The 57671-nt window shown below is 51.7% G+C and carries 55 protein-coding genes, 1 pseudogene and 1 riboswitch (2 of these 57 cut by a window edge); of the genes and pseudogenes, 45 read left to right on the top strand and 11 right to left on the bottom strand.

Going from position 1 to position 57671, the window contains the following annotated elements:
* From I8U17_RS08060 to I8U17_RS08050, 3 genes are all read left to right on the top strand, one after another.
* Nucleotides 1-245 carry the 3' portion of a 2-oxoacid:ferredoxin oxidoreductase subunit beta gene (locus I8U17_RS08060; protein ID WP_033099680.1) on the top strand. The gene continues 622 nt to the left of window position 1, outside the view, so only the last 245 of its 867 coding nucleotides appear in the window; its start codon lies beyond the left edge, outside the window; it ends in the stop codon at nucleotides 243-245.
* Nucleotides 246-313: 68 nt separating this feature from the next.
* Nucleotides 314-1054 carry an MBL fold metallo-hydrolase gene (locus I8U17_RS08055; RefSeq protein WP_033099681.1) on the top strand — a complete coding sequence of 247 codons (741 nt, stop codon included), beginning with the start codon at nucleotides 314-316 and terminating at the stop codon, nucleotides 1052-1054.
* 141 nt (nucleotides 1055-1195) lie between these two features.
* A riboswitch (purine riboswitch) is annotated at nucleotides 1196-1297 on the top strand.
* 246 nt (nucleotides 1298-1543) lie between these two features.
* Nucleotides 1544-2128: a xanthine phosphoribosyltransferase gene (locus I8U17_RS08050; RefSeq protein ID WP_033099682.1), complete on the top strand. Its 585-nt coding sequence runs from the start codon at nucleotides 1544-1546 to the stop codon at nucleotides 2126-2128.
* Nucleotides 2129-2251: 123 nt separating this feature from the next.
* On the opposite strand, the gene I8U17_RS08045 is transcribed toward I8U17_RS08050, so the two are convergent.
* The 4 genes from I8U17_RS08045 to I8U17_RS08030 all read right to left on the bottom strand — a co-directional run bounded on the left by I8U17_RS08045 (nucleotide 2252) and on the right by I8U17_RS08030 (nucleotide 5215).
* Nucleotides 2252-2935 carry a class I SAM-dependent methyltransferase gene (locus I8U17_RS08045; protein WP_033099683.1) on the bottom strand — a complete coding sequence of 228 codons (684 nt, stop codon included), beginning with the start codon at nucleotides 2933-2935 and terminating at the stop codon, nucleotides 2252-2254.
* 41 nt (nucleotides 2936-2976) lie between these two features.
* A complete protein-coding gene (locus I8U17_RS08040) occupies nucleotides 2977-3603 on the bottom strand; it encodes a PadR family transcriptional regulator (protein ID WP_198055762.1) in 627 nt (208 codons plus the stop codon).
* A 167-nt stretch (nucleotides 3604-3770) separates the two neighbouring features.
* On the bottom strand, nucleotides 3771-4538 hold the full coding sequence (locus I8U17_RS08035) for an ABC transporter permease (protein ID WP_198059250.1): 768 nt from the start codon (nucleotides 4536-4538) through the stop codon (nucleotides 3771-3773).
* On the bottom strand, nucleotides 4535-5215 hold the full coding sequence (locus I8U17_RS08030) for an ABC transporter ATP-binding protein (RefSeq protein WP_198055763.1): 681 nt from the start codon (nucleotides 5213-5215) through the stop codon (nucleotides 4535-4537). Before I8U17_RS08030 ends, I8U17_RS08035 begins: the two co-directional genes overlap by 4 nt.
* A 581-nt stretch (nucleotides 5216-5796) precedes the next feature.
* On the opposite strand from I8U17_RS08030, the gene miaB reads away from it, so the two are divergent.
* The 21 genes and pseudogenes from miaB (at nucleotide 5797) to I8U17_RS07925 (ending at nucleotide 24596) form a co-directional block, all read left to right on the top strand.
* Nucleotides 5797-7278, top strand: coding sequence for a tRNA (N6-isopentenyl adenosine(37)-C2)-methylthiotransferase MiaB (miaB, locus tag I8U17_RS08025; RefSeq protein ID WP_033099687.1), 1482 nt, complete (start codon nucleotides 5797-5799; stop codon nucleotides 7276-7278).
* Nucleotides 7259-7699: a YlbF/YmcA family competence regulator gene (locus I8U17_RS08020; RefSeq protein WP_220184938.1), complete on the top strand. Its 441-nt coding sequence runs from the start codon at nucleotides 7259-7261 to the stop codon at nucleotides 7697-7699. The genes miaB and I8U17_RS08020 overlap by 20 nt, the downstream gene beginning before the upstream one ends.
* Before the next feature lie 104 nt (nucleotides 7700-7803).
* Nucleotides 7804-8382, top strand: coding sequence for an outer spore coat protein CotE (gene cotE, locus I8U17_RS08015; protein WP_033099688.1), 579 nt, complete (start codon nucleotides 7804-7806; stop codon nucleotides 8380-8382).
* Nucleotides 8383-8384: 2 nt separating this feature from the next.
* Complete coding sequence (locus I8U17_RS08010; protein WP_160173796.1) at nucleotides 8385-8528, top strand: hypothetical protein; 144 nt, start codon at nucleotides 8385-8387, stop codon at nucleotides 8526-8528.
* Nucleotides 8529-8627: 99 nt separating this feature from the next.
* On the top strand, nucleotides 8628-10022 hold the full coding sequence (locus I8U17_RS08005; protein WP_052153951.1) for a putative amidoligase domain-containing protein: 1395 nt from the start codon (nucleotides 8628-8630) through the stop codon (nucleotides 10020-10022).
* 65 nt (nucleotides 10023-10087) lie between these two features.
* Nucleotides 10088-10189 (top strand): annotated as a pseudogene (locus I8U17_RS18565) (MutS N-terminal domain-containing protein); the annotation flags it as partial.
* Nucleotides 10190-10610: 421 nt separating this feature from the next.
* Entirely contained in the window at nucleotides 10611-10781 is a 171-nt protein-coding gene (locus tag I8U17_RS07995; RefSeq protein ID WP_160173797.1) for a hypothetical protein, read from the top strand.
* An 11-nt stretch (nucleotides 10782-10792) separates the two neighbouring features.
* Nucleotides 10793-11032 carry a hypothetical protein gene (locus I8U17_RS07990; protein WP_033099689.1) on the top strand — a complete coding sequence of 80 codons (240 nt, stop codon included), beginning with the start codon at nucleotides 10793-10795 and terminating at the stop codon, nucleotides 11030-11032.
* Nucleotides 11017-13527, top strand: coding sequence for a DNA mismatch repair protein MutS (gene mutS, locus I8U17_RS07985; protein ID WP_232330968.1), 2511 nt, complete (start codon nucleotides 11017-11019; stop codon nucleotides 13525-13527). Before I8U17_RS07990 ends, mutS begins: the two co-directional genes overlap by 16 nt.
* 25 nt (nucleotides 13528-13552) lie before the next feature.
* Nucleotides 13553-15478, top strand: coding sequence for a DNA mismatch repair endonuclease MutL (gene mutL / locus I8U17_RS07980; protein WP_033099690.1), 1926 nt, complete (start codon nucleotides 13553-13555; stop codon nucleotides 15476-15478).
* A gap of 55 nt (nucleotides 15479-15533) precedes the next feature.
* Nucleotides 15534-16265 carry a class I SAM-dependent methyltransferase gene (locus I8U17_RS07975; protein ID WP_052153953.1) on the top strand — a complete coding sequence of 244 codons (732 nt, stop codon included), beginning with the start codon at nucleotides 15534-15536 and terminating at the stop codon, nucleotides 16263-16265.
* Nucleotides 16262-17191, top strand: coding sequence for a tRNA (adenosine(37)-N6)-dimethylallyltransferase MiaA (gene miaA, locus I8U17_RS07970; RefSeq protein WP_033099692.1), 930 nt, complete (start codon nucleotides 16262-16264; stop codon nucleotides 17189-17191). The genes I8U17_RS07975 and miaA overlap by 4 nt, the downstream gene beginning before the upstream one ends.
* 43 nt (nucleotides 17192-17234) lie before the next feature.
* On the top strand, nucleotides 17235-17477 hold the full coding sequence (gene hfq / locus I8U17_RS07965; RefSeq protein ID WP_033099693.1) for an RNA chaperone Hfq: 243 nt from the start codon (nucleotides 17235-17237) through the stop codon (nucleotides 17475-17477).
* Between the two features lie 131 nt (nucleotides 17478-17608).
* Nucleotides 17609-18616 carry a stage V sporulation protein K gene (gene spoVK, locus I8U17_RS07960; RefSeq protein WP_052153954.1) on the top strand — a complete coding sequence of 336 codons (1008 nt, stop codon included), beginning with the start codon at nucleotides 17609-17611 and terminating at the stop codon, nucleotides 18614-18616.
* Between the two features lie 24 nt (nucleotides 18617-18640).
* The gene (gene hflX, locus I8U17_RS07955) at nucleotides 18641-19903 is read left to right on the top strand and encodes a GTPase HflX (protein ID WP_198059249.1); all 1263 of its coding nucleotides are present in this window, start codon (nucleotides 18641-18643) and stop codon (nucleotides 19901-19903) included.
* Nucleotides 19904-19922: 19 nt separating this feature from the next.
* Nucleotides 19923-21206, top strand: coding sequence for a methionine gamma-lyase family protein (locus I8U17_RS07950; protein ID WP_198059248.1), 1284 nt, complete (start codon nucleotides 19923-19925; stop codon nucleotides 21204-21206).
* A 21-nt stretch (nucleotides 21207-21227) separates the two neighbouring features.
* On the top strand, nucleotides 21228-21710 hold the full coding sequence (locus tag I8U17_RS07945) for a DUF456 domain-containing protein (protein WP_370589228.1): 483 nt from the start codon (nucleotides 21228-21230) through the stop codon (nucleotides 21708-21710).
* A gap of 179 nt (nucleotides 21711-21889) precedes the next feature.
* Nucleotides 21890-22294, top strand: a complete 405-nt coding sequence (locus I8U17_RS07940; protein ID WP_033099695.1) for a MerR family transcriptional regulator — start codon at nucleotides 21890-21892, stop codon at nucleotides 22292-22294.
* A gap of 54 nt (nucleotides 22295-22348) precedes the next feature.
* Nucleotides 22349-23683, top strand: a complete 1335-nt coding sequence (gene glnA, locus I8U17_RS07935) for a type I glutamate--ammonia ligase (protein WP_033099696.1) — start codon at nucleotides 22349-22351, stop codon at nucleotides 23681-23683.
* Nucleotides 23684-23811: 128 nt separating this feature from the next.
* Entirely contained in the window at nucleotides 23812-24387 is a 576-nt protein-coding gene (locus I8U17_RS07930; protein ID WP_198059246.1) for a class I SAM-dependent methyltransferase, read from the top strand.
* Nucleotides 24366-24596 carry a hypothetical protein gene (locus tag I8U17_RS07925; RefSeq protein WP_198059245.1) on the top strand — a complete coding sequence of 77 codons (231 nt, stop codon included), beginning with the start codon at nucleotides 24366-24368 and terminating at the stop codon, nucleotides 24594-24596. Before I8U17_RS07930 ends, I8U17_RS07925 begins: the two co-directional genes overlap by 22 nt.
* Nucleotides 24597-24646: 50 nt before the next feature.
* On the opposite strand, the gene I8U17_RS07920 is transcribed toward I8U17_RS07925, so the two are convergent.
* From I8U17_RS07920 to I8U17_RS07910, 3 genes are all read right to left on the bottom strand, one after another.
* The gene (locus tag I8U17_RS07920; RefSeq protein ID WP_033099698.1) at nucleotides 24647-25342 is read right to left on the bottom strand and encodes an LrgB family protein; all 696 of its coding nucleotides are present in this window, start codon (nucleotides 25340-25342) and stop codon (nucleotides 24647-24649) included.
* Nucleotides 25342-25710 (bottom strand): CidA/LrgA family protein, encoded by a 369-nt coding sequence (locus I8U17_RS07915; protein WP_033099699.1) that lies wholly within the window; start codon nucleotides 25708-25710, stop codon nucleotides 25342-25344. Before I8U17_RS07915 ends, I8U17_RS07920 begins: the two co-directional genes overlap by 1 nt.
* A gap of 124 nt (nucleotides 25711-25834) precedes the next feature.
* Nucleotides 25835-26722, bottom strand: a complete 888-nt coding sequence (locus I8U17_RS07910; RefSeq protein WP_198059244.1) for a LysR family transcriptional regulator — start codon at nucleotides 26720-26722, stop codon at nucleotides 25835-25837.
* A 98-nt stretch (nucleotides 26723-26820) separates the two neighbouring features.
* On the opposite strand from I8U17_RS07910, the gene I8U17_RS07905 reads away from it, so the two are divergent.
* Nucleotides 26821-27606 carry a 3-hydroxybutyrate dehydrogenase gene (locus I8U17_RS07905; RefSeq protein WP_370589227.1) on the top strand — a complete coding sequence of 262 codons (786 nt, stop codon included), beginning with the start codon at nucleotides 26821-26823 and terminating at the stop codon, nucleotides 27604-27606.
* Nucleotides 27607-27880: 274 nt separating this feature from the next.
* Here the strand turns inward: I8U17_RS07905 and I8U17_RS07900 are convergent, their stop codons facing one another.
* The 4 genes from I8U17_RS07900 to I8U17_RS07885 form a co-directional block, all read right to left on the bottom strand.
* On the bottom strand, nucleotides 27881-29047 hold the full coding sequence (locus I8U17_RS07900) for an MFS transporter (RefSeq protein WP_052153955.1): 1167 nt from the start codon (nucleotides 29045-29047) through the stop codon (nucleotides 27881-27883).
* A 1-nt stretch (nucleotide 29048) separates the two neighbouring features.
* Nucleotides 29049-29468 (bottom strand): MerR family transcriptional regulator, encoded by a 420-nt coding sequence (locus I8U17_RS07895; RefSeq protein WP_033099701.1) that lies wholly within the window; start codon nucleotides 29466-29468, stop codon nucleotides 29049-29051.
* A 323-nt stretch (nucleotides 29469-29791) separates the two neighbouring features.
* On the bottom strand, nucleotides 29792-30301 hold the full coding sequence (locus I8U17_RS07890; RefSeq protein ID WP_033099702.1) for a hypothetical protein: 510 nt from the start codon (nucleotides 30299-30301) through the stop codon (nucleotides 29792-29794).
* Between the two features lie 112 nt (nucleotides 30302-30413).
* Nucleotides 30414-31811, bottom strand: a complete 1398-nt coding sequence (locus I8U17_RS07885) for an extracellular solute-binding protein (RefSeq protein ID WP_033099703.1) — start codon at nucleotides 31809-31811, stop codon at nucleotides 30414-30416.
* 681 nt (nucleotides 31812-32492) lie between these two features.
* On the opposite strand from I8U17_RS07885, the gene I8U17_RS07880 reads away from it, so the two are divergent.
* From I8U17_RS07880 to I8U17_RS07785, 20 genes are all read left to right on the top strand, one after another.
* Nucleotides 32493-34175 (top strand): hypothetical protein, encoded by a 1683-nt coding sequence (locus tag I8U17_RS07880; protein WP_033099704.1) that lies wholly within the window; start codon nucleotides 32493-32495, stop codon nucleotides 34173-34175.
* Between the two features lie 20 nt (nucleotides 34176-34195).
* Nucleotides 34196-35482, top strand: a complete 1287-nt coding sequence (locus tag I8U17_RS07875) for an ABC transporter substrate-binding protein (protein ID WP_198059243.1) — start codon at nucleotides 34196-34198, stop codon at nucleotides 35480-35482.
* Nucleotides 35483-35551: 69 nt separating this feature from the next.
* Nucleotides 35552-36466, top strand: coding sequence for a carbohydrate ABC transporter permease (locus I8U17_RS07870; protein ID WP_052153956.1), 915 nt, complete (start codon nucleotides 35552-35554; stop codon nucleotides 36464-36466).
* Nucleotides 36466-37311: a carbohydrate ABC transporter permease gene (locus I8U17_RS07865; RefSeq protein ID WP_033099706.1), complete on the top strand. Its 846-nt coding sequence runs from the start codon at nucleotides 36466-36468 to the stop codon at nucleotides 37309-37311. The genes I8U17_RS07870 and I8U17_RS07865 overlap by 1 nt, the downstream gene beginning before the upstream one ends.
* A 12-nt stretch (nucleotides 37312-37323) precedes the next feature.
* Nucleotides 37324-38505, top strand: coding sequence for a Gfo/Idh/MocA family protein (locus I8U17_RS07860; protein WP_198055772.1), 1182 nt, complete (start codon nucleotides 37324-37326; stop codon nucleotides 38503-38505).
* The gene (locus I8U17_RS07855) at nucleotides 38498-39400 is read left to right on the top strand and encodes a Gfo/Idh/MocA family protein (RefSeq protein WP_198059242.1); all 903 of its coding nucleotides are present in this window, start codon (nucleotides 38498-38500) and stop codon (nucleotides 39398-39400) included. Before I8U17_RS07860 ends, I8U17_RS07855 begins: the two co-directional genes overlap by 8 nt.
* 39 nt (nucleotides 39401-39439) lie before the next feature.
* Nucleotides 39440-41161 carry a DUF4091 domain-containing protein gene (locus tag I8U17_RS07850; protein ID WP_235281591.1) on the top strand — a complete coding sequence of 574 codons (1722 nt, stop codon included), beginning with the start codon at nucleotides 39440-39442 and terminating at the stop codon, nucleotides 41159-41161.
* Nucleotides 41162-41262: 101 nt separating this feature from the next.
* Complete coding sequence (locus I8U17_RS07845) at nucleotides 41263-42402, top strand: GNAT family N-acetyltransferase (RefSeq protein WP_198059241.1); 1140 nt, start codon at nucleotides 41263-41265, stop codon at nucleotides 42400-42402.
* Nucleotides 42403-42788: 386 nt separating this feature from the next.
* On the top strand, nucleotides 42789-44510 hold the full coding sequence (locus I8U17_RS07840; protein WP_198055775.1) for a polysaccharide deacetylase family protein: 1722 nt from the start codon (nucleotides 42789-42791) through the stop codon (nucleotides 44508-44510).
* 30 nt (nucleotides 44511-44540) lie between these two features.
* Complete coding sequence (locus I8U17_RS07835) at nucleotides 44541-45776, top strand: DegT/DnrJ/EryC1/StrS family aminotransferase (RefSeq protein WP_198055776.1); 1236 nt, start codon at nucleotides 44541-44543, stop codon at nucleotides 45774-45776.
* Nucleotides 45777-45885: 109 nt separating this feature from the next.
* Nucleotides 45886-47178 (top strand): neutral/alkaline non-lysosomal ceramidase N-terminal domain-containing protein, encoded by a 1293-nt coding sequence (locus I8U17_RS07830; RefSeq protein WP_033099709.1) that lies wholly within the window; start codon nucleotides 45886-45888, stop codon nucleotides 47176-47178.
* Between the two features lie 49 nt (nucleotides 47179-47227).
* Complete coding sequence (locus tag I8U17_RS07825) at nucleotides 47228-48247, top strand: ROK family protein (protein ID WP_198059240.1); 1020 nt, start codon at nucleotides 47228-47230, stop codon at nucleotides 48245-48247.
* Nucleotides 48247-49296: an SIS domain-containing protein gene (locus I8U17_RS07820; protein ID WP_198059239.1), complete on the top strand. Its 1050-nt coding sequence runs from the start codon at nucleotides 48247-48249 to the stop codon at nucleotides 49294-49296. Before I8U17_RS07825 ends, I8U17_RS07820 begins: the two co-directional genes overlap by 1 nt.
* Before the next feature lie 140 nt (nucleotides 49297-49436).
* Nucleotides 49437-50924: a sodium:solute symporter family protein gene (locus I8U17_RS07815; protein WP_198059238.1), complete on the top strand. Its 1488-nt coding sequence runs from the start codon at nucleotides 49437-49439 to the stop codon at nucleotides 50922-50924.
* Between the two features lie 59 nt (nucleotides 50925-50983).
* On the top strand, nucleotides 50984-51754 hold the full coding sequence (locus tag I8U17_RS07810; RefSeq protein ID WP_033099742.1) for a glucosamine-6-phosphate deaminase: 771 nt from the start codon (nucleotides 50984-50986) through the stop codon (nucleotides 51752-51754).
* The gene (locus I8U17_RS07805; protein ID WP_198059237.1) at nucleotides 51741-52904 is read left to right on the top strand and encodes an N-acetylglucosamine-6-phosphate deacetylase; all 1164 of its coding nucleotides are present in this window, start codon (nucleotides 51741-51743) and stop codon (nucleotides 52902-52904) included. The genes I8U17_RS07810 and I8U17_RS07805 overlap by 14 nt, the downstream gene beginning before the upstream one ends.
* Before the next feature lie 24 nt (nucleotides 52905-52928).
* Nucleotides 52929-53684 carry a sugar isomerase domain-containing protein gene (locus I8U17_RS07800; protein ID WP_235281594.1) on the top strand — a complete coding sequence of 252 codons (756 nt, stop codon included), beginning with the start codon at nucleotides 52929-52931 and terminating at the stop codon, nucleotides 53682-53684.
* Nucleotides 53685-53882: 198 nt separating this feature from the next.
* Nucleotides 53883-55175 (top strand): asparagine--tRNA ligase, encoded by a 1293-nt coding sequence (gene asnS, locus I8U17_RS07795; protein WP_033099711.1) that lies wholly within the window; start codon nucleotides 53883-53885, stop codon nucleotides 55173-55175.
* Nucleotides 55176-55291: 116 nt separating this feature from the next.
* A complete protein-coding gene (locus I8U17_RS07790; protein ID WP_033099712.1) occupies nucleotides 55292-56017 on the top strand; it encodes a DnaD domain protein in 726 nt (241 codons plus the stop codon).
* Between the two features lie 103 nt (nucleotides 56018-56120).
* Nucleotides 56121-57671 carry the 5' portion of a YheC/YheD family protein gene (locus I8U17_RS07785; protein ID WP_198055780.1) on the top strand. Its footprint extends 657 nt past the window's final position, so only the first 1551 of its 2208 coding nucleotides appear in the window; its start codon is at nucleotides 56121-56123; its stop codon lies off the right edge, out of view.

Genomic DNA, 57671 nt, shown 5'->3' with positions numbered 1-57671 from the left:
ATGATTGGTTCAAAGAGAATCTGGTCAACCTGGATCAAGTTGAAAACTATGATCCGTCCGATCGCCAGCTGGCCATGCAAACGCTGATGGAAAATCATGGTCTGGTAACGGGGGTTATCTACCAAAACAAAGAGCAGCAATCATATGAAAGCAAAATCAAAGGCTTTAAAGAAGAGCCGCTGGCCAAACAAGACATCATGATTTCCCGCGAACAGTTTGATAAATTGGTTGCCGAATTCGCATAATAATGGACAAACAGCCACTTTGCTAAATGAGAAGTGGCTGTTTCTTTATTTACCGGGGGGGTGTGAAGATGAAATGGACGGTATTGGGATGCCAATCCCCTTTTCCTGCACCGGGCGGGGCGACTCCGGGATATCTGCTGGAGGCTGGCGGGAAAAAGATTCTGATCGATTGCGGCAGTGGAGTGTTATCGCAATTGGCCAAGTTTCTTCCGCTCTATGAAGTGGATGCCGTCATTCTTTCCCACTTGCATCATGATCATATTTCCGACTTTTTTGTTTTGCAGTATGCGATCATGATTGCCATGAATCAAGGCATGAGGAACCGCCCGTTACCGGTCTGGTCCCCTGCTCAGCCAGATTCATGGTTTCGACAATTGAGCTATGGGCGTTATATTCAAAGGCAGGCGGTAAAAGAAGGGGACATGCTGAAGTTGGGAGATGTAAAGATTCAATTTTTTGCTACGGATCACCCTGTCCCTTGTTATGCGATGAGAATCGACTCCGGCGGGCAAACGATTCTGTATGGGGCGGATTCAGGTCCAAAAACGGATTGGATCAGCATGGCGGCAAAGCCGGACCTGTTTGTTTGTGAAGGCTCATTTTTGGAAGCGGAACGCCCTCAAAACCCTGTCAGCCATTTATCTGTAAAGGAAACGGCAATGGCAGCCAAACAGATCCAAGCGAAACAGCTCCTTATTACTCATCTGTCTCCCCTTGCTGAGCTGAGCGAGGTGGTCAGGGAAGCAGCATCGGTATATCCAGGCCTTTGTCATCCGGCAAAACCGGGATTGATCATTCACCTTGCCTGAGCCGCAATTGGGTTTGCGCACGGAAAGGGGAAAGAATAACTCTCGCCAGTCCGGGTTCTTTGTGTTAAACTGGTACACATGGATAATTGGGCTTGTTCATTGTCAGGAATGTGGATCATCAGGCAAAACATCACCTGATCAAAAATAAAAAACGAATGCACTCATATAATGGCGGGAATAAGGCCCGCGAGTCTCTACCGAGCTGCCGTAAACAGCCCGACTATGAGTGAGCAAAAATGAAGAGACCTGGAAAGGTCTGAGGCTGTTGACAAAATTCAATTGGAGGGGATGGGTGTTTTCTGCAACGACCTTTGTGACGAAGGAACCGGGAGCAGGGAAAAGCATCTGAACTCGACGGACATCCGTTAATCAGCTGAGACCCGTATAGATCTCTTTGCCGGTGTTCGTTTGCACCCGGGTAACCCGCTCACTCCGCGTGGGCAGGCTGCCGGGGTGCTTTTTACTATCACCTGTTTGGGAGGGTGCGAAATGCAAAGTTTGGAAAATAAAATTCTGTTGGAAGGTCAAGTGCTGTCAGATGAGATCTTAAAAGTGGATTCCTTTTTGAATCATCAGGTTGACCCGTTTCTGATGCGGGAAATCGGTGAAGAGTTTGCCCGTCGTTTCAAAGATGAAGCCATTACCAAGGTTCTGACGATTGAATCGTCGGGAATTGCGCCGGCAACGATGGCGGCACTGCAACTCGGGGTTCCGCTCGTCTTTGCCCGGAAAAAGAAATCCCTGACCATGGCCGATCAGTATTACAAGGCGGAAGTTTTCTCTTTTACCAAGCGGGAAACCACTCTGATTGCCGTCGGAAAACCGTTTTTAAATGCGGATGATCACGTCTTAATCATCGACGATTTTCTGGCGAACGGACAAGCAGCAGAGGGATTGATTGATGTGGTTCAACAGGCGGGGGCTCATGTAGTCGGTATTGGAATTGTGATTGAGAAGGCATTTCAAGATGGAGGAACAAGGCTTCGGCAAAGTGGTTTTCGCGTGGAATCGCTGGCCAGGATCGCTTCGCTTCAGGATGGGGCCATCTCCTTCGTGAAAAAAGAAAAAGTATAGGATAAAAGACCCTTGATGATGGCTTTGTGCCAGCCGAATGAATGGCGCGGGAAGGGGAAAAACACCCCCTCCTCGCCTGATATTCGTTCTCATTCCCATGGCTGAAGCCGGGGTTTTTGGGGATCACCGGCCTTCTTGCCCTTTTTCCATCCATACTTCCAGTCCGATTGAATCTTCCTGAATTCTACATGTTTGAAAGCGGCTTTTTGCGATTAACTCCGTAAACTGTTTTTTTGTATATGCGCGTTTGATCAACATCCATTTAAAGGCCCATTTTGTCAGCAATGCGTTCAATCCGGTAAGACCCAGATCCTCCTCGACGTGCCTTTCCATTACTTCTGTGGAAACATCGCCGCGCAAATCCATAATCACCGCTTTTCCGCCAGGTTTTAAAACCCGGTTCATCTCATTAATGGCATTGACCGGCTGGGCAAAGTTTTTAAAGGCAGCCCGGCAGATGATAAAGTCAAACGTTCCGTCATCAAATGGCATCCGGGCGGCATTGCCATGCTGAAAATCGATGGTTACACCTGCTTCTTTCGCTTTGGCCTGTGCAATCTCCACGAATTTTTTACTTATGTCCAAGCCGGTGATTCGGTAGTTGCCCAGTTTTGCCAGTTCGATTGACAAGTATCCCGGTCCCGGGGCAACTTCCAAAACGGATCCGCCTTCCGGAACAATGGCGGCAACCTTCTTCGCATCTCTTTTGTATTGCTCCATATTTTTTTGGGTGTTTTTTGCATACCACGAAGCAATAAATCCTTCCATGCCAATCCCCTTGTAACCTTTTGGCGCTTTATCGGACATATCCGGTTCCTCCTTGTTTCCTTTGCTTCCCCTGGAACCCGTCAGCTGTGACGGTTGTCCAAGGGGGAAAACTTATTCGCAATCTCACGCAGCCACTTCTGATCCCAATGGATTTTTCCTGTGTCGATGTCATGGATCACGGAGCGGACCCATGCCAATTCTGCTGCATACATCGCGTGTTGATATTCGGTCTCGAGCAGGAACAAGCGGGGGAGCCCTTCAGATGTCACGGTTTGCAACTGGTTTTGGGTTGCGTTCAAACGGCATTCAAGTGCCCTTTCTCTTTTTTTTAGTTCCCGTACCACCTCATCTGGCGGGAGAAGCATCATAAAAGAGACGGCGGCGGGAAATTCCGGAAATTCCGGTTTCGGTGTGGACAGTATTTCCCTCAGCCAAGTCAATGCCGCTGTTCTTCCTTTATCCGTCACTTCGTAAACGGTCAGTTCCGGTTTCCCTTCATGCTGTTTTTTTTCCCGAACGGCAATGGCGCCGTCACGAAGCAAACGGTCAATCGTCTGATAAATGCCCGTTCGGTGACGAATGTTGATGACCTCGTGTTTCCCCCTTTCTTTTAAAAGTTGTTGCATGCGATAAGGGTGCATCGGTTCCTCGATGAGAAGCGAAAGGATTGCGAGGGCGATCGGGGATTTTTTGATTGTCTGTTTCATAGTAATAATATTACTATTAATAATATGTCTAAGTAAAGAGGCGGATCTTCTTTTTGGGCCAATTCCTTTTCATGATCGGCTGAAAAGAGTCCTCAAAAACGAAAAACGCGATTCTCCCTTTAAAAAAGAAAAGAATCGCGTTTTTCATAAAAGTTGGAAAGGGGGCATTACTTGTCGGTTTTTCCTCTCCAACCGATAAATTGATGTGCCCGATTGAAAAGCGTAGGATAAACAAATAAGCCCATCAGAATACTGGTCAGTGTCGCCGAAGCAGTAAAAGAAAACATGATCAATAGCTGGTAACGCACAGCTTCAATCGGATTCGTGCCGGCAATGATCAACCCGGTCATCATTCCGGGCAGTTGCACCAGTCCGACTGTTTTAAGTGAATCGACTATGGGAATCGTCCCGGAGCGGATCGCTTCCCTGGTCAGCCGCATGCTTGCCTGACGGCTGGTCGCTCCCAACGATAAGGCAACTAAAATATCCTCACGCATCTGTTCCGCCTGTTGTCTCATCTGATTCAGGACGAGAGAGGAGACAACCATGCTATTACCCACGATCATTCCACTGATGGGAATAAGAACTTGCGGTTTGGCTTGAATCAGGTGTAAAAAGAGCATCATGAGCAGGGTAAAACCGGCGACGATGAAAATAGTCAAAAAAATGCGCCAAAAAATCCAGGGAATTCCTTTTCCCCGAGCAGCCGCGTTTTGGGAGGCGACGGTGATCATCACCAATAAAACCAGCCCGATCCAATACCAATGGTTACTGGTGAAAATAAAATGAAGGACATAGCCGATGCTGATTAACTGAATCGTGGCCCGAATGGTTCCGATGATCAGATCCCGTTCCAGTTTCAAACGAAGCCAGAGGGAAACAAACATGGAAATCAATATAAATCCCAGGGTGGTGACCGTAGCTGTCCAGGTCATCGCTTCATTTCCTCCTGTCGCAAATGCCCGCTTTCCAAATGCCAGACTTGATCTGCGATGCGCCGGGCTTGTTCCGGTTGGTGAGTAATCCATAGCACCGTATGCCCTTTTTCCCGATAGCACCGCATCTCCTGTTCAATCCGTTCCGTGCTCTCAGGGTCAAGCGAAGCTGTTGGTTCATCCAGTAACAGTACATGCGGATTTAAGGAGAGAGAACGGGCCAAATGGACGCGTTGTTTTTCTCCGCCGGAAAGTTTTTCAATCGAACGGGTGAGATACGATTTTGACAGACCAACCCGCTCCAGCAATCGCGCCATTTCTTCTTCGGACATCGATTTTCCTTGTAATTTAAGGGGGTAGTTTAAGTTATCGGCCACGGTTTTGGGAAATAAAACAGCTGATTGAAAAACATGGTGGACTTCTCTCCGCAGTAAAATCGGGTCCCATTCTGAAAGCGGTTTTCCTTTATATGTAATCGAACCGTGATCCGGGTCCTCCAAGCGGTTTAGTAGACGGAACAGGGTGCTTTTGCCGGTGCCTGAAGGTCCCATTAAGGCAATAACCGATTCTGGCGGAATGACTGCACTTACTTCTTTGAGAGGGGTGGTTCTTCCTTCCGGGGAGTCGTATGATTTGGTGACTTCGCGAAGTTCGATCAGCGGTTGACTCTTGGGCAAATGGATCACTCCTGCAAAATGGGATGGTTTATCAATGAAAACTGTCCCGATCCTAATTCACAGTGTATCAATAGTGGATCCGATTTGCCATAAGGGTTTGGACTCTTGGCAAACATAATCTGTGAGAATAAAGCAATCGGGAGCGAGGGGATGCTCCCAGGCTCCCGGTTGCAATGGATGATTATAAAAAAAGAAGAGGAAAAGGGAACAGATTTTCTGGGATGAAGTGACGCTCGCTTGTTTTTTCCTCTTCTGTTTTCTTATTCGACTTTATCCGGGGTTTTACGTCCCTTTCGTTAGTTGTTGTCGCCGCTGGAAACCCTGATCATTGAACCATTGGTAAACATCATGTATAATAACTTAGTTAAAAGCTGTAATTTCCATCTTGTTGAATACAAGCCGAGTATGTGATTTCACCAAATGATGGTTTTGAATGGAGGATTTTTTGGAATGGGGGGCTGAAGTCTGTGACTCAAAACTCCCAACCGTTTTCAATATGCCTGCTCCATCTCATTTTCACGGTGAATAGACTGTTTTTTCATATATGGAAAGGATACTCTCACCAGAAAGGGTGAACAAACATGAGCAAACAAGTAAAGGACTACAGCCAATACTTTGTTGCTCCGGACTTAAAAGCGGCAAAGAAACGCGGAAAAGAAGAAGTGCAAGTGATTCAGTTTGAGGAAATCCCCGAGAATATGCGTGAGGTCGGCAAGGGGAAAAACTATTTGATCGAAACGTACGGCTGTCAGATGAACGTTCACGATAGTGAGACGATTGCCGGGATTCTTGAGAGAATGGGGTATTCCCGGACTGAGCGCGAGGAGGATGCCGACATCATCCTGCTTAATACCTGTGCGATCCGGGAAAATGCGGAGGACAAGGTTTTTGGTGAGTTGGGACGCCTGAAACAGTTGAAGCTGGAGAACCCCGATCTCATTCTCGGGGTATGCGGATGCATGTCCCAGGAAGAAGTGGTTGTCGGACGCATTTTAAAAAGTTACCAACACGTTGACCTGATTTTTGGAACGCACAATATTCACCGCCTTCCGGTACTTCTGCAAAACGCCCTTTTCAGCAAGGAAATGGTGGTGGAAGTATGGTCCAAAGAGGGCGATATTGTTGAAAGCATGCCCAAAGTGCGGGAAGATGGCTTGCGCGCTTGGGTGAATATCATGTACGGATGCGACAAATTCTGCACGTACTGCATTGTTCCGTATACCCGGGGGAAAGAGCGGAGCCGCCGGCCCGAAGATGTGCTGGACGAGATTCGCGAATTGGCGCGCAAAGGTTATCAGGAAGTCACCCTGCTCGGGCAGAACGTGAATGCTTACGGGAAAGATTTTACCGACCGGGAGTATACGTTTGCCGATTTGATGGACGATGTGCGCAAGATCGGCATTCCACGGGTTCGCTTTACTACGAGTCATCCGCGCGATTTTGATGACCATTTGATTGAAGTGTTGGCCAAACGCGGAAATCTGGTGGAACACATCCACTTGCCGGTTCAGTCGGGAAGTTCGGAAGTGCTTAAGTTGATGGCACGTAAATACACGCGCGAACGCTATCTGGAATTGGTTTCCAAAATCAAGAAAGCAATTCCGGATGTGGTGCTGACCACGGATATTATCGTCGGCTTCCCCGGGGAAACAGATGAGCAGTTTGAAGAAACCTTATCTCTCGTCAAAGAAGTCGAATTCGATTCTGCTTTCACCTTTATATACTCGCCCCGTGAAGGAACGCCTGCCGCGAAGATGAAAGATGACGTGCCGATGGAAGTGAAAAAAGAGCGGCTGGCCCGCCTCAATCAATTGCAAAACGAGATCAGCCGGCGCAAAAATGAGGAACTGCGCGGGCAAGTGGTCGAAGTGCTCGTCGAAGGGGAAAGCAAAAAAAATCCGAATGTCCTGTCCGGCCGAACCCGAACCAATAAATTGGTTAACTTTGTCGGGCCTAAACATCTGATCGGAAAATTTGCGTATGTGCGGATTGACGAGCCGCAAACATGGACGCTAAAAGGTGTGTGGGTGGAAGAAAAACCGCTTGCGAAAGTGGGTGGATGAGGTGAATGCCATTCCCGAAAACCATCCCATCCTGGTCGAGGCGCGGAAATTTGCCGAGTTGCTCAGCAGAAGCGAGGAAGTGATCCGCTTTCGGCTGGCGGAAGAGCAAGTCGAAAAAAGCGAGTCTGTGCAGAACAGCATTGCCGCCATCAAGCGCAAGCAAAAAGAATGGGTTCACGCTAAACATTATAAAAAAATGGAATATGCAAAGCTTCTGGAGAAAGAGTTGGATCAGCTTAATCAATATCTGGACGAGATGCCGATCGTTTGTGAGTTCAGGCAGCGCCAGGTCGAAGTGAATGACCTGCTGCAAACCATTCAGCAAGTGCTGGCGGATACTATTTCCAAAAAAATAGAGGTGGAAACGGGCGGACCGGTAAGGAGCGGCTGCGGAAGCGGCGGCCCCTGCAACTGCTCGTAAAAAAAAGGACGTCCCCACGGTTTTTTTCCGTGGGGTTTTTTTGCACTCTAGACGATGGCCCTGCATACACTTGTTAATGAACATGTTTGGAGGAGGGAAGCATATTGTCCTATACAGATAGAGCCGTGGAGTACCGTCAGATAGTGACCAAAGCGGTATGTGGAAAAGGAAGAAAATTTTCGCAAGTGACACATACCATTACTCCGCCGGAAAAATTGCACACGATTCTGGGCGCGTGGGTGATCAACCATCAATATGAATGCAGCAAAGTCGGGGAAGCGGTTGAAGTTCGCGGTAGCTATGATATTAATATCTGGTATTCGACAAAAGGAAACACCAAAACCGATGTTGTCAAAGAAACCGTTTTTTATACAGAGCAGGTTCCGCTGAGCTATTATGACCAAAACACCCGGGATGCCTCAGTTTCAGTTAGTGCCGCTGTGACGCAGGCTCCAAACTGCGTGGAAGCGTCGATCGCCTCACATCATGATGGAGTCGATGTGCGAATCGAAAAGGAGTTTGCCGTCGAAATGATCGGAGAAACCAAAATTTGTGTACCCGTCTACCCGTTGGAATATGCGGAGCTGGATGATAAAGAAGTGGCGAGCGGGTACAGTGAAATGGATGAGTCCTCTTTTGACGATTTGGATCCTGATCTGGTCATCGACGATTTGGAGGACTAGGATTGAGTGTAAAAGATGAAAAATTGATTGCCGGCTGCTGGTTTTGCATCAATCAGCAGCTTATGTTTGCAGAGGGTCGGGTGGTTGCTCCTGATCCTTTTTTTGTGTCACCATCTATCATATGCTTCAATGCTCCGCCCGATTAGACTTTTGTCTTTTGCTAACCATTTTTCCCCGTTCCACATACTATATCAGCATCATGCCCTTGAAGTGAGCAAGAGAGATGGGAAGAAAGGGGAAAGGTTATGGGCACCATTACCCTTCCTTATCTGGCAGTAGATCATGGAAAAGGGATTCGCGATTTCATTGTGGAAAAGCAGAATTTGGCATCGACCATCCGCTTGGAACTGCCGGAAGCAAGCAGGCTATCGGAATACATGCTTGTATTGAACGATGAGAAACAGGTGACGAAGTGCCGGAATTTGGTGGAGCGAAATCGGATATTGCTGATGCATGGCCTGCCTGTGGCAGTGAATGCAACCATATTGAGAGAGTATATTTTGGCCGTTTTCCAAACAAGGGTTTTGCTGATCTATCGTTCAGTAAACAATTCCGCCTTTCTTCCGGCTGCCAAAAAACAAAGACGGGTGACTTACCGGCGCGTTCCCCTGTCGGAACGGACGAGGGAAACGCGCAAAGCGCAGGAATTGGCCATCCGCGCCGTTTATGCACTCGGATTGGACTATGGCGTTGTCAAACTGGGGATTGGCACGGGAAGGAAAATGGTGATTCAGCAAGTGAACCCGTCCCCGCGTTTAAATAAGGAAATGGAAACGGCATATGTGCAGGCGATCACCCAATACATGAAAGGGTGTGCACGCTCCCGGACACCGTTGGAGGAGATTGTTTTGGGGGCAGACCCTGAATTTGTCATGGAATCACCGCAAGGAAAATTGCTGATTGCTTCAAATTATTTTCCCGTTCGCGGCAAGGTGGGATGTGACGCGATCTGGTTGGGTCAAAATCGCTCGCACAAACCGCTTGTCGAACTCAGACCCGACCCGACGCCAAATCCGCGACAGCTCGTTGTGCGCATTTATCAGTCACTCATTTTTGCCAATAAAAAAATGGGAAAAGTTCCGGCCAAGTGGCTGGCAGGTGCCATGCCGTATGAGGGATTTCCGCTGGGAGGGCATATCCATTTCAGCGGTATACAGCCGGATTTTAAATTGCTCCGGGCACTGGATAACTATTTGGCAATGTTGCTCGTGATCGCAGAGGATGAAAAAGGGAAGAGACGGCGTCCCAAATACGGTTTTCTGGGGGATTTTCGCTATCAGGACTACGGCGGATTCGAGTATCGGACGCCGCCGAGCTGGCTTGTCTCCCCTACACTGACCAAAGGCGTGTTTGTGACAGCGAAGCTGATCGCCGCCAATTATAAACAGCTTCGGTATAACCCGCTGGCCGATGTATCGATGCAGGAAGCCTATTACAAAGGGCGGAAACAGGCGATTGCCGACTGGCTCCCCATCTTGTGGCAAGATCTGAAACAATGCCCGGATTATAAAGTGTACCAGGCCTATTTGGATGATTTTTACCATTATCTCGCCTCCGGGATCACTTGGGATGAATCGCAGGATTTTCGCAAATTTTGGCGTTTGCCGCCATACGGCAAGAAAAAAACGGAGCAAACATAATGTGTTGAATGGTCATTCGTGTTACAATGGTGTAATGAAAAACAGAAAAACGGAGGCAGAGAACGTTGGCAAAATATACGCCGATGATTCAGCAATACTTATCGATTAAGGCACAATATCCTGATGCCTTTTTATTTTTTCGTTTAGGCGATTTTTATGAAATGTTTGTGCGCCCATAAGGGTTCTGAGTGAAATCTGCCCCTGGCAAGGCAGTTGGCGGTCGGACGCACGGATGCCAATCGTCAACCAGCTGATCCGAAGGGGAAACCCGACGGGGAGTGTAGCATGCTGGTAAAGCCGTAAGTTGCTGGGTTGCCACAGCACGACTGAACGGCAAGACGAAATGCTGTGAATGAGGATGAAGGCTGGACTGCTTGAAGGATAGCCCGAGCTGGCCGATCATAGCCTGTGACGGAAGGCAACCGGAACGTCACATGGTCAAGCCGCACGGCAGAAAGACATTGCCGGGCGGGGCGTCCCTTGACCAAGCATCTCCGTCGGAGACAAAAGGGCGAACGTCCCATCCGACATCACAGCGCGCCTGTTCCTCAGAATCTAAATGGGGATCACCTAAGGCGGAAGGCTTGTTTGCAGCTATGGCACATGAGGTGTCTGAATATCCGCTATGGTGACGGAGTCTCCGTAGTAGTCCGCGCCAGGGAAAGCCTGGTACATGGCGAAGGGAGACAGCCTGCTGCGTTTAACGCAGGGCGAAGGAAGGAGCGGGAGGCTCCGGGAAAATCCGGCGTCTTGCGTTAACCGGTTTAGCCGTGAAGGTCATCGCACTTTTACATTACATATTCAGCAAAAACAGGCAGGATGAGCAGTTGCCGCAGGAGATGGAGGCTAAACCGGCTCCGGCAGGTGGAGAGCCGTATACGCCGAGAGGTGTACGTACGGTTCGGAGGGAGGGGCGGAGAAACCAATCGCCGCGAGGCGGTCAGGCGCTCGGTTCCTACCCTACTTTGAAGATGCCGAAAAAGCGGCGGAAGAATTGGAGATCACGCTGACAAGCCGCGATGGCGGCAACGAACGAATTCCCATGTGTGGAGTGCCTTATCATTCCGCTCATACGTATGTGGAACGTTTAATCGATAAAGGGTACAAAGTTGCGATTTGCGAGCAGATCGAAAATCCTGCCACGGCCAAAGGCGTCGTGAAGCGGGAAGTGGTCCGGGTGATCACCCCGGGCACGATTATCGAAGAGAATATGCTGGATGAGAGAGAAAATAATTTCCTGCTCACCCTGTCAGGCTCTGAGGGGGAAATGGCCCTTGCCGCGGTTGATCTGTCCACGGGGGAATGGCATGTTACCGAGATGACCGATGGTCTGGAGTTTGTGCTGGATGAAGCATCGAGCTATCGTCCGAGAGAGATTGTCCTTGAGGAAAAACTGGCACAAAACACGGCTCTTCGCGAAAAGCTGGAAACGCGGTTGAAATGCCTGATCACGTCTTTCACCCTGACGCCGCAGGTAGAGGCGGAAGTGATGAAAGAGATGCCCCGGCAATTTCCCGATGCTGCGGACGTATGCAAAACTCCGGGACTGGAACGCGTTGTCCGCCTGTTGTTTGCGTATCTGCAACAAACGCAAAAACGGACATTGGGGCATGTTCAGCGTTTGCGCCGCTATGATGCGAAACAGTATATGATGCTTGATGAGTCGGCAAGGCGCAACTTGGAGCTGACGGTGACACTTGCCGACGGAAAAAAGAAGGGTTCCCTGCTGTGGCTTCTTGACCAGACGGCAACGGCCATGGGAAGCCGCCTGCTGAGAAGGTGGCTGGACAAGCCGCTGTTGAGCTTAAGTGAAATTAAGCGGCGACAAAATACGGTCGAATCCTTTTTGTCCGATTTTATTTTGTTGGACGAGGTTCGCGATTTGCTGAAGCAGGTTTATGATCTGGAACGGTTGGCGGCCAGGATTGCTTACGGGTCCACCAATGCCCGTGAACTGGTCAATGTCAAGCGGTCGCTGTCCGTGATCCCGCAGCTGCGCGAGCGTTTAATCAATTCCGGTTCTCGTGAATTGGTTGAAATGGGGGAAGGTCTTGACGAATGTGTGGATGTGCGGGAATGGATTGCCTCTGCGATTGTCGATGAGCCCCCGGTATCGGTCAAAGAGGGAGGAATGATCCGTGAGGGCTTTCATGAAAAATTGGACGAATTGCGGGCAATCCAAAAGGATGGAAAGAGCTGGATCGCCGGACTGGAGCAGCGGGAAAAGGAAAAAACAGGAATCAAATCGTTGAAGATTGGATATAACCGCGTGTTCGGTTATTATATCGAAGTGACCAAAAGCAACCTGCATCTGGTGCCGGAAGACCGTTACCAGCGGAAGCAAACGCTGGCCAACGCCGAACGGTTTATCACTCCGGAATTAAAAGAGCGGGAGCAGATGATTTTAAACGCGTCAGAAAAATCGGTGGAGATGGAGTATGAGATCTTTGCGGAAGTGCGTGCCAAAGTGGCGGAACAAGCAGCCCGTCTGCAGCGGCTGGCCGAATCTGTCGCGGAATTGGATGTGTTGCAGGCTTTTGCTCTGGTGGCCAAAAAATATCAATATACCCGCCCGCGCGTACATGCGGAAGACGGGTTGAAGATCAGGGCGGGGCGCCATCCGGTTGTGGAGGCGGTCACCCCCGGCGGGGAATTTGTCGCCAACGATGCCGATCTGGATGCCAGGGATCGCCAGATTTTACTGATCACCGGCCCCAACATGGCAGGCAAAAGCACCTATATGCGGCAAGTGGCGCTGATTACGATCATGGCGCAGATCGGCAGTTTCGTTCCGGCCGACGAGGCGGAGATCGCCATCGTTGACCGCATTTTCACGCGGATCGGGGCGGCGGACGATCTCATTGGCGGGCGCAGTACCTTTATGGTCGAGATGGCCGAAACGTGTCACGCGCTGAAAGAAGCGACACCGCGCAGTTTGATATTGCTGGATGAAGTGGGACGCGGAACCTCCACTTACGACGGAATGGCGCTCGCGCATGCGATCGTGGAGTATATTCACGACCAAATTGGAGCAAAAACGCTTTTTTCGACGCACTACCATGAATTGACCGGTCTGGAGGAAACATTGCAGCGTTTGGTCAATGTTCACGCTCAGTGTATTGAAAAGAACGGAAAGGTCGTTTTTTTGCACCGGATCATTCCCGGGGGAGCCGATCGCAGTTATGGCATCCATGTAGCGGAATTGGCCGGCCTTCCGGCACCTGTGATCAAGCGGGCGAAGCAGCTGCTTCATGAGCTGGAGGGGCGGATGGAGAGTGAGGCGACGGCCAAAGAAACGACGGCTGAGGATTTGTCCGGCCAGTTGAGCTTGTTTGATTACCAAGGGGTGCAAAAGAGCGATCCGGTTCAGGCGCCGGCTGTCAAAGAGGCGGACGGGATCGGTGCGGAAATTGTTCAGGCCGTTAAAGAATGGGATTTGATGAATAAAACCCCGTTTGAATGCATGCAATTTCTCCATGAGCTGAAACAAAAATTGAACCGATAGAAAATGAAGGGGAGGGGAGAGCAGCATGGGAAAAATTAAAGTGATGGACGACCACCTCGCCAACCAGATCGCAGCCGGTGAGGTGGTCGAACGCCCGGCTTCCGTGGTGAAAGAGCTGGTTGAGAACGCAATCGACGCCGAAGCGACCAAAATCGCCGTGCAGATTGAAGAGGGCGGCATTTCGCTCATTCAGGTTTCGGATAACGGCAGCGGGATGGACAGGGAAGATGCCGTTACGGCTTTTTCGCGGCATGCCACGAGCAAGATCAAGCGAGAGCGTGACCTTTTCTCCATCCAGACGCTCGGGTTTCGCGGTGAAGCGTTGCCGAGCATCGCCTCTGTGGCCAGGGTGACTTTGACGACAGCCCATGACCCCTCCGAACTGGCAACCCGGGTGACGATTGCCGGCGGTGAAGTGCTTGATGTGGAAGATACTTCGCGATCCCGTGGAACGGATGTCGTAGTGAAAGATTTGTTCTATAATACCCCGGCTCGTTTGAAGTACTTAAAAACCGTCAACACTGAGGTTAGCCATGTGGCGGATGTCGTGGGCAGACTGGCGATTTCCCATCCTTCGATCGCGTTTTCCCTCACACATAACGGCCGCGAGTTGTTTCGCACTTCAGGTGATGGAAAATTGTTGCACGCGCTCTATGCGCTTTACGGTAAACAAGTGGCCAGCCGGTTTGTCCAGGTCAGCGGTGAAAATTTGGACTTCCGCCTCAAGGGATATATGAGCAAACCGGAGGTGACCCGTTCGACCCGTTCTTATCTCTCGATCATCCTCAACGGCCGTTTTGTCCGTTCCATCCCCATCACCCAGGCGGTGTTACGGGCATACGGCACGTTGCTCCCATCCGGGCGCTACCCCATCGGTGCCTTGCATATTGAAATGGACCCGAAACTGGTCGATGTCAACGTTCATCCTTCCAAGCTGGAAGTGCGACTGAGCAAGGAAAAAGAATGTTGCCAGCTGATTGAAGAGGCCATCAGACAGGCCTTCGGACGTGAGCGGTTTGTTCCTCAGGCCGAGGCACCGCGAAGCAAAGAGAAAAAGCCGATCCAGGAATCACTCCGCTGGGACTTGGCTGCGAGCGAGGCCAAAAAGGCGTACCCGCTTCCCGCGAGCAGAACCGAACCGGATCGTGTGAAGGAAACGGCGCCTAAGCAGGCCGGTTGGGAACCGGAACCCAAGCAGACAAAAGATGAGAATTCGCCTCGTTATCGGTCGGCCCTTTCTTCCTTGACACAGGCAGAAGAAACGCGGAAAGCGGAGAAACAGGAACCGGAGCCCGCACCCGAGGAAAAGGGAACCGGCTTGCCAGACAATGCGGCGGAAACAGAACCCGGAGAGCAACCGGCTGAACCCCGTCTCCCGCACCTGTTGCCTCTGGCGCAGATTCACGGAACCTATATTGTGGCTCAGGCGGAAGACGGATTTTATTTGCTGGACCAGCACGCGGCCCATGAGCGGATTTATTATGAAATCTACTCAAAAAAACTGGGAGAAGAGAATCATAAACAATATCCCCTGCTGGTTCCGCTCACGATCGAATGTTCCCCGGCAGAAGCGGAAGTGCTGGAAAGCCGGCTTGACTATTTGCGCAGGTGGGGATTGGAGATTGAACCGTTCGGTGGCACCACTTTTGTCGTGCGGGCTTACCCAACCTGGTTTCCAAGCGGTCAGCCGGTGGAATTGGTGCATGAAATCATCGAATGGCTGAAAGAACATGGCGAAGTGAATACCGCGATGCTGCGGGACGGAGCTGCGAAAATGATGTCGTGCAAAGCGGCGATCAAAGCCAACCGCCATTTGCGCCAGGATGAAATGGAAGAGCTGCTCCGGCGGTTGAACGACTGTGAGAACCCCTTTACCTGTCCGCACGGCCGGCCGATCCTCATTCATTTTTCTACCTATGAACTGGAAAAAATGTTTAAAAGGGTGATGTAGCATTTTATTTGTCACAACCTCATTTCATCCGGGGAATCGCCAGCAAAAAGAAGCGATGGAATTGGCCGCTTCCCTCGGTGTCCGGTATATCAGCCGGGAACGCGCTTCCCTGCCTGATCTGTTTCAGCAAACAGGACTGGAGCGGGCGGTGATTGTGACCAAGAAAGAGTGGCGCTATGAGGACAAAGAGGGGAATCAGTTTTTCTTTCACCCCAATATGTCCGCCCTGCGCATCAAACAGCTCATCGGCGGGGATACGGATGCGATGGTCTCCGTTGCCGGGATGCGCGAAGGGGATCGCGTATTGGATTGCACCCTGGGCATGGGAGCGGATTCCATCGTCGCTTCCTTTGCGGTCGGCCCTTCCGGCAAGGTTGTGGCCCTGGAAAGCGAGCCGGTGATCGCGGCCATCGTCAAACACGGCCTGCACAGTTATCAGACACAGCGCAAGGAGCTGGACCGGGCCATGCGGAGGGTTGAAGTGATTCAATCCGATTATCGGACCTATTTAAAGCAGTGTGCAGATGAATCATTTGATATTGTCATGTTCGATCCCATGTTTCGGGAGACGGTTAAGGCCTCCGCAGCCATGCAGCAATTAAAACCGCTGGCCAATCCGGCTCCGCTTGATCAGGAATCGGTCGCTGAAGCCGTCAGGGTGGCGAAAAAAGCGGTTTTGCTGAAAGAACGGGTCAAAAGCGGGGAATTTGAGCGGCTCGGCTTTGTCGTTGCGAAAGAATCATCCCAGTTTGCCTGGGGTGTGATCCGGAAAGGGGAGAAGCAGTGAAGCAGGAATTGCTTGTTATCGTGGGACCGACGGCTGTCGGCAAGACGGATCTCAGCCTGACCCTGGCAAAAATGTTTGACGGGGAGATTATTTCCGGAGATTCCATGCAGGTATACAAGGGGATGGATATTGGTACTGCCAAGGCCTCCCCGGAGGAGCAAAGGGCAGCGCCGCACCACATGATCGATTTAATCGACCCTGATGTTCCTTTTTCCGTTCAGGAATTTCAGAAACTCGCCCGGCAAAAAATTGCCGAGATCCATGCGCGCGGGCATTTGCCGATGCTGGTGGGAGGAACGGGATTGTACATTGAAGCGGTGACGCATGATTACGAACTGCCGCATGTGCCGGAAAACCCGGATCTTCGCGAGGAGCTGCGCAATTTGGCCGCATCAAAAGGCAATGAATACCTGCACAGTCGCCTCGGTGAAGTGGACCCGGATGCAGCCGCCAAATTGCATCCCAATGATCTCCGCCGCATCATCCGCGCGCTGGAAGTTTATGAAGTGACCGGAAAACCTTTCTCATCATTGAAAGGGAAAGGAACTTCCCCGTTCGATGCGCTCTGGATCGGGCTGACGATGCCGCGGGAGCTTCTCTATGAGCGGATTAACCGGCGGGTGGACCAAATGATCGAAGCGGGCTTGGTCGAAGAGGTCAAACGGTTGAAAGAGCGGGGTTACCATTTGGGTTTGACCTCGATGCAGGCGATCGGGTATAAAGAAATCATCAGCTATTTAAACGGGGACATCACGCTGGCCGAAGCAGTCGATTCTATAAAAAAAGGAACCAGAAAATATGCGAAACGGCAATTATCCTGGTTTCGCCGCCTCAAGGAGATTCATTGGTTTGATGTGACAGAACCGCAATGTTTGAGAGAAATTCAGCAGCTTGTTGCAGGAAAGTTTCATTTGCCCAGAGAATAGAGTACAATAATGTTAAATGCAAAATACATAGGAGGTTCGGATTTTGAAACAATCGATCAATATTCAAGATACATTTTTGAATCAGATTCGCAAAGAATCTGTCCCGGTGACCATTTATTTGGTCAACGGTTTCCAACTTCGGGGAGTAATTCGTGGTTTTGACAATTTTACCATCGTGATCGACAGTGATGGTAAACAACAAATGGTGTATAAACATGCCATTTCCACCTTTACTCCTGCAAGGCCTGTTTCTTTGATGCCGGCTGAAGAGCAAAAAGAGGTATAAGAGCTTTCCTGTTTACTGTGATGAAGCCAGGCAGGCTTTCCTTTTAAGCTTGCTTGGTTTTCTTTTGTTCACCAAAATCTGGGCGGGCGCGTATACATGGTTTAGCGAACCCGGATCAAGAGGTGAACTCCATGAATCGGAGAGTTCTTAAAGGGATAAATAAAAGCCAAATTCATGTTGTTTTTGACCACCCCAGGCAGGAGATGCAAATTTCCGCCTGTCCCGCCGCTTTGAAGGAAGAGGCATTTGTTCATGAAGAGCACGGCCCTTTGCGCGACTGTATGGAACAGTTGAAGCATTTGGTCGGATTGTCCAAGATCAAAGAGTTTGTCAAAGAGATTTACGCGTGGCTGGAGATTGGCAAAAGAAGGCGCGCGGCAGGCTTGGCCGCAGAACAACAGGTGCTGCACATGATCTTTTCCGGAAATCCCGGAACGGGAAAGACCACTGTGGCGCGTATTTTAAGCCGTCTGTTCAAAGAGATGGGGGTTTTGTCCAAAGGCCATCTTGTTGAAGTGGAGCGCGCGGATCTGGTCGGGGAGTATATCGGCCATACGGCGCAAAAAACGAGGGAACACGTGAAAAAAGCGCTGGGGGGCATCTTGTTTATTGATGAGGCCTACTCACTGGCCAGAGGCGGCGAAAAGGATTTCGGCAAAGAAGCGATTGATACGATGGTCAAATCAATGGAAGACTATAAAAATGACTTTATTCTCATTCTGGCCGGCTATTCCGAAGAAATGGAGCAATTCTTACGCTTAAATCCGGGTCTTCCGTCCCGCTTTCCCATCCATCTGCAATTTCCCGATTTCCATTTGGATGAATTGATGGAAATTGCCGAACAGATGGTGCAGGAGCGCCAGTACCGGTTGTCGTTAACGGCGCAGGAGAAATTGCGCCAGCACCTTAAGGAGCAAATGGAGCGAAGGGATGAGCAGTTTGGCAATGCGAGGCATGTTCGCAATCTGGTGGAGCAGGCGATTCGCAATCAGGCTGTTCGCCTGTTAAACCTGCGCTATGCCAGCAAGGATGATCTGATGATGCTGAGAGGGGAAGATTTCCAATTTCGGGAAGCGGAAAAAAACCCGCCTGTTTATTCATGGTATAATGAAAGGGCCAAAAACCAGGTTTTTCTTTGAGAAAGGGATGACGTAACGATTTCGATGCTTGAACGAGAAAAAGCGATTTTGGTGGGAACGGGATCCAAACGAAACGAGGCGGAAATCACTTCCACTTTGGAAGAATTGGCCCGCCTTGCCGAGACATCGGGAGCGGAGGTTGCCGGAAAGGTGATCCAGTTTCGTGACCGCCCCGACCCCGCATGGCTGATCGGACACGGCAAAGCACAGGAGATCGCCGAATGGGCGGAGCAGGCGGAAGCGGATCTGGTCATTTTTGATCAGGAGCTTTCCCCTGCGCAAATTCGCAATCTGGAACTGCTGTTTCCCTGCAAAGTGATTGACCGGACCCAGCTGATTTTGGATATATTTGCCGGTCGGGCCCAAACCAGGGAGGGGCGGATTCAGGTGGAATTGGCGCAGCTTAATTATCTGTTGCCGCGCCTTCAGGGGAGAGGGAAAGAGCTTTCCCGTCTGGGGGGAGGCATCGGCACGCGCGGTCCCGGTGAAAAGAAACTGGAAACGGACCGGCGTCACATCCGTCGCCAAATCCGCGCTCTCACCGCTCAGCTTGAAGAGATAAAAAAACATCGCCGTTTGCTGGGGCAGCGCCGTAAAAAGACCGGGGTGACCCAAATCGCTTTGGTCGGTTACACAAATGCCGGGAAATCCACTTTGCTCAACCGTCTGACCGGAGCGGACAGTTTGGCGGAGAACAAACTGTTTGCGACACTTGATCCCCTTTCCCGCAGTTTGAAGTTGCCGGGCGGGGAACAGGTGATTCTCACGGATACCGTCGGATTTATCCGCCAATTGCCCCATCATCTGGTGGCGGCGTTTCGCTCGACGCTGGAACAGGTGAAAGAGGCCGATTTGTTGTTACATGTCGTCGATGCATCGCATAAAGAGGCGGAGGAACAGATGAAGGCGGTGGAGAAAGTGTTGGAGGAACTGGATGCAGCCCATCTCCCGACTCTGATCGTCCTCAATAAAGCCGATCTCCAACCGGAGCTGAACGTCAATCTCCAGGGCAAAGAGGCGATTTCGATCTCGGCTTTTTGCGACGATGATTTGATGCGGCTCAAAGAGAAAATCGCGGCAATGTTGAGTGCGGAGACGGTGACCGGTACGGCGGAAATCCCGATCCACCGCGGAGATTTGATTGCTGCCCTGTATGAGGCGGCAGAGGTATGTTCAAGCAAGGCAATGGATACAAAGATCCGGTTCGAGTTTCGCCTCTCGCGCAAACAACTCGGGAAACTGCCGCCCGCCTTGCTTCAATTTGCCCGTTTAAGCGAGGAATTTTAAATGTGGGAATGATGGATTGGTGTTTAATGAGTTAAAACATGGTGAATGGATTGAACGAAACGTTTTGCAAGTGGAAGAAAAGATCGCTCCAATGATCGCCAAAATCTCGCATCACGTCGATGAGATGCAATGGAAAGTGCTTCAGGTGTTTCGGAAACTCGGGGTAAGCGAGTTCCACCTGCACTCTTCGACCGGCTATGGATATGACGATATGGGAAGGGAGATTTTTGAAAAGGCATTTGCTGAATTGATGGGGGCGGAGCAAGCTTTGGTGCGCCCGAACATCATCTCGGGCACCCATGCCATTTCCGCGTGCCTTTATGGAATCCTGCGTCCGGGGGATGAACTGATCTACCTGACGGGGCGCCCGTATGACACGTTGCAGCAAGTGATCGGTTCAGATAGAGACGGCTCGGGTTCATTGGCCGATTATGGTATTGCTTATAAAGAAATTCCGCTCACCCCTGCCGGAAATATCGACTGGGAAGCATTTGCTGCCGCGTTGACGGACAAGACCAAAATGATCGGGATTCAGCGGTCGCGGGGATATGCCGATCGCCCGTCGTTTACCGTCGGGCAAATCGGAGAGATGGTGAGGAAAATCCGCTCCATCCGGCCTGATCTCGTTATCTTTGTCGATAATTGTTACGGCGAATTCGTGGAGGGACAAGAACCTCCTCATATGGGTGCCGATCTGATCGCCGGTTCCCTGATCAAAAATCCGGGCGGTGGCCTGGCCAAATCGGGGGGATACATTGCCGGCAGGGCGAATTTGGTTGCCAAAGCCGCCTCCCGTCTGGTTGCTCCCGGAATCGGCGTGGAAGGGGGCGCCACTTATGGATACTTGCGCGATTATTATCAAGGATTGTTTCTCGCTCCTCATGTTGTCGGCGAAGCATTGAAAGGAGCGGTGTTTACGTCGGCCTTGTTGCAGGAATTGGGATTTCGGACGACCCCGGCATGGGATGAAACCAGAGCCGATATCATTCAGCAGATTTCCCTGGGCAGTCCTGAGTTGCTCATAGCCTTTTGCCAGGGGATTCAATCTTCCTCGCCGATCGATGCCCATATCAAGCCGGTGCCTGATCATATGCCCGGGTATGAAGATCCGGTCATAATGGCGGCGGGAACCTTTGTACAGGGGGCGAGCATTGAATTGTCGGCGGACGGCCCTTTGCGCGAGCCTTATATTGCCTTTATGCAAGGCGGATTAACCTATTCGCACGTGAAAATCGCGATCGTTCAGGCGTTGGAATTTATGATGGAAACTGGAAAATTGGCTGTTCTCAAGCAAAGTGGATAAAAGGAGGAACCGGGGTTGGAAGTGCTTCTGTGGATTGTGGTGGCTGTATTGTTCCTGCTCGCTTTTGCGGGTTTGTTTATTCCTGCCCTGCCGGATGCGCCGCTGCTATTGGCGGGCTTTGTCGTCTACAGTTTCTTTATCCCCGCGGCGGCTCCACTGGGAGTTTCGTTTTGGGTCACGGTGATCATTCTTACCCTTCTTCTGTTTTTGGTCGATTATCTTTCTTCCAGTATCGCCGTGAAAAAGTACGGGGGCTCCGTCTGGTCCGTTATCGCTGCGATTGTGGGGATCATCGTTTTCCCCTTCATCATCGGTCCGGTCGGAATTATTGTCGGACCGTTTGTGCTGGTGCTTTTGCTTGAGTTCATCCTGAAAAAATCTTGGGGAGAAGCCTTTAAAGTGGCCTTTGGCACCTTTGTCGGCTTTGTCGGCGGAGTGTTTATCAAATTTTTGGTGATGACGGGGATGCTGATCTGGTTTTTCGTCCGCATCGGCATTTCATAACATGAAGAGCCTGGGAAACCGGGCTCTTTTTATTATAAAAAAGTCCGGCAGGAGGCAAAATGAGCACATCAATATGCGCACTTAATCATGTCAATTTTTATTACATCGCTTGACTAATAAACCTGACATGAATACAATTAAAGTATGGAAAGCAGCCTGAGGAAAGGAGGCGGCCGTCGATGAGTGTACGCGATGAGCTGAGGCGGAATATGCCTTTGTTTCCCATTGGAATTGTAACAAAGCTGACCGAACTTTCCCCGCGTCAGATTCGCTATTACGAACAGCAGGGATTGATTCGCCCGGAACGAACCAAAGGGAATCAGCGGTTGTTTTCATTTAATGACGTGGATCGGCTATTGCAGATTAAGTCCTATCTGGAAAAGGGGCTTAATCTGGCCGGAGTGAGAGAGATGTTTAAACAAAATCAGCAAGTCCTGGAAGCGAAGAGAGAAGTGGAGCGGGTGAAAAAAGAACTTACCGAGCGGGAACTGCGCCGGATGTTGAAGCAGCAGATCATCCATCCGAACCGCCCGGGGCAAATTCCTCTTACACATGGAGAGATGTCGCGCTTTTTCCGCCATTAATGCTTCCCTCCTGCTTCCGGTGTCATAAATAAATTGTGAAGGGAGAACGACACAATGGCAAAATACACCAAAGAAGATATTCTTGGGATTGCCGATCAGGAAAAGGTTTCGTATATTCGTTTGACATTCACCGATTTGCTGGGAACAATCAAAAACGTGGAAATTCCCCGCAGCCAGTTGGAAAAAGCGCTTGATAATAAAATGATGTTTGACGGATCTTCCATCGAAGGATTTGTGCGCATTGAAGAATCGGATATGTATCTGTATCCCGATCTCGATACTTGGGTGATTTATCCCTGGGGAAATGAACACGGAAAAGTTGCCGGACTCATTTGTGATATTTACAATCCGGACGGCACACCGTTTGAGGGCGATCCCCGCGGAATTTTGAAACGCGCCTTGAAAGAAGCGGAAGAAATGGGCTTCACCGCGTTTAACGTGGGCACCGAACCGGAGTTCTTCCTCTTCAAAACCGATGAAAAAGGTGAACCTTCCCTTGAATTGAACGATAAAGGCGGTTACTTTGACCTTGCACCGCTGGATCTCGGGGAAAACTGCCGTCGCGATATCGTGCTTACTTTGGACAAAATGGGATTTGAAGTGGAAGCGTCTCACCACGAAGTGGCACCGGGTCAGCACGAAATCGATTTCAAATATGCCAATGCGGTAACGACTGCCGACAATATCCAAATCTTTAAGTTGGTGGTGAAAAACGTTGCCCGTCGTTACGGTTTGCATGCGACCTTTATGCCGAAACCGCTCTTTGGGGTAAACGGGTCAGGGATGCACTGCCATATGTCCCTTTTCCAAGGGAAAGTGAACGCCTTCTACGATGAATCTGACGAGCTCGGTTTAAGCAAAACCGCACGTCATTTCCTTGCCGGTGTTTTGAAACATGCCCGTGCTTTTACGGCCATCACCAATCCGCTGATTAACTCGTACAAACGTCTGGTGCCGGGCTATGAAGCACCCTGTTATGTTGCCTGGTCGCCGAAAAACCGCAGTCCGCTGGTTCGGGTTCCGGCTTCCCGCGGACTCAGCACCCGGATCGAAGTTCGTTCTCCCGACCCATCAGCCAACCCGTACCTGACTTTGGCGGTTCTGCTCAAAGCAGGTTTGGACGGCATTAAGCAACAACTTCCGTTACCGCAACAAACGGATCGCAACATCTATGTGATGGATGAGCAAGAGCGCCGCGATGCAGGAATTGACAATCTGCCGGCCAACTTGCAAGAAGCCTTGGTGGAATTGCAAAACGACCCGGTTATGGTTGAAGCGCTCGGCGAACACGCCTTGGCTCATTTTGTGGAAGCGAAAGAAATCGAGTGGGATCTGTTCCGCACCACTGTTCATCCGTGGGAACGCGAGCAGTATATGTCCCTGTACTAAACGGAAAAGTGTACGGCAGAGGTCGAAATTTATTCGATCTCTGCTTTATTTTTGGTTGGATATATCAGAATATTATATATAATTATTAAGGGGACAATCTTAATAAAAAATTTTTTTCGGGGGATATGATGGAGGTCAAGTTTGGTTCAGTGGCAAAGGATTATGCCAGATGGCGCAATGATTTTCCTGTTGAAGTATTTAAGCAGCTGGAAAGTTTTGGCGTGCGGTGGGAGGGGAGAAAGATAGCGGATCTCGGATGCGGAACCGGGGTACTCAGCCGGGAACTGGTGAAAAGAGGAGCGCAGGTTACCGGTGTTGACCCTTCCCCTGAACTGCTGGCTGAAGCGCGAAAGGGGGAGGAGGGAAGCCGGATCTGCTATATCTGCGCGACCGCGGAAAACAGCACTCTTCCGTCTGCTCAATATGAGATGGTCACAGTATTGCGGGCATGGCATTGGTTTAACCGGCCGCAGGCGATCAAGGAGGTGAAACGCATATTAAAGGAAGGCGGACTTTTCATCGTGATGGATTCGCGTTTTGATCTGTCCAAGCAAAATCCCTTGCTCCGGGATACTTTTGTGATGGCAAAATCGTTCTTGCCAAAAGATGCAGTCGATAAACCGGGATCCCGCAAAGAAGAGAAGGAAAGGCTTCTCGGGTTTCCGCTCAGTTGGTTCAGTGAATGGGAAAAAGCGGGTGGCTGACGGCGGGCTGGGAGTGGGAATATTCCATCGCCTTTTCGCATGAATACTGGTTGGGGAGAATCCGTACTCTCTCTTGGTACACGCTGTTATCGGAAGCGCAAAAACGGGAGATTTCAGACAGGTTGCAAGAATTGCTGGCGATCCGTTATCCCGATGAACCGATCAGCGTTCCGCATGTCTGTTCGGTGGCGGTCTTAAAATACCTTTAACACCGGATAAAAAAGGGAAAACGGAGGTTTGGCCCCTGTTTTCCCGGGTATCAGAGCAGCGGGGTCAGACTCGGCAATAACAACACCCACACCAGGGTGATGAAGGCCCCTATGATCATGCCCAAACTGGAGAAAGTTCCTTCCAGCTCTCCGAATTCAAATGCTTTGGAGGTGCCGGTGCCGTGTGCGCCCATTCCCATCAACAACCCCTTGGCAATCGGGGATTTTAAGGAGAGCAGACGAATTAGCAGCGGGCCCAGAACCACCCCGGACAAGCCGGTGATCATGACAAAGACGGCAGTCAGGGAAGGATTGCCGTGCAAGGATTTGGCGTATTCCATTGCGATCGGTGTCGTTACTGAACGGGGGATGATACTGATCACCATCACTTTGCTCAGCTGGAACAGGATGGCGAACAAGATTGAGGTGATGACAGCCAAAAATGAGCCAATGCTCAAGCTGATCAAAATCTCTTTTAAATATTTCCTGAGCAGATCCTGGTATTTATACATGGGAACGGCGAAAGCGACCGTGGAGGGGCCGAGCATGTAGGTCAAGATCCAGGTTCCCGAAGCGTAGGTGGAGTAGGAAATATGGAAAGTCTCCAGGATGATGATCAGGATGAGCGGTGTGACAATCACCGGTGAAAACAGGACGAATGTGAGCTTGGAGCTGATTTTTTGGCTTGCCACGAAAATCGAGATGGTGAGGACGAGTAAAAATATCTTCAGCAAAATTTCATTCATCAGGCTTTTCCCTTCTTCCGCTTTTGCAAAAATTCGGCGACTAGGCCGGTAATGCACATGACCGCGATTAAACTGATCCAGACCGCGCCGGCCATCCTGAGCCCTTCCACACCCATGATCTGCGGAAACTGGATAATGCCGACCGTGGGAGGAATGAAAAAGAGCAGCAGTTCGGCCAACAGCCATTTTGCGCCTTCTTCGACCCATTCCAGGCGAATGATGCGAAGTTTGAGCAGGAGAAACAGAAGAGCCAAACCGATTATGCTGCCGGGCAGTTTTTCCAGTCTGAGCAAATGCGCAATGCCTTCCCCGCACAGATAAACGAGATTGATCAGCAAGATCTGGCCTAAGACAATCCATATTCTCATAATCTTCACCTTTCTGATGCATAAGAAAAGGAGCTGAGTCAGCTCCTGTGGAAAGATCATACTTATAAGGTAACGAGAATAAATCTATTCGTAAAGAATACATCTTTTATTATAACTATGCCTTTTAGTTATGATTGAAACGATGATTTTTGATCAGGTTGATTAGGGTTTGCGCCGCATAGGAGATATAGCGGTGTTTTTTGACGATGATCCCCAGGTTCCACGGGATGGCCGGATTTATGGGGATGATGCGGAGCCGTTCCGTTGGTAATTTGGCACACAGCGATTGCGGGAAAATCGCGATTCCCAGGCCGGTGGCAACCAGTTCGGCGATGAAGTCCCATTGCGAACTCTTGTAGGTGATTTTTGGCTTGAAACCGGCTTTGGTGCATTCGTGCCAGATCCGCTCGTACAGGGCGAATTCTTCGCTGAGAAAAATAAAGGATTCGTCTTTGAGCTCGGACAAAGAGACGACGGACTTGCCGGCAAGAGGATGCCGGCGGTGAGTAATCAGCCTCATTTCCTCGGAGACGAAAGGAATCACATCGAATTTACAGGAATCAACCGGAAGCATGGCGATGCCCACATCGAGGATTCCGCTTTCAATCCCCTGTGCCACCTTTTTCGAACCAAACTCCATCAACTCCAGCTGGATGCCGGGATAGTGCCGGTGCAGCTTCTCGATGATCGGAGCGAAGAAGATGGTTCCGGCAATCGGCGGAAGTCCGAGGGTGACGTGCCCTTTGTTCAGGTGCATCAAATCGTAGAGCGATTGGGCCAGATCATCAATGGAGTGGATGATTTGCTGTGCCTGTTTGCGAACGATTTCCCCGGCGTCGGTCAGTTCGATCTGTTTGGTCGAACGATCGATCAGGGTGACTCCCAACTCATCTTCCAAACTTTTGATCATCTTGCTGATGGAGGGTTGTGACAGGTGCAGTGCCTGGGAGGCCTTGGTAAAACTTTTGTGCTTGGCTACAGCGAGAAAATATTTTAATTGGCGTATGTCCAACGATCGATCCTCCTGGTTGTTATCGTTCATGTCTTATTGAACCTATTTTACCGATGGAAAACGGATTGCAAAAGGTTTTGGTGAGGAGCGGATGAATTTTGCGAAAAGAATTGGATCAGAAAACAGCAATTGTAACGGGGGCAGGCAGTGGAATTGGTTGGGCGATTGCCCGGAAATTTGCCGGGGCCGGAGCGAAAGTGGTGATTGCCGACATTAATGAAAAAGCCGCGGAAAAGGCGGCGGACAATCTCGCGGCACAAGGCTTTACAGCAGTGGCGGTTCCCTGCGATGTGACGGATGAAAGCCAGGTGGAAACGATGATCTCGCGCGCTGTCAGCCGTTTTGGCCGTCTGGATATCCTGGTCAATAACGCCGGCATTCAATTTGTTTCCAATCTGGAAGATTTCCCGACGGATAAGTTTGAACAATTGATCCGGATCATGTTAATCGGGCCGTTTATCGCCACGAAAAAAGTGTTTCCCATCATGAAGGAGCAGAAATTCGGCCGCATCATCAACATGGCCTCGATTAACGGCCTGGTGGGGTTTGCCGGAAAAGCGGCATACAACAGCGCCAAACACGGCGTGATCGGCCTTACCAAAGTGGCTGCGTTGGAGGGGGCCACGCATGGGATCACGGTAAATGCACTATGCCCGGGTTATGTCGATACGCCGCTGGTACAAAATCAGCTTAAGGATCTGGCCAAGACAAGAAACGTTCCGTTGGACAAGGTAATGGCAGAAGTGCTGTTTCCGCTTGTTCCGCAGCAGCGCTTGCTTGACCCGGAGGAAATTGCCGATTACGCGCTCTTTTTAGCCGGCGAGCGGGCCAAAGGAGTAACTGGACAAGCAGTCGTCATCGACGGAGGCTATACGGCCCAATAAGGGCGGGAACAAAGTGCATGCCGCAAAAGAGGATGATCAAACAGATCAGAAAAAATTAAAAATGTTTCCCCAAAACACGGAGAGCAGAATGGTGACAAATTGAAACAGGAGCATGAGCATTACGTTGCCTCCTTTGTGGCAGGAGTGATCCGTTTTGTTCGATTTATATGTGGTTTATCAGACAGGGGTGTCGGGGAAACGAGGAAAGGAAGAGTATACACTTGCAGAAAAAGCCGGCTCCAAACCCATGGAACCGGCTTTTTACCATCTATGATTATTGTTGCTGCGCGGTGCTGCTTTGCCGGCCGGGGCTCGGAAGCAGAATGATGACGAACGCGATCACGGCGAGAATGAACGCGACTCCGAAGGGGAATGTCGGGCTGATGGCGTGAAGTACACCGGACAAGACCGGAGCGACGCCTGCACCGAGCCAGCGCACGAAGTTGTACACCCCGGAAGTCACACCCCGTTCATAAGGAGAAACTTCCATGGCATAACTGGTGAATAACGCGTTGTTCAGTCCCGAAGCCAAACCGGAGAGAATGACGAGAATGATTTCAACCCAGATATTTTTGATGAAAAAGAGCAAAAGCAAGAAGACTGCAAACGCGATTAAGCTGTAACGGAGAAGAAACTTGTAAGAGTATTTTGCTTCCAATTTGTGAGCCAGTACGGCAGATCCATAAGCCAAGCACAGCCCCCATCCGAAGAAGACCAGTCCCAACTGGATCGCAGAAAGGTTCAGCACCAGCGGGGAATAGGCCAAAACGACAAAGAAACCGTAGTAATAGAGCATGGCTGAGATGCCGGCTTGCAAAAACGGACGGAAGGAAAGCAGGTGGGCCAGCTCTTTTAAGCCGGCTTTTCCGCGGCGTTCCATGTTCGACGGTTCATAAACGAAAAAAGAGACGAGCAAAAAGGCTAAAAAGATCAGGATACTGGTGGCAAAAAAGGGAAACCGCCAGCCGAAACCACCGAGAATTCCCCCGACCAGGGGACCGCCGGCCATGCCAAGTCCGATTGCGGCTTCATATAATCCGACTGCTTTGCTTACGTCGCTGGACAATGCGATGAGCAAAGTCATGGCTGTGGCGAAAAAGAAAGAGTTCCCCAATCCCCAGCCGGCACGAAAAATGGATAATTGCGTGATGGTGCCGGAAAGGGCGCAACCCAAAGAGAAGACGGTCACAATGGCCAACCCGATGATCATCATTTTTTTGTCGCCCAGTTTTCCGGTCAAAAGCCCGGCAGGAATCATAATGAAAGCCATTGTAAAAATATATGCGGTGAAAAGCATTTCGACCTGCCAGTGACTTGCTCCAATCTGGTCGGCAATCACCGGCAACAGTGGGTCGACGACGCCAATTCCCATAAAGGCGAGAAACGTGCCGAACACGGTGATGTTTCTCGCCCGCTTTCGTTTTTGCTCCGATAACTCCATATCACTCATCTTCCTTTGCAAATTGATTTAATTGGACTTTGATTTTTTGCTGCAACTCAGTGAGTTCCTGAGTGAACTTTTGCATGCGCTCGATTTTGGCGTGGAGCATGTGGATTTGCCCGGACAAATGTTTTTTGATCTCCAGCAGTTCCTCGGGGCCAAAGCTGCCATACTCCGTATGATTTTGTTCAATCATTTTCTTCAGATGGAGAAACTGCTGCAACTCCTGCAAAGAAAAACCCAAAACCTCTTTGGCGATGAGTACTCTGCGGATTTGTTCGATATCTTCATCCGTATACAGGCGGATCTTGCCATCGCTCCGTTCGGGTGGGGGGATTAACCCTATTTCCTCATAATAGCGCAAGGTGCGTTTGGTCAAACCGGTGATTTTTGCGACATCGTCAATTTTGTACCAATTCATGTCCAGCCCCCTCAACATTCTCCTACTATATCGATTTTTAACGTTCACGTCAAAGTAAACTATTTCTCAAAAATAGACTGTATTTATAGTATCAGCATAATTAACCCGCGATTACTTCGATTTTCTAATATTTTTGTTGTCGAAAATTATCAGGTGTCCGACTGCAGCAATGAAAAAGACCGCATGATCGCGGTCAAAATAATGCTTTTGGCAAAGTTGGCGGTTGTCACCGAGCCCTTTCGCTTATTGTGAATTGGCCGGTCAAAGGGACACCGTCTCTCCCGAGTATCCCGACACTTTCATCTCCGGGCCGGTTTTTTGGGTCATGACCGTTTTCTGATCTTGCCTAAAGGCTTAAAATACGTGATCAAGGTCATGAGGGCCATCGCCAGAATATTGAACAGGGAAACATTGATCAGCGACAAACTTGTCGTTTGAAATTGATGATGATGAAAGGAGCCCAGACCGAAGAGGGCTGCATGTTCCAGGAGAAAAGAGAGCCAATTATTCAAAAAAAAGATGCCGATCAGAATGATAAAAAGGGTCAAGGCAAACTTGATCACAACCCAATAGTGTTTGAACAGGCCCCATTGCGTCCAGACTGACAGCAGAATGCCGGAGATGAAGGCCACCAGAGCCGGATAGCGAATCAGTGTGGCATCGATGAGATGCATGTTGGCCAGCGTATAATAAAGCTGTTCTCCGTCTTCCGCCTTCTGCATGTACAGTCCCAGCAAAAGCATGCAGATCGCCCCGCCGAACCAGGCTATGACGGAAAGGACATGGATCGTGACCAGTAAGTTCTTTTTCCGCAGATTAAGTCGATAAGCCATGATTGAATCCTCCGTTTTTTGTACTTCTGATTTCCGTAACAAGGTTCTGCAATCCATCATAAAGGAACGGGAACCCTGCTGGAACCTGCCAAAGTAGGATTCAATCTCAGACCTAAGACTTACTTTTTACCCGGATCATCCGCTGCAGCGTCTGTGCAAACGAAGCGGCCGACTCCAGCCCGGCCCAAAACAGTTTCATCTCCGTTTCCAGCTCTTCCATCACACCGGCATCCGGAAAGAGTTCATGCAGGAAGTAGCTGTTTTCCACCTGACGGTTGGTGATATTGATCGATTCCAGAAACGGACGGTCCCAGACCTGTTCGTTTACATGTTTCAACACGGACAGAAAATGGGCAGTGCGGCTCATCTTCTCCTGTACATCGGACCGGAGTGCAGTCGAGATGAACTCTTTTGCCAGGTCGGCCGATTTGCAGGCGGTGGGGACGATCAACATGTTGGCCAAAAGCAGAGTCGCCTGATTGTCACCGAAAGGCAAAGGAGCCACTTGCGGTTCAAAATCCATTTGTTCGCTGCGCCAGCCGGCCATCTCCAGGGTGGTGGTCAAAACCATCGCCGTTTTTCCGCGCACAAACGCATCTGAGTTGGGATGGTGTGTTTCCGTCTGATGAATGGTCGCCACCCGGTCGCGATACAACAAGTCGTGCAGAAAGTCGAAGGTTTCGACCAGACGCTCTGGATGCTCCGCCGGGTTTGTCGGGCTGATTCCTTTTTGCAGGGCGAACACCGGCCAGCGGCTGAACGAGGAAGAGAGGGAAATTCCGTATAAATCGATAATTCCGTCACCATTGGTGTCCCGTGTCATTTTTTTTGCCGCATTTACAAATTCGGATTGTGTCCAGGCGGATGCCGGTTCGGGTACTCCGTAGCGTCTGAACAATTCCGGGTTGTATGCCAAATAGACGGTCGAAAAGGTGACCGGGGCGGCTTTGATCTCTTTTTGACGGCGAAACGCCTGAATCACTTTGGGATACATGGCCGGTATTCGATTGGCCAGGAGAGGCTCCAGATCAGCGAAGGAATCTAGATTGTCCATCTCGGCGAACTGCCGGTCGGAAACGAAAACGAGGTCGGGGTCAAGCCCCATTTCCCTGCTTGTCCGCAACGATTCCCAGAAATAAAAGGAAGGCAGGCTGAGCACTTTCACATCAACATGAGGATGTTCCTGCAAAAAACGTTCGATAATGACCGGCAACCCGTTATCGACAAAAAAAGAGGGGGAAGGAGCCAAAATACGAAGAATTCTCCGCTGTTTTTCCGTAATTTCCAGATCAGGGGAGACCATGGTTCCCTGGCCGGGTTTTTTGACAATCAGTCCTTCTTTCAGCAGTTCATCGAGCGATTTCCGTACCGAAGTACGGCTTAATCCATAAAATTTGCACAATTCATTTTCGGAGAGCAGAAATTCACCGGGTTTGATGTATCCGGACAAAATTTGTTCCCGCAAAATGTTTGCGAGTTTCAGGTAACGAAATTCTTTTTCTCTGCGCATGCCAATTCTTCTTTCTGAAAAAGTCTGGGTAAAAGAAATAATACAGCTATGATACTGCTATCATAGTTGTATCATTCCTGCACCTGAAATGCAAACAAGGTTTTGAAAATTTATCATTCTCTGCGGAAATCGATTCTCTTGTATGATGACGCTTCTTCTTTTTCCGGAGTAATTTCGACGGGGCATGAAACGGAGGGAGTTCAGGACAGTAAGCGGATCTTGCCGGGATTGATTCATTGGGAGGGGACAGATTGATCAAGACAATTATCTTGACTAACATAAAAATTCATGATATTTTGAATTATATATAGATACAAGTAGCATACAAGTTTTACTGATCAGGAAGAAAATACTGTGTTATGAACTTTGCAAGCCCTTTCATGATGTGATATTCCTGCCCAAATCCGCCCTGTTTCCAGTACGGTGCCGGTTGTTTGAAAGACGCAATACGTCGTTGTTTCACAGAGCTAATCTCGCTGAACCAAGGCGGAAGAGTCGTGGTTTCCGACTCTGTCTTGACCCATGCAAAGGCTGGCGCTTCATCCTTTCAGTCTCCGGGGCCGGCGATGTTGTTGCCATGGAAACACTGTTTGTTGCTTCGGGGGGATTCCTCTCATGTTTGTTCTGATCTTCTGTCGTTACCAGGTTGCAAGATAAAATTTACGGACAGGGGAGAGCAGAATGAGGAAAGGACTTTATTGGCTGTTTATAATGGCTGTCATTCTCGGGATGGTGGTGAACATTCGTCCGCCCTTGAAAGCAGCAGCGAAAACCCCGCCGGCCAGCAGCAATCAGCCTTTTAAATTGGCTGATTATTCCGGGTTTATACGGGAAGCCCAGCCCCGGGCCGATGGGATCCGGCACGTGGATACTCCGGCGATGATTGAAAAACTGAAAGTATTAAATGTGAATACGTATTACTACCTTCTTTGGTATCAACCGACCGATTGGGACGACTTCAAAGATGAGTTTTTGCCAGCTGCCAAAGATGCCGGCATCAACGTTGTTTTGTACCTGGTTCCCCCTTCGGAGTCGACAGGCAGCCGTAAATCGTATCCCTATACCACCGACTATGTGGCATGGGCAAGGGCGATTGCCGAACTTTCCCTGAAGTACCCCAATCTCATCGGGTGGAGCATCGATGATTTTAACCAAAACCTGGACACTTTCACTCCTGAATATATGGCGCAAATGCGGGAAGCCTCCAAAATCATCAATCCCAACCTTTGGTTTATGCCGTCGTTTATGCCGGTGATGTATTTCCCGGCCCTGACGGAGGATTTTATGCAAACGCGGGGGGATTACATTGACGGGGTGATCATCGCTTACCGGGATGATCCGTACCGCAACACCTCCATCTGGTCGACGGAGCAGGAACAAATCGACGCGGCGTACAACGTGTTGAAACCTTATCATATGCCGCTGATCTGGATGGTCTATACTTCTTATCTGACCAGCACCCCGTCCAATCCGTCGGTAAAATATGTCCGCGAAACGGTGCAGACGGCGGCGAAAAATCTGCGGACGGGCAAGCTGGCGGGAGTGATCACGTACGAACTGGAGAAGGAGTTTGTTCAGGAACTGGCTGACCACAAAGCTTTCAACGGTGACGGGTACATGAGTTTTTTCGTGCCCGCAGCGGTTCGCACGAGCGCGGGAAACAGCGTCTCTGCTTCGCAAATCATCCATCCGGACGGTTCCGGCAAGTATGAGCTGTCGTTTCGGACGATGGCGGAAGGCCCGAAGCTGGCCGGCTATCATTTCAGACAAGTGCTGGTGGATGACCAGGTGGTCTGGGAGCAGGATGTGGCGCAAAACCCGGTCAACGGTCAGTGGGACAACGTGAAGCTCGATCTCACTCCTTATCTCAAAGGCAAGAAATGGGCCAAGCTGACGATTCGTCTTTATGAGAAAAACGGTGTCACCAATTACTGGGACAACGTCGGGTTCGACCGTTTTGAGCCGAATGGGTTCACGCTGGAGAACGGGGATTTTGAATGGAAAGGCGGCTGGGACATTTCCAGCAATTATCACGGGATGATCGGCGAAATCCTCATTTACGACCCGAACCGTCGGCAGAAGGCGTTTGAGGCTGTGGAAGCGGCTTACGTTTCCAGCGCTTTGTATGATGAAGTCGCCCGTTCCAATCTCAACATCGGGATCAGGCAGAGCCTGCTCGTCCAGGCAGACAAGGCGATTGATGCCTATTTTGCCGAGTATAACCAAACGGCGATCCTGATGCTCCACGCTTTGTCCAATGAGATACATGCTCTGGCCGGCAGACAGATTCCAAGGAAAACAGCGGAAAGCTGGATCGACAAGATCGAACGGCTGAAGCAGCTTTACCGATTGAAATTGGAATGAGCGGATCAGGAGGGATGAAGATGAGAACAGGCAAGGTGGCCGCTTGGATGCTGATTTTGTTGTTATGCCTGGGAACGGTTGCAGGGTGTTCAAACTCTGCCGCACCTGCCGGCAAGTCGGGGACGGTTGAGCTGGAATTCTGGACGATCAATCTGAAGAAAAATTTCTCCGGCTATATTGAAAGCTCCATTCAGGAATACGAAAAAGCTCACCCCGGAGTCAAAATCAAATGGGTGGATGTTCCCGGTGCGGATGTGACGGAAAAATTGTTTACGGCGTTGTCAAGCGGGAAAGCCCCCGATGTGGTCAATGAGACAACAGACGGGATGTCCATGTTGCAAGGTTATAACGCATTGGAACCAATTTCCGATTTGGTGGGGAAAGAGAAATTGACTCCGTACATTGACGGTCTGGTCAAAAGCGTGACCAACCGAGACGGAAAGGTAATGGCTATTCCCTGGTACCATGCGGGCCCGCCGATCGGCTTGATCAATACCGAACTGTATAAAAAAGCAGGACTCGATCCGGACAAACCGGCGAAAACCTGGGATGAACTGTTTGCATACGGCAAACAGATTCACCAAAAACTGCCGAATGTCTACGGATCGAACGACTTGCCCGTGTTTGAGGCAATGGTCACCGAAGGGCTGCCGATTTTAAGCCCTGACGGGAAAAGGGCGGTGTTCAATTCCCCGGAGCACGTGGCCTTTGTGGAAAAATTTGTCCGTGCGTACAAAGACGGAGCCATTGCCCCGGGAGCGATTGTAAAGGATGATCGCCAGTTGCAACAAACCATCGACAATCAGCTGACGGCACAAGTTGGTTTGGCGGGGTCTTTCCAGTTGAACAATTATGAGAAAAACGCGCCCGGCGTCATTCCCAAACTGAAAGTGGTTCCGCCAGTGACCAAAACAGGCAAGGTGGCAGTAAAAGATATCCAGCTCTTCGTCATTCCCAAAAAATCAGAGCATCCCAAAGAAGCGGCCGACTTTGCCCTGTTTATGACCAGTGCGAAGAAGCAATTGGAGTTTTGCAAGATGGTGCCGATCTTTCCGTCAACCAAAGCGACGCTGCAGGATCCCTTTTTCACTGATTTTGAGGTGAAAACCATCCAGGACCAGGCCCGCAAAATGATGGTTCAATACGCCACGAACATGACACTGTCCTATTCGGGAGTTCCCAAAGGGGAAGAATTGCGCGAATTTTACCTGGAACAAATCCGGGCGGCCATGCTCGGAAAGAAATCAGTGAAAGATGCGCTGGACGCCGCAGTCAGACACTGGAATGAAGCCCTGGCCAAGCAATAACCTTGCAACAGAGAACAGGCAGCAGAATAGGTCGATCTGCTGCCTGATTCCATGAAAGGGGGATATAAAGTGGCCGTTGAAACTGTTCCGCCTCCTGAATATTCGGGCTCGAAAAAAAAGAGAAAGAAAATCCCTCTGCTTCCTTACCTGTTTTTGTTGCCGGCACTCGCTTTGTTTTTCACTTTTGACTATTTGCCCATTTTCAGTGCTTTTTACTATTCCTTCACCGAATTTCACGTGATCTCCCCCGCTGAATGGGTGGGCTTGGAAAATTACCGGACGCTGCTGCACGACCCGCGGTTTTGGACCGCAGCCAAAAATTCAATGACCTATTTTCTCATCATCGTTCCCATGCTGATCACGCTTCCCTTGTTCCTGGCGATTCTCGTCAACCAGAAATTGCGGGGGATTCAACTGTTTCGGGTGATTTATTATTTGCCGGTGATCACCTCGATGGTGGCCGTGGCGATCGTCTGGAAATATTTATACCACCCGGCGGGGTTGTTAAATGCCATTCTTCAGGAGCTCGGCCTGCAAAAAGAAGCGGTCAACTGGCTGTTAAACCCCCGCACGTCCCTGCCTGCCGTCGCTTTGCTTGAAGGTTGGAAATCGATGGGGTTTTACATGGTGATTTACCTTGCCGGGTTGCAGTCGATCGCTCAGGAACTGGTTGAGGCCGCGAGGATCGACGGCGCCAACCGGTTGCGCGTTTTGTGGCATGTGTATTTGCCCCAGCTGAGGCCCACCATCGCCGTCACTCTGGTGCTGGCCACATTGGGCAGTGTGCAGATGTTTACCAGTATTTACATCATGACCGGTGGCGGGCCGCTTGACAGCACCCTGTCGCTTCCGCTCTACATTTATCAAAAAGCGTTTGTCGAACTGGATATGGGCTATGCGACCGCAATGGGCATGGTGCTCTGGCTGATTTTGATGATTTTGACATTTATCAATTTCAAACTGTCAAGAGGGGGGCAGGTCTGATGAGTGTGAAACGCAGGCGCGGTTGGCTGCGTGCCGTGAAAATGACGTTGATGTATCTTCTGCTGACCGTCATCGCGGTTATTTTTATCGGGCCTTTTTTGTGGCTTCTTTCAACCGCGTTCAAATCGAATGGCCAGGATGTCTTCACCTTTCCGCCCGACCTGATTCCGAAGCCGCCGGTTTGGGATCAGTTTGTGGAAGCGTTGACGGTCATTCCGTTCCCGAGATATTTGCTGAACACCTTCATCCTGATTGTGATCATGGTGCCCGCCCATCTGTTTCTGACCTCTCTGACGGCCTATCCGCTGGCGAGGATGACATTCCCGGGCCGGAACCTGATATTTTACGCAATCATCGGGACCATGTTTTTTCCGGAAGAGGGAAAATTGGTGCCGTTGTTTATCATTGTGCAAAAATTGGGACTGATTGATTCTTGGTGGGGGTTGATCATTCCGGGACTGGTCGGGGGATTTTCCGTTTTTCTCATGCGGCAAGCCTATCTCACCATTCCGAAAGAGCTGGAGGAAGCGGCCATTTTGGACGGCTGCGGACCGTTGCGCCTGTGGTGGAGCATCATGTTGCCCCTGACCAAACCGACGCTGGCGGCATTGAGCGTCTTCTCCTTTATTTCTGTTTGGAACTCGTTCATCTGGCCGTTGATCGTTCTGAAGAATGATCATTTGTATCCGCTGGCGTTGGGACTCGCTTACCTCTCCGGCACCTTTGGCGATGATGTGCGGGCGATGGCTGCTGGAACGGTGATTTCCCTGGTTCCGATTATCGTCTTCTATCTGCTTATGCAGCGCTATTTCGTTTCCGGAATGCAGGGTGCGATCAAACAATAGGAGGGAATCAGCTTGCGGTTGGGAGTGATCGGGTACGGAAGGAGAATTCAAAACATCTTGGCCGAAATCGGCAAAATCGATCCACGCTGCCGCGTTGTGGCCATCAACGATATTCGCAACGGTGAAATCAAACAGCAGATGGGAGACCGGGCGGAAGGCATTGCTTTTTTTGACAGCCCGGAAGCGATGGCAGAGGAGGCGGAGCTGGACGGAATCCTGATCGGGACCCGCTGTTCCCGTCATGCGGAGATGGCCTTGCGCGTTTTGCCGAAGGGAATTCCCTTGTTTCTGGAGAAGCCGGTGGCCACCAATGAGCAGGATTTGCTCCGGCTCAAGCAGGGGTTTGAGTCTTCGGCAACCGAAGTGGTCGTCTCTTTTCCGCTGCGGGCAGCGCCTTTGCTCAAGTTGGTGAAGGAGATTGTCGATTCGGGAAAAATCGGTACGGTCGAACACGTGCAGGCGGTGAACAATGTCCCGTACGGCGGTGTCTATTATCACCACTGGTATCGTGACGAGCAGGAAACGGGCGGGCTCTTTTTGCAGAAGGCCACCCACGATTTTGATTATATCAACTATCTGCTGGGGTTGCAGCCGACGATGGTTTGCGCCATGACGTCCAAACAGGTTTTCAAGGGGAACAAACCGGCCGGTTTGAAATGTGCCGAATGCGATGAACGGGAGATTTGCCCGGACAGTACGGTCCATATCCGCAAGTTGCCGCACGAAACGCCGGCAGGCGAATACTGCTGTTTTGCCGTCGATACGGGAAACGAGGATTCCGGAAGCGCGCTGATCCGGTATGAGACGGGGATGCACGCAGTCTATACGCAAAATTTCTATGCCCGGCGAAAGGCTGCCAGCCGGGGTGCCCGTCTGCTTGGCTATAAAGGGACGCTGGAGTTTGATTTTTATGCCAATGCGATTAAGGTTTACATGCACCATTCACCGCGGGTTGAAACTTATGAATTGACCGAAGAGGCAGGTCATTTTGGCGGCGATGCGGTACTGGCCCGCAATTTCATCGAGGTGATGAAGGGAAAGGCGAAGTCGAGCGCCCCGCTGGATGCGGGTTTGCTCAGCGCATGGATGTGCCTGAAAGCACGGGAGTCTGCGCGGACCAATACGTTTCAGCCGATTCTCTGGCCAGGGGGAGTTCGCGCGCACGATTCCGGGGAGGGGAAAGGTCATGCCTGAAATCAAAATCGGCATCATCGGCCTCGATACTTCACATGTTACGGCCTTCACCCAATTGCTGAATGATCCGGATCATCCGCATCATGTGCCGGGAGGCCGGGTGGTCGCAGCTTTTCCGGGCGGTACGCCCGATTTTGAACTCAGTTTTTCGCGCGTCGGGGGTTACACACGTCAACTTCGCGATCAGTTTGGCGTTCGCATCACCGCCACACCGGAAGCCACAGCCGAGCAGTGCGATGCCATTTTGCTGGAGTCTGTCGATGGGCGGGTGCACTTGCAGCAGTTCAAAAAAATCGTGCCATTCGGGAAACCGGTTTTCATTGATAAGCCTTTGGCCCTCAATTCTGCTGATGCCCGTGCCATGCTTGAACTGGCCGCAGAACATCGCGTCCCACTGATGAGCTGTTCTGCCCTGCGCTACGCGGAAGCGTTGACGACTGCGCTCGCTGACGGCGGGCAAGAAGCCGTTTTCGGAGCGGATTGCTATGGGCCGATGCCGCTGGAACCGACACAGCCGGGACTCTTCTGGTACGGCATTCATCCGGTTGAGATGCTGTTTGCCATCCTGGGAAAAGGTTGCCTCGATGTCACCGCGATCAGCAATGACGGGCAAGAGATGGCGGTGGGACTCTGGAAGGACGGCCGCATCGGCACCGTTCGCGGCAACCGCAAGGGAAACAACGGATTTGGCGCCTTGCTTCACCGTCAGACGGGAACGCAGTACGTCGATGTGAACTCCGGCGCAAAACCTTATTATGCCAGTCTGCTTGAGCGGATCATGGAGATGTTTGTGACGGGGAAGCCGCCTGTCGACCCGGAGGAGACGTGGCAGATAATCCGCTTTATTGAGGCAGTGAATGAAAGCCGGCAGACAGGAAGAAAGGTGTCATTATAACGGACACCTGATCCATGGCGGCAAAGGGGAGGCGGTGTAGTGTTGTTGAATTTTGGTCTGGCTTCGATGTTCTACCGATACAGTTGGGGGCATAATGATTGGCTGGAAGCGCAACGGGATACGGCCGTCCGGCACGTGGATCTTGCCTGCTGCCGGAGGGACAGCGCGGCTTTTCAGGTTTTGGTCGCCGCAGATGAGCCGTTTCTTCTTACCGTCAGCACAGATCCCCAGTTTTGGAAAGGAGGACCGCTGCCGGTCATCCGGCTTGATGTCGAACTGGATGCCCCGTTGCAACTGGAAGTTAAATTGATCGGCCTGGTCGAAGATGATGACCGCTGTTTAAAATCTGACGTGTTGCTGGAGAAAAGTTCGTTATTTGTGGAGCGGCGAAAAATTCAGGCTGTGTGGGTGGAGTGCCACGCGACGGAGGATACCCGGCCCGGAATTTATCATGGGAAGATCCGTTTGTACAGCCACACTCTGTTTGAAGATGAAAGGACGGCCGGTGAATGTTCCTTTTCCCTCACTGTGAAAGATTGGATGTTGCCTGAACCGAAGGAATACCAATTTTATCTTGACCTGTGGCAACATAATGCAAACATTGCCAGAAGGTATCAGGTGCCTCTTTGGTCGGACGAACATTTTGCCATTTTGGATCGTTATTTGCACAGCCTGGCCCAGCTGGGACAGAAGGCGGTCACGGCGGTCGTTTCGGAAATCCCATGGTCGGGGCAATACAGTTTTCGGGATCGGGAACCCGCCGATTTGTTCGAGTACAGCATGGTGCGGATCACCCGGGAGACCAATGGTCGGTTTTCTTATGATTTTTCCGCGTTGGATCGTTATGTGCAAATGGCGGAACAACACGGCATTGCCGCGGAGATCGAACTGTTCGGGTTGCTGGGCATTTGGCAGGACGAGGAGGCGGGCTACGGGTCGGTGATGGCGGATCACCCGGATGGAGTGCGGATCCGTTATTATGACCAAAGCTCGTGCACCTTCCGCTTTATCCGCAAACGGGCCGATTTTGACGCATATGTTCAGGCCCTGCATCACCATTTGATCGACAAGGGGTGGATCGAACGGGTTCGTGTCCTGGCCGACGAGCCAAAAGATTTTGCCCTCTTTCAGAAGCAATTGGCCGCGTTGCAGGAAGCAGCTCCGTCTTTTCGCTATAAGTTGGCCATTCATCGCACCGAGTTTATTCAAAAAAATCCGGGACCCATTCATGATTATGTCCCGATCTTGAATTGTGTCGCTGCCGAATACACCCGTCTGCTGGATCTGAAGAGGCAACTTCCGGGAAAGATACTTTTCTACGTTTGCTGTTACCCTGATTTTCCCAACACCTTTCTCTCCTCTCCGCCACTGGAAAGCAGAGTGATCCCCTGGTTGGTGGAGAAATTGCAGCTGGACGGCTTTTTGCGCTGGAATTACACGGTTTGGCCGGAAAGTCCACTGGAGAAACTCTCCTATCGCGCTCCGGGCTGGAAAGCCGGCGACATGAACTTCGTCTATCCCGGTGCTGCCGGAAAACCGTTGCTTTCACTTCGCTACAAATGGCTGCAAAGAGGCATTCGGGATTATGAATTGATGCAGCTTTTGAAGCGCTCCGGACAGTCGGAAAAAGTGGAAAATTTGTTGAACCGGGTGTTCCGTTTTCGGGATGCCGGCGAGCTGCACCCGGAAGCCCGAAAGAAAAACACGGAGCTGTACAGTTTGGAGCCGTCCGATTATGACCGCCTGATCGGCGATCTCTGACATTGAATCTCGGGAAAAAAATCCCGCATACTGACCTGCAAATTTTTCGGAAAAGAGGTGAAAATCTGCTGCCAAAGGCGGAGGAGCAGCAGAGTGTTTCCATGCCGGATATTCGTTTGCTCCAAACGGATGAACTGAAAGAGGCTGTTCAACTTTCCGACCGGATCTTCCGCAAATCCGGCCGGAGGTCGATGGTTGAATCGTTTCCCCAGGTGTTTTCTTCCAGCCTCCGGCAGTCGTTCGGTGCGTTTGCGGAGGGGAAACTGGTATCATTTGTGGGGCTGGTTCCTTCCGTAGTCCGGATCGGTTCGGCGCGATTGTCCGTGTATTCTGCCGGTTCGGTTTGCACGCACCCGGAATATCGCGGGAAAGGCTATGCCGGTGCGGTTTTGCATTGCCTTTTGTCTCATGTAGACAAAGCGGGAGCTTCCCTGTTGCTGGTGTCCGGCTATGGCCCGTTGTACAGGCGAATGGATTGTGTTCGCTTCGGAGCGGTTTCCCGTTTTACCATCGACCCGGATTCCGCAGCTGTCATCGCCAGGAAACCGGAGATGGCAAATGTCCGGTTCAGGGAACTGGAACCGGCGGATTGGTTTTCGTTGGCAAGATTGGCCGGGCTGCGCGAAGTTTGTTACGAGCAGAGCCTTTGGGATATAGCCAACCTGATCCAGGCCCGGGCGATGGCCGATTGCCTTAAGCTACATCACAAGGTGTGGGTCGCAGAGCGGGAAGGGCGGGCGGACGCTTTTGTCACAGTGGGCGTTCCTGATCAACCAAATCCGGAGCAGCCGGCGCTTGCCATCGAATGGGCGGGTCACCCCCGTCTGATTGCAGGAACGCTTGCTCATGTGTTCCGGTCTGAACAAATCGGCCGGTTGGATGTACCGGTTCCATGGTACGAAACGGAGCTGCTTGAGGCCTTGTCTCCCGCGCAGCATCAATCCGAGCAAAATTTGGGAACCGTCCGCATCATCAATCCGGAAAGGCTGATCAGTCAGCTCCGGCCTTATTTGTGTGAGAAAGACCGGCGCTCAGGTGAAAGTTTGCGGGTTTGGCAGCAGCCGGACGGCCGGATCAGGATCAGCTGCAACGGTCAGGATGATGTTCTCGATATCCGCTCGTTCGCGTCGCTGTTGTTTGACCCCGAACCGCATGATACGGGCAAGCCGGGTTTTCGATCGGCCGTGCAGAAATTGTTCCCGGTTCCGTTTCCCTATGCCGGCGGGCTGAACTATGTGTAGGAATCGGCGGAAAAGAGCGTACATGAGATCAGGCGCGGAAGGAGATGTTTCAGTCCCAGGCCGCTCATGCCGCTTTTCACGGAAGCCGGGAAAACTTACCGAATTTTAGAAGTCTCTCTTTTGCAGAATTTGTCACGACAGGTGGATTTGGAATCTTTATAATTCTGAATAAATTGACAATTTATTTTCCTAATTTTATAATACAAGTATAATACATGTATTAATTTATTGTATAAAATCGATATTTACAGAATGATATAACTCACGGAAAGACAAACAAAATCAGGAGAGAAAAGGAACCGGATCAACTGTCGGGAGCCTCGGACGGGAAGAGGGGCCCGGTTCGGCTTGCCGATGTTAATTTCATGCAAAAGGTGGATTTGGCGATGAACATGGCGCGTGTAGGAGTGTTACTGGACCGGAAGGCGGCTGTGCGCCGGTGGGAATACGGGTTGAATGTTTTTCAGGCCTATATCGGCGAAATTTTGGCTCATGCGGGGATCCCGTTCAAATGGGTGGACGGGGTGGAACAGCTGTCTGAACAATCTCTCGATGTTTTGATTGTCGCCCTGGAACGCAAAGATGCAGAAACTGCTTCCGGGATCTGGAATTTTGCCGAACGGGGAGGGACGGTGATAGCCTGCGGGAGGCTTTCCTGCCTTGCCGGACGGCTTGGGTTTTCCGAAGGAAGGACGCTGGGCCCGGGTTATGTGCAGTTGCCGGCGGAATGGGGGGCCATGAGGCCGCTGAGGTTTTTGCAGGCTGCTCCCTGGATCGCTGTGGAAAAAAATGAGCATTTTTGCCGCGGGATCGGCCGGGTTTTCAGGGATGAGCCGCATGGAGAGGAAAGCGGGGCCGCTTTGCTCCAATTTCGGGTGGGCAAAGGTGTGATCGATCGCTGGGCCGTGGAGATCGGAGAGACGGTTGTCGGGCTTCAGCAGGGGAGAGGGCCGGTGATCGAAGACGGAATTCCCGCCCCGGACGGAACCGGTTCTGTTGATGACGGAATCCTGAAAGCGGACGACCGCAGTGAAATGGACTGGGAGTTGGACCGCCGGAGAACGGAATCCGGAACTCCTTATTTTGCTTGGCCGTATGCCGATTGGTGGAGAGAAGTCCTGATCAGCCATTTGTTGAGGAGAGTGACTGGCCGGGGGATGACATTGCCTTTTCTCGGGTACTGGCCCGCCGGAATCTCGCATGTGGCGATGCTTTCCCATGACAGTGACCTGAATGTGGATGAGTCGGCCGAAGTCACCCTTTCCGTGCTTGAGGAGTGTGGGGTGAAATCCACATGGTGCATGCTCGAACCGGGATACAGCCCTCGTATTTATCAAAAGGTGCGGGCGGCCGATCATGAATTGGCCTTTCATTACAACGCGCTGGAGCAGGACGGTGGCAAGTGGGATCAAGCGGAATTCCGGCGTCAGCTCCGCTGGTTGAAAGAGGAGACGGGTCTTGAGACGGTCACTTCCAATAAGAATCACTATACCCGTTTTGAAGGCTGGGGAGAATTGTTTCGCTGGTGCGAAGCCTGCGGCATTATGTCCGATCAGACGAGGGGGCCCAGCAAAAAAGGAAACGTCGGTTTCTTGTTTGGCACATGCCATCCTTATTTTCCGATCGCCTGGTCAGATGAGAGAAACCGCATCTATGACGTGCTGGAAATCGGCTTCCTGACACAGGATCTCGATCATTTCCGTTTGGCTGACAGCAGCCTGATCGTCCCGTTTCTCGAGCAGGTGCGACGTGTGCAGGGGGTGGCCCATTTTCTGTTCCATCAGGTTCATATTTACCGGCAGCCGCTGGTGCGCGAGGCCTTGCGCAAAGTGGTCGCCGAGGCAAAACAACGGGGATTCGTCTTCTTGACCGGCAAACAGATCAACGATTGGGAACGGGCCCGCCGCAGAGTCCGGATCGAGGGCATGAACGCAGACGGTTCTGTTTGCCTGTCCAGTGACACCGACCTGGACGATCTGGTGATATGGGTTCCTCTTCCCCGCTCTCATCTACGCCGTTCAGACGGATCTGCGGTAATGAAATTCGGGGTACCCTGCGTCAGGAGAGTGGTGACTGTCAAAGCGGGGGGCAGAAATCAAAGCCGGTGAGACAACGAAAAAAGATGGGAGAGATCCGCAATGAATAAACGCAGGTTGGCGTTGCACGGCGGACCGAAAGTGAAGACATCGCCGTTTGGCACAGGCAAACGTTTTGGCGTGGAAGAAGAGAAAGAGCTGATGGAGGCGCTGGAACAAAATACGCTGTTTTACCATCACGGAAAAAAAGTAAAGCAGTTTTTGCGCGATTTTAATAAATTGTACGGCGTGAAATACAGTGTGGCCACCTCTTCCGGTACGGCTGCCATCCACGTGGCGCTGGGAGCGGCCGGAGTAAGCGTGGGAGATGAGGTGATCACGAGCCCGATTACCGACCAGGGCACGATAATCGGGATTCTTTATCAGAATGCGATTCCGGTGTTTGCCGATGTCGATCCTCATACGTACAACATGGACCCGCAATCAATCGAGTCCCGCATCACTTCACGGACCAAGGCGATTCTGGTCGTCCATCTGGCCGGCAATCCCTGCGATATGGATCCGATTATGGAAATTGCCCGCAAACACCATTTGAAGGTGATTGAAGATTGCGCACAAAGCTATCTGAGCCGGTACAAAGGGCGGCTGGTCGGCACGATCGGGGATTACGGATGTTTCAGCACGAACGATTTCAAACATATCTCAACGGGAGACGGGGGAATCGTGACGGTCAACTCGGGAGATGAGGAGGAGTATCGCGTCGTTCACGCTTTTGCCGACAAGAATTATCAGCGTTTCGCCGGACAGGTGCAGCGGGATCTGTCCTATCTGGCCCCCAATTACCGGATGACCGAATTGCAAGGCGCGGTCGGTGTCGCCCAACTCAGGAAACTTCCCTGGATTTGTGAGAGAAGGCATCAATATGGGGAGCGTCTCAGCAAAGGCATCCGCGGTTTGCCGGGGGTGCAGGCTCCCCGGGTTTACGAAGGCGGCTGGTCCAGCTATTGGTTTTACATGTTCCGCCTCGATCTGTCAGCTCTCTCCTGCAGCCGCGAAGAGTTTTCCCGGGCATTGGCAGCGGAAGGGATTCCCAACCAGCCGGGCTATATTCCCGAAGTGATTTATTTGCAGCCGCTATTTCAAAAGAGGCAGGCTTACCTGAACAGTCATTTCCCGTTTGACCTGTCCGATGTTGCTTACCCTAGGGGGCTCTGTCCGACGGCGGAGCAGATTTTGCAAACGGCGATTCGCGTTGGCATCAGTGAGTTTTTCAGCGAACAGGATATCGAGGAGATGATTGAGGCGGTTGGGAAAGTGGCATCTTGGTACGCGCATTGAGGGGGAGCGGAATGATTCTGAATTGTAGCGCCATGGGAAATGAATGCAAGGGGGCTGCGCCGATCAAGAGGATGAGGGGCGGCGGGAACGTCGGCGCGGGAGAAACGGAATGAGGGCGATGCTGGCACTGGGAACGGCCAAAGTGGACATCACTCCGCTCAAACCGGTTCCTTTGGCCGGTTTTATGAAACGGGCCGGGCCTTTTGACGGAATATCGCAGCCCCTCTACGCCAGAATTTTGTTTTTTGAACAAGAGGAGATCCCGGGCCGGAAACGGGCTGCAGTGCTCGTATCGGCGGACATTATCTGGTGGGGCCAGGAATTGACGGCAAGGTTGCAACACCGGTTGGCAGAAAGGTGGGGAATCCGGGAACCGTTTGTGATCCTGCATGCCACTCATACCCATTCCGCCCCGCAGACCACTTATCGCTTTACCCCTTCGTTGGGCAAACCTGATTCCGGGTATATGGAAAGGCTGGAAGAACGGGTCTTCGCGGGAATTGAAGCGGCAGCCGGCAGGGTCGAACCCGTGATGGCGGAGCGGGGAAGAGGGGAGTGTCATTTCGGCATTCATCGCCGCAAACGGATCGGCGGCAGGATGGAAATGGCCCCCAATCCGGACGGGCCGGCTGATCCCGAAGTGAATGTGGTGCGCTTTTATACCCGGTCAGGGCAGACGAAAGCGGTGCTTGTTCACTTTACCTGTCATCCGACCACAACGGAAGAGAATTTCGTTTCTCCCGAGTATCCCGGCGTGGCCATGGAAAAAATCGAGCGCAGTTTGGACGCGGAGGCAGTGGCCGCTTTTTTGCAGGGATGTTGCGGGGATATCCGTCCCGCGTTGGTCAGGTCAGGGCGATTTTATCGGGGAAGCAGGAAAGAAGTCGCCATGCTGGGGAACACACTTGCCAATGAGGCGATCCGCCTTTTGCAGCAACCGATGGAATCGCTTCGGCCTTGCCGGTTGACGGGAAGAACGGCCAGCATTTCTTTGCCTTTTCAGAAGTTGCCGACAACGGCCGAGTTGGAGCAGGTGAAAGATCAGCCGACCGTGATAGGGGAATGGGCGAGATTGCTGTTGCAGGAACCGGAACGGATTCGCCCCGGCATCCCGCTGAAGATCAATTGGCTGAAGCTTGTGGAAGGATTGTCACTGTTGACGATGAACGCGGAGATCGTAGTGGAATACGGGCTGTTTGTCAAACGGCAGTTAGGCGGTTCTGTGCTGCCTGTTCCATACAGTAACGGGATGATCGGTTATGTGCCGACAGCCGGGCAGGTGGCGGAAGGGGGCTATGAAGCGCGGGATTCGCTGTTGTACTTCGGGTTGCCCGCTCCGTTTGCCCCTTCGATCGAAGAGGAGATTTATTCGGCCATTCTCAATCTGATAGAAGAAAAATAAACGGGGGAGTTCATTTCCTGTAAAGGATTCCGGGCAGGAGGATAAAACCGTGAAATTTCTGGTGGGGATCGATGCAGGCGGCACAAATACCGTCTGTGGCCTGTTGGACGGCAGAGGCAATCTTCTTCACAAAATCCAGGAGCCTACCGAAGCGCATCTGGGTTATGAACAGGTGATTGACAAGATCGCACGGATGGTGAAGTCGCTTCTGGCATCGGAACAAATCGCTCCCGGACAGGTGCTGGCCGTTGGCATTGGCAATCCCGGCCTGGTCGATCCGGATCGCGGGCTGGTGCGGTTCGCCGGCAATCTGGGATGGCGGGATGTCGAAGTGGTGAAGTTGCTTCAAAACAGACTGAATATTCCGGTTTTCGCAGACAATGATGTGAGAATGTACGCATTTGGTGAAGCGATCAGAGGCGCCGGAAGGGGTTATGATCATGTGCTGGCCATTACCCTCGGAACCGGGATCGGCGCAGCGATGGTCAACCAGGGGCAGATGTATTACGGCAGCGGGTTTATGGCAGGCGAAATCGGTCATATTCGCATGGACGGAGAACAGGCTCCCTGTGCTTGCGGCATGTACGGATGCCTGGAGACCGTTGCGTCGGCCACCGGCATCGTCAGGCAGGTTCGCGAGGCGATTGCCAATGGAAAATCAAGCCTTTTGCAGTCGTGGTTTCCGGGTGAAAATCTGTGCAAAATCACGGCGGCCGATGTGTCCAAAGCATACGATGCCGGTGATGCCGTGGCAGTCGAGGTACTGCAGCATACCGGGAAGTTATTGGGCAAGGCGCTTTCGTATGCCGTGTCGTTGTTCAGTCCGGATGTGATCGTGATCGGCGGGGGAGTTGCCCGGGCGGGAGAACGGTTGTTGCACCCGGCCCGGGAGGAGTTGAAGCGCTTTGTTTACAAAGGATATTGGGCGCGTCTGACCATACGGACGGCCACATTGCTGGATGATGCCGGGGTGATCGGCAGCGGGCTTCTTGCCAGGCAAAGATTGGAGGAGGCATCACCCGCTCAGCTGCATCAGCACCAACGAAATGGAAATAGGGAGGAGAAATGATGGTGCAAACACACACTTATCAAGAGATTAAACGGCAACCGGAGACGTGGAGGCAGACAATCGGGATGGCATTGTCCCGGGCGGATGAGGTAAAACAAACATTTGCCGCACTTCAGCCCGAGGAAGTGATTTTTACCGGTTGCGGAACCTCCTACTATGTTTCGATCGCCGCCGCGGCTGCTTTTCAGGAAAAAACCGGACTTCCCGCCTGGTCGGTGCCTGCTTCGGAAGTGTTTCTCAACCCGGGTTCCGTATTTTCCAAAAAAAGAAAAACGATACTGGTCGGCTGCTCCCGCTCGGGCAATACTACCGAAGTTGTCCGGGCAATTGAATTTGCACGGCAGAACAAGCTGGCCCATTGTTTCGCCATCACCACCCGGCCTTCCAGCCAATTGGCCGATAAGGCGGATACGGTGTTTCATTTGTCGCACGTGCAGGAAAACAGCGTGGTGATGACTGGTTCTTTTACCAATATGTTGCTGGCCGCACAGCTGCTGGCGGGGATTCTGCCGGGAGATGAAGCATATCTGGGGGAATTAAAACGGTTGCCGGAAATCGGGGAAGACGTGATCGCCAGGGTGGAGCCGCTGGCGAAGGATATCGGAAAAGACCGGAATTTCAGCCATTATATTTATTTGGGGATGGGGGCACAGTTCGGCTTGGCCAATGAGGGAATGTTGAAGTTGAAAGAGATGACGCAACTTTTTTCCGAGACATTTAATCCGCTCGAATTCCGGCATGGCCCGATTTCCGTGTTAGATGAAAAATGCCGGGTCATCCTGCTGAGCAGCCAGTCGATCCGGCCTTACGAACGGGATGTTGTCGCAGATGTGCGGAAATTTGGTGCCAATGCATTGGTCATCGGCGATCGGCTGGAAGATTTTCAATGCGATATCAAAATTGAACTGAACAGCGGCCTCACAGATCTCGCCCGGGGTGTCCTTTATCTGCCGTTTTTGCAGCTGCTGGCTTATTACCGAACGCTGGATTTGGGGCTGAATCCCGACAGGCCGAGAAATCTGGATAAAGTGGTCTTGTTGAAAAACTAGCTTATCTGGACTGGAGACGGCGGGTACAAAGAGCGAAAATTCGGCAAGCCCCCGGGGGTGAAGCCCTGAAAATGGGGAGGGTCGCGGCACCCATCCGACCGGACATGCGGATCAAATCACTGAAAAAAGGGGGCCAATATATGGCGGCAATTGACTGGCTCGTCCTGATTCTCTATTTCCTGTTGATGATTGGAATCGGTGTCTGGTCATATCGCCGGGTAGGAAATGCGGAGGATTATTTTACGGCCGGCGGAAAAATGCCATGGTGGCTCGCCGGAGTGTCTCACCACATGTCCGGCTACAGTGCTGCCGTGTTTGTGGCATATGCGGCCGTTGCCTACCAGTACGGGTTCACGATCTACGTGTGGTGGGCTGTTCCGGTGTCGATTGCCGTTTTTGCCGGGGCTTTTACGATTGCTCCGCGCTGGACGCGCTTAAGGGAGCATTACCAAATCGGATCGCCGCTGGAATACCTGTCCACTCGTTACAATGTCCCGACGCACCAGCTCATGGCATGGAGCGGCATTTTGTTAAAAGTTTTCGATATCGGTGCCAAGTGGGCGGCGATTGCCATTCTCCTGCAAGTGTTTACCGGTCTTCCGCTCTCTGCCGGCATTCTGCTCTCAGGTGGTGTATCGCTCATTTACTCGACGATCGGCGGGCTGTGGGCTGATGCCTTGACCGACTTCGCACAATTCCTCATCCAGTTGGCCGCCGGGATTGCCATGTTTGTGATCGTGCTGGCCAATCTAGGAGGGATCGGCGCGATTGCCGGGATGTGGAGCCGGTTGCCGGCGGGGCATTCGGACTTGTTTGCCGGGCCGTATACGCTCTGGTTTGCGCTGGCGTTTCTGCTGATCGATTTTTTCAGCTACAACGGTGGCACGTGGAACCTGGCCCAACGATATATTGCAGCACCGTCCGGTTCCGAAGCCCGTAAGGCTGCGCTTCTCTCCGGTTTCCTCTATCTCTTCTGGCCCCTGGTTCTGTTTTATCCGATGTGGGCCGCGCCGATTTTCTTTCCGCATCTGAAGCAGCCCGACCAATCTTATGCTTTGCTGGCGACGAAGTTTTTGCCGCACGGTCTGACCGGATTGGTTCTCGCCGGGATGTTCAGCCACACGATGGCCATGACCACGTCTGATGCGAATGCCATTTCCTCAGTTTTCACACGCGATATTTTTCCGAGGCTGCGCGGCAAGTGGACCATGCTGAGCAGCCGGGGCGAGTTGATCGTCGCCCGCACGACGACGCTGGTGCTTGTTTTGCTGACCATGATCGTGGCTGTGGAACAGAGAGCATTTGGCGGGGTGCTGGGACTCCTGGTCTCCTGGTTTGGGGCCTTGGTCGGGCCGGTCTCAGTTGCCATGCTGCTTGGGTTGTTGCCCGCGTTTCGCAACAGCGGACCGGCAGCCGCCATCGTCTCACTCATGGCCGGAGTGTTCACATTTGCGCTCGACAAAACCGTCTTTGACGTCAGTGAAGCGGCACAACAAGGGTTGCCGGTGCTGGTATCGGCCATCGTTTTTGCGGTGACGGGCTGGTGTACCCGCAACCGCCGCCCGGAAGTGGAGCAAATGATGGAAGTCCTCAGCGGGGATTCCGGGGATTCAGAATCGCCCGGATGATGGCCGGCAAACGGAAAAACAGGAAGGAGGAGGCTTCCGTGAGTCGGGGATTGGAACCGATGATCAAGAAAACGGTGGATACTTTGCAGGTACATGTGTTCGAGAATCGGAATGCGATGGGAATGGCCGCTGCGGCAAAGACGGTGGAGAAGATGAAGGAAACATTGTTCCGGCAGGGCAGAGTGCGCATGGTTTTTGCCGCGGCGCCCTCGCAAAATGAATTTCTTGAGCACCTTTGCCGTGCGGACGGAGTGGACTGGACGCGTGTGACGGCCTTTCACATGGACGAGTACATCGGACTGCCGGAGGATGCGCCGCAACGGTTTTCCCGATACCTTCAGGAACATTTGTTTCGCCATGTTCAACCGGGCACGGTTCACCTGATGAACCCGGGTAATGATCCGGAGCAGGAATGCATCCGCTATGCCCGCTTGCTGAATGAAGCGCCGATTGATATTGTCTGCCTCGGAATCGGAGAGAACGGACATATTGCTTTCAACGATCCCGGTGTCGCCGATTTTGCCGATCCTGTTGTGGTGAAAACCGTCGAGCTTGATGAGGCATGCAGGAAGCAGCAGGTTCACGACGGATGTTTTCCCGATCTTGCCTCTGTTCCGAAAACGGCATTGACCCTGACTGTACCAGCGCTCGTCTCAGCCCGTCATCTCATTTGTGTTGTCCCGGGGCCCACAAAACGCCAGGCGGTGCACAGGACGCTCACGGGTCCGGTTTCTCCGGATTGTCCGGCATCAATCCTGCGGACACACGGGGATTGTATTCTGTATTTGGACGGGGAGTCTTACGGGGGGAGTCAGCATGCAGGAAACTGAGCTCCGGCTGGTTGAAGGGGTGGACTATCGAACCGGATCTCCCGTTGCCGTTGAGATTGAGGACGGCAGGATCCGCGACATTCGCAATATCAAGAGAAGTGACGATTTACCGTGGCTGGCACCGGGCTTCGTCGATCTGCAAGTGAATGGATTTGCCGGAATCGATCTGAATGCGTTGCCGCTGTCCGCTGAAGCGCTGTTTTCCTTGACCCGGATGTTATGGGCGGAAGGAGTGACGGCTTATTTGCCAACCGTCATTACCAATAGCGATGAAGCCATTGAGGAAGCGCTGCGGGTGATTGCGGCGGCAATCCGCGAAGAGCCTCTGCTCGAACGGATCATTCCGGGCATTCACCTGGAAGGGCCATTTATCTCGCCGGAAGACGGACCGCGCGGAGCCCATGATCCGGCTTATGTAAAACCCCCGGATTGGGCGCTGTTCCAACGCTGGCAAAACGCGGCTGCCGGGCGTATCCGCCTGGTTACGCTTTCGCCGGAGTGGCCGGATGCCATCGATTTTATCGAAAAATGTGTCCGAACCGGTGTACGCGTCGCGATCGGACACACGGCAGCCGGTACAGAACAGATCGCTGCTGCCGTTCGTGCGGGGGCGAGCCTGTCCACGCACCTCGGCAATGGAGCACATGCGATGTTGCCGAGACACCCCAACTACATTTGGGATCAGCTCGCCGAAGATCAATTGCTGGCAACGATGATCGGTGACGGATTTCACTTGCCCGATTCCGTGTTGAAGGTCTTTCTTGCCATGAAAAAGGAAAAGGCGATGCTGGTCAGCGATGTCGTCAGTCTCGGGGGACGCGAACCGGGGGAGTATGAAACGCATATCGGCGGGAAAGTGGTGTTGACGCCGGAGGGAAAACTGCATCTGAAAGAGCAGCCGCAGCTGTTGGCCGGTTCGGTGCAGACTTTGCGTCAGAGTGTGTCCTATTTGATCCGGAAACAACTCTGCAAGTTGCCCCAAGCTTGGGATATGGCCTCAGTCAGGCCTGCTGCTTACCTCGGGTTGCCGGCGCTGCGGGGGTTGGCGGCCGGAGCCCCGGCAGATCTGGCCGTCTTTAAACAGACAGCCGGGGAAATCCGCATTTTCCGGACGATTAAACGAGGTTGCGTCCTGCATGAAACTGGGTGACAACCGGAAAAGGAGGAGTGGCGCGTGGCGGAAACGGTCATGGAGCAGTACTTTCGCAAAATCGTGGCTCATCTGGAAAGGTTGCGGGAAGAAGCGGACGCGGTCAAACGTGCCGCGCGATTGATCGCGGATCATGTCAAACAGGACAAGATCGTGTACGTTTACGGACCCGGAGGCCATTCAAATCTGGGGGCGCAGGAAATCTTTTTCCGGGCCGGAGGGCTTATGCACATCAGCGCGATTCTCGATGAAGGCACGCTTTTAAGCGGGGGGGCCCTGCGCTCGATGGCGATCGAACGCACCCCGGGATACGGAGCGATCGTCATCGATGATTACCAGCTCGGGGCCGGTGATCTGCTCATCATCGTCAATGCTTACGGAATCAATGCGGCGACCATCGACGCGGCACTGGAAGCAAAACGGCGGGGGGTGACCACGATCGGCGTAACCTCGGTGCAACATGCCGCCATGACCCCGGAAAACCATCCGGCCCGCCATCCGACAAAGAAAAATCTGTATGAACTCGTCGATGTTGTTTTGGACTGCAAGGTGGAAGTGGGAGATGCGGTTGTCAGCATTCCCGGTCTGGAGCAGCGTGTCGCGGCGATTTCCACTTTTGCCAATGCTTACCTGTTGAACAGTCTGATGGCGGAAGCGGTACAGCTTTTGGTTCTGGAGGGAGTGACACCGCCGATCTGGATGAGCGGAAACGCCCCTGGCGGCGACGAGGCCAATGCGCGGTTTATTGATCGCTTCAAAGGACGGATCAAAAAGCTGTAGATCGTTGATCAGGCCGCGTTGTGATCTTTCTTTTGCGGAAGTGCTTGGGTTTCAGCAGATTTTTGGCCCGGGAAGAGATGCCCGGGTCTTTCGCTTGTTTCACTCCGGAACACGGAATGACGCTGATTCGTTGACTGTTTAAAATACGCGGTTGTATAATAAAATTCAGTGTCATAATTTCGGATGGAGGGTACATAGGTGTTAACGACGATTAAAGAGGCAGCCGCGCATGTCGGACAAGAGGTAAAACTGGGCGCATGGCTTTACAATAAACGCTCGAGCGGAAAAATCATGTTTTTGCAGTTGCGTGACGGAACTGGTTTTATCCAGGGAGTTTTGCTGAAAAATCAAGTATCTCCCGAGATCTGGGAAGATGCAAAAAAGTTGACCCAAGAGAGTTCCTTGTATGTTTGGGGCGTTGTCCGGCAGGATGAACGCGCTCCGAGCGGTTTTGAGTTGGACGTGACCAAGATCGAGGTGATTCAGGTTGCCGACGAGTATCCGATTGCCAAAAAGGAGCACGGTGTCGACTTTCTGATGGATCACCGCCATCTGTGGATTCGTTCCCCGAAACAGCGGGCCATCCTCAACATCCGCGCGGAAATTATCCGGGCGGTGCAGGCGTTTTTGGACAAACACGGCTTTACGCGGGTGGATCCGCCGATTCTGACTCCTTCTTCCTGTGAAGGAACCACCAATCTGTTTCACACGAAGTATTTCGATGAAGATGCTTATTTGACGCAAAGCGGTCAGCTGTACATGGAAGCGGCGGCGATGGCCCTGCGCAAAGTGTACTCGTTCGGCCCGACGTTTCGCGCCGAAAAATCGAAAACGCGCCGCCATCTGATCGAGTTTTGGATGATTGAACCGGAAATGGCTTTTGTCGATCACGAGGAGAGCCTGAAGATCCAAGAACAACTGCTTGCCCACGTGGTGCAATCCGTTTTGGATCATTGTCAGGCAGAGCTTAAAACATTGGATCGTGACATCTCCGCCCTTGAAAAAGTAAAGGCGCCTTTCCCGCGCATCACCTATGACGAAGCGGTTGAACTGCTGCATAAAGAAGGCTTTGCCGATTTTAAATGGGGGGACGACTTTGGGGCGCCGCATGAGACTAAAATCGCGGAAAGCTTTGACCGGCCGGTATTTATCACCCATTACCCGACTGAAGTAAAGGCGTTTTATATGAAGCCGGATCCCAACCGCCCTGAAGTGGTGTTATGCGCCGATCTGATTGCACCGGAAGGATATGGGGAGATCATCGGGGGCAGTCAGCGCATCGACGACCCCGAATTGCTGGAAAAGCGATATGAAGCTCACAATCTTCCGCGCGAAGCTTACCAATGGTACCTGGATCTCAGAAAATACGGGACTGTTCCCCATTCGGGATTTGGTCTCGGACTGGAGCGGACGGTGGCGTGGATCTGCGGCTTGGATCATGTTCGCGAAACCATTCCGTTCCCGCGTATGCTTAACCGTTTATACCCGTAAGGAGAATCGGGATCAAGTGAGGGGCATCGGTTCAAACCGATGCTTTTCCATTTTTCAAGTCTATTTTACGCCAAAATTCCTGTGGTATAGTAGAAAGACAAGCGAGGTGGATAAGCATGGATGGAAAAGGATCAGTGCAGACGGCTCTGGTTCAACTCCTGCAGCAGGGCTCCCTCTCTTTGCCCGTTCTCTTATTGACGGAGTATAAACGGGTCGGATTATCTGAAACGGAAGTTATGTTATTGATTCATATTCTTTTCTTTCAGGAGAAGGAACAAAAGCTGTTTCCGACGGTTAGTGAATTGGAGATGAGGATGAATCTCACACAGGAACAGATCGTCGATATGATTCAGCGGCTGGTGCGCGGCGGCTATTTGCGGATTGAACATGAGGTGAACGAGTACGGAGTCCGCAGTGAACGCTATTCCCTTGTACCGCTGATGCAACAGCTGGTTTCCTCATTTATTGACCGGGATTCGGCGGAGGAAGAGTTGGATGGGGAGACATACGATCGAGTTTTCCAGCTGTTTGAACAAGAGTTTGGCCGGCCTTTGTCACCGATGGAATGCCAAATGCTGGCGAGATGGATTGATGAAGACGGATATTCGCAAGAATTGATTGAATCCGCCTTGCGGGAAGCGGTCTTTTGCAGCAAGCTGAATTTCCGGTACATCGACCGGATTTTGTTTGAATGGCAGCGCAATAATGTGCGGACAGCGGAGGAAGCAGTGGAGTATTCGCGCAAATTCAGACAAAAAGGTATGTTATACCAGTCCGGAATCAGAGAAAAACAACATCGGGCCAGCGGCTTCTCTTTTTATAACTGGGTGAATCAAGAATGACGGAAGAGCGAAATCTTTCGTCTATTTTTTTGTCGCCGGGACAGCTATCCTCTTTAAGGCATTTGTTTGTTGCATACACTTAGAGAGAAAGGGGGGATCGTTTGTGGCTGATACGGTAGGGGTTTTGGTAAGCCGCCATATTTTTTCCGACTGCATCCGGGATCGCACGCCGTACGAAGTATTTCCCCATTACGATCAGGCCGCACGCCAAGTGGGATTAAAACCAATCTTCTTTACGATTGAGCATGTGAGATTGGCTGATCGTACCGTAGACGGATTTACCAGAGAACCTGACGGGCGTTACCATCAACAACGCCACCCTCTTCCCAAAGTGATTCATAACCGGATCAAACCCGCCGTCTTTCAGATGAAGTATCAACTTCTCCGAGCCCTGCCCGGATTGATCATCTTTAATAGGGATAACCGCATGGATAAGTGGAGAGTGGCGCAGATTCTTGAGCGGGAACCGGAGTTAAAGCCGCACCTCCCGGAAACCTTTCTCTATCAACAGCCCGTTTTGCAGAAGATGTTTGACCGCTTCGGTGCTTGTTATATAAAGCCGCGGAACAAAAGTTTGGGGATCGGCGTTTGCCGCCTGATGCACAAAAACGGGGCCATCTGGATTGAGGATGCCAAAGGGGCAAAGGGAGAAGTTCCGTTTAATCAGCTTCCGGCCTGGATTCACAAACATATTCACGCTCCTGTGATTGTCCAGCAACCGATTTCTCTGCTCACGATCAACCGGCGGCCCGTCGATTTTCGTGTTTCTGTTCAAAAAGACGGAACGGGTCAGTGGCAGGTTACCGGTATCGTAGCCAAGGTAGGAAAAGAGAATGCCGTGGCCACCAATGTGGCGGTCGGCGGCAAAGCGCGCAGGTTTGACGAAGTAATGGTCGAAGCTGGATTTACCAAACCGGCATCGGTGCGGGAAAAGATGGAGCGGGTTGCGGTGATGGCAGCCAAAGCGCTGGAAAAAAGCATTCCCGGGATGGCTGATTTGGGTCTCGATTTGGCGATTGATGAAAAAGGAGACATCTGGATCATCGAAATCAACGGACGTGATTTGCGCATTACCTTCCATCAAGCCGGTGATCTGGAATCGTGGCGGCGCACTTTTGCCGCACCGATGGAATATGCCGCTTATCTTTACCGCCAGCCGCCGGCAGAAAAGCCGGGAAAACCGACCGTGGCCCTGATCACCCCCGGAAATTTGCCTGTTCACGGTGGAAAAAGCGGCTCTGTTGAGATTGTGGCCCGGTCCTGGGCCAAGGAATTGGGAAAAAACCATCATGTGTTGCTGCTGGGAAATCAGGTGGAAGAGATGGCGGATGCGACGGCGCTCGACTTGAAAGCTCCCGTGACGCAGCAATATTACAAAAGGGTGGAACAGTCGCTCAAGTTTCTGAAACCGGATATCATCCAGGTGGAAAACCGGCCTCTCCTTTTAAACCGTCTGGCCAAAGCAGCTCCGAATGCCAAAAAAGTCCTCTTTGTGCATTCGCACACTTACCTTAACCCTCCGTACGCCAATCGCAAAGCGCTGAGAAAGTTGCTGCCCCGCTATGATTTCATTTTGACCAACAGCCGATACATGGCCGATTGCCTGAAAAAAGAGTATCCCCAGATTATGCATAAGCTGAAAGAAATCTGGCTC

Source organism: Thermoactinomyces sp. CICC 10521, from assembly GCF_016055135.1.
GTDB classification, from domain to species: Bacteria; Bacillota; Bacilli; order Thermoactinomycetales; family Thermoactinomycetaceae; genus Thermoactinomyces_A; species Thermoactinomyces_A daqus.
This window is presented reverse-complemented; position numbering and strand designations above follow the sequence as displayed.

Excerpts from the sequence above, each read along its gene's own strand:
- I8U17_RS08055 (WP_033099681.1), top strand. The coding sequence starts at position 314 with ATGAAATGGACGGTATTGGGATGCCAATCCCCTTTTCCTGCACCGGGC.
- I8U17_RS08050 (WP_033099682.1), top strand. The coding sequence starts at position 1,544 with ATGCAAAGTTTGGAAAATAAAATTCTGTTGGAAGGTCAAGTGCTGTCA.
- I8U17_RS08045 (WP_033099683.1), bottom strand. The coding sequence starts at position 2,935 with ATGTCCGATAAAGCGCCAAAAGGTTACAAGGGGATTGGCATGGAAGGA.
- I8U17_RS08040 (WP_198055762.1), bottom strand. The coding sequence starts at position 3,603 with ATGAAACAGACAATCAAAAAATCCCCGATCGCCCTCGCAATCCTTTCG.
- I8U17_RS08035 (WP_198059250.1), bottom strand. The coding sequence starts at position 4,538 with ATGACCTGGACAGCTACGGTCACCACCCTGGGATTTATATTGATTTCC.
- miaB (WP_033099687.1), top strand. The coding sequence starts at position 5,797 with ATGAGCAAACAAGTAAAGGACTACAGCCAATACTTTGTTGCTCCGGAC.
- I8U17_RS08005 (WP_052153951.1), top strand. The coding sequence starts at position 8,628 with ATGGGCACCATTACCCTTCCTTATCTGGCAGTAGATCATGGAAAAGGG.
- mutL (WP_033099690.1), top strand. The coding sequence starts at position 13,553 with ATGGGAAAAATTAAAGTGATGGACGACCACCTCGCCAACCAGATCGCA.
- I8U17_RS07975 (WP_052153953.1), top strand. The coding sequence starts at position 15,534 with ATGGAATTGGCCGCTTCCCTCGGTGTCCGGTATATCAGCCGGGAACGC.
- spoVK (WP_052153954.1), top strand. The coding sequence starts at position 17,609 with ATGAATCGGAGAGTTCTTAAAGGGATAAATAAAAGCCAAATTCATGTT.
- hflX (WP_198059249.1), top strand. The coding sequence starts at position 18,641 with ATGCTTGAACGAGAAAAAGCGATTTTGGTGGGAACGGGATCCAAACGA.
- I8U17_RS07940 (WP_033099695.1), top strand. The coding sequence starts at position 21,890 with ATGAGTGTACGCGATGAGCTGAGGCGGAATATGCCTTTGTTTCCCATT.
- glnA (WP_033099696.1), top strand. The coding sequence starts at position 22,349 with ATGGCAAAATACACCAAAGAAGATATTCTTGGGATTGCCGATCAGGAA.
- I8U17_RS07930 (WP_198059246.1), top strand. The coding sequence starts at position 23,812 with ATGGAGGTCAAGTTTGGTTCAGTGGCAAAGGATTATGCCAGATGGCGC.
- I8U17_RS07925 (WP_198059245.1), top strand. The coding sequence starts at position 24,366 with ATGGGAAAAAGCGGGTGGCTGACGGCGGGCTGGGAGTGGGAATATTCC.
- I8U17_RS07920 (WP_033099698.1), bottom strand. The coding sequence starts at position 25,342 with ATGAATGAAATTTTGCTGAAGATATTTTTACTCGTCCTCACCATCTCG.
- I8U17_RS07915 (WP_033099699.1), bottom strand. The coding sequence starts at position 25,710 with ATGAGAATATGGATTGTCTTAGGCCAGATCTTGCTGATCAATCTCGTT.
- I8U17_RS07900 (WP_052153955.1), bottom strand. The coding sequence starts at position 29,047 with ATGGAGTTATCGGAGCAAAAACGAAAGCGGGCGAGAAACATCACCGTG.
- I8U17_RS07895 (WP_033099701.1), bottom strand. The coding sequence starts at position 29,468 with ATGAATTGGTACAAAATTGACGATGTCGCAAAAATCACCGGTTTGACC.
- I8U17_RS07890 (WP_033099702.1), bottom strand. The coding sequence starts at position 30,301 with ATGGCTTATCGACTTAATCTGCGGAAAAAGAACTTACTGGTCACGATC.
- I8U17_RS07885 (WP_033099703.1), bottom strand. The coding sequence starts at position 31,811 with ATGCGCAGAGAAAAAGAATTTCGTTACCTGAAACTCGCAAACATTTTG.
- I8U17_RS07880 (WP_033099704.1), top strand. The coding sequence starts at position 32,493 with ATGAGGAAAGGACTTTATTGGCTGTTTATAATGGCTGTCATTCTCGGG.
- I8U17_RS07875 (WP_198059243.1), top strand. The coding sequence starts at position 34,196 with ATGAGAACAGGCAAGGTGGCCGCTTGGATGCTGATTTTGTTGTTATGC.
- I8U17_RS07865 (WP_033099706.1), top strand. The coding sequence starts at position 36,466 with ATGAGTGTGAAACGCAGGCGCGGTTGGCTGCGTGCCGTGAAAATGACG.
- I8U17_RS07855 (WP_198059242.1), top strand. The coding sequence starts at position 38,498 with ATGCCTGAAATCAAAATCGGCATCATCGGCCTCGATACTTCACATGTT.
- I8U17_RS07845 (WP_198059241.1), top strand. The coding sequence starts at position 41,263 with ATGCCGGATATTCGTTTGCTCCAAACGGATGAACTGAAAGAGGCTGTT.
- I8U17_RS07840 (WP_198055775.1), top strand. The coding sequence starts at position 42,789 with ATGAACATGGCGCGTGTAGGAGTGTTACTGGACCGGAAGGCGGCTGTG.
- I8U17_RS07835 (WP_198055776.1), top strand. The coding sequence starts at position 44,541 with ATGAATAAACGCAGGTTGGCGTTGCACGGCGGACCGAAAGTGAAGACA.
- I8U17_RS07830 (WP_033099709.1), top strand. The coding sequence starts at position 45,886 with ATGAGGGCGATGCTGGCACTGGGAACGGCCAAAGTGGACATCACTCCG.
- I8U17_RS07820 (WP_198059239.1), top strand. The coding sequence starts at position 48,247 with ATGGTGCAAACACACACTTATCAAGAGATTAAACGGCAACCGGAGACG.
- I8U17_RS07815 (WP_198059238.1), top strand. The coding sequence starts at position 49,437 with ATGGCGGCAATTGACTGGCTCGTCCTGATTCTCTATTTCCTGTTGATG.
- I8U17_RS07810 (WP_033099742.1), top strand. The coding sequence starts at position 50,984 with ATGATCAAGAAAACGGTGGATACTTTGCAGGTACATGTGTTCGAGAAT.
- I8U17_RS07805 (WP_198059237.1), top strand. The coding sequence starts at position 51,741 with ATGCAGGAAACTGAGCTCCGGCTGGTTGAAGGGGTGGACTATCGAACC.
- I8U17_RS07790 (WP_033099712.1), top strand. The coding sequence starts at position 55,292 with ATGGATGGAAAAGGATCAGTGCAGACGGCTCTGGTTCAACTCCTGCAG.